Source organism: Rossellomorea sp. H136, assembly GCF_056838065.1.
On the sequence record NZ_CM166371.1, the window covers coordinates 634388 to 689946 of the forward strand.

The 55559-nt window shown below is 43.1% G+C and carries 67 protein-coding genes and 3 pseudogenes (2 of these 70 running past the window's edge); 49 read left to right on the top strand and 21 right to left on the bottom strand.

Annotation, left to right across the window (positions count from 1 at the left end):
- Together ACYH0O_RS03235 and ACYH0O_RS03240 are read right to left on the bottom strand one after the other, a co-directional pair.
- Positions 1 to 296, bottom strand: partial view of a PepSY-associated TM helix domain-containing protein gene (locus ACYH0O_RS03235; protein ID WP_482631108.1) — the 5' end (the start) only. It extends 1048 nt beyond the left edge of the window; 296 of the gene's 1344 nt are visible here — the first part of the coding sequence; it begins with the start codon at positions 294 to 296; its stop codon lies off the left edge, out of view.
- 17 nt (positions 297 to 313) lie between these two features.
- Entirely contained in the window at positions 314 to 883 is a 570-nt protein-coding gene (locus ACYH0O_RS03240) for a DeoR family transcriptional regulator (protein WP_482631109.1), read from the bottom strand.
- A gap of 433 nt (positions 884 to 1316) precedes the next feature.
- Between ACYH0O_RS03240 and ACYH0O_RS03245 the strand changes: the two genes are divergently transcribed.
- The 8 genes from ACYH0O_RS03245 (at position 1317) to ACYH0O_RS03280 (ending at position 11788) form a co-directional block, all read left to right on the top strand.
- The gene (locus ACYH0O_RS03245; protein ID WP_482631110.1) at positions 1317 to 2084 is read left to right on the top strand and encodes a 3-hydroxyacyl-CoA dehydrogenase; all 768 of its coding nucleotides are present in this window, start codon (positions 1317 to 1319) and stop codon (positions 2082 to 2084) included.
- 211 nt (positions 2085 to 2295) lie between these two features.
- A complete protein-coding gene (locus ACYH0O_RS03250) occupies positions 2296 to 4353 on the top strand; it encodes a sigma 54-interacting transcriptional regulator (RefSeq protein ID WP_482631111.1) in 2058 nt (685 codons plus the stop codon).
- Between the two features lie 170 nt (positions 4354 to 4523).
- Positions 4524 to 6047, top strand: coding sequence for a class I adenylate-forming enzyme family protein (locus ACYH0O_RS03255; protein WP_482631112.1), 1524 nt, complete (start codon positions 4524 to 4526; stop codon positions 6045 to 6047).
- Between the two features lie 33 nt (positions 6048 to 6080).
- Positions 6081 to 7226, top strand: a complete 1146-nt coding sequence (locus ACYH0O_RS03260) for an acyl-CoA dehydrogenase family protein (protein WP_482631113.1) — start codon at positions 6081 to 6083, stop codon at positions 7224 to 7226.
- 36 nt (positions 7227 to 7262) lie between these two features.
- The gene (locus ACYH0O_RS03265; RefSeq protein WP_482631114.1) at positions 7263 to 8417 is read left to right on the top strand and encodes a thiolase family protein; all 1155 of its coding nucleotides are present in this window, start codon (positions 7263 to 7265) and stop codon (positions 8415 to 8417) included.
- Positions 8418 to 8505: 88 nt separating this feature from the next.
- Positions 8506 to 9621, top strand: coding sequence for a CaiB/BaiF CoA transferase family protein (locus tag ACYH0O_RS03270; protein WP_482631115.1), 1116 nt, complete (start codon positions 8506 to 8508; stop codon positions 9619 to 9621).
- 25 nt (positions 9622 to 9646) lie between these two features.
- A complete protein-coding gene (locus ACYH0O_RS03275) occupies positions 9647 to 11269 on the top strand; it encodes a long-chain fatty acid--CoA ligase (protein ID WP_482631116.1) in 1623 nt (540 codons plus the stop codon).
- 123 nt (positions 11270 to 11392) lie between these two features.
- Positions 11393 to 11788: a VOC family protein gene (locus ACYH0O_RS03280; RefSeq protein WP_482631117.1), complete on the top strand. Its 396-nt coding sequence runs from the start codon at positions 11393 to 11395 to the stop codon at positions 11786 to 11788.
- Between the two features lie 357 nt (positions 11789 to 12145).
- Here the strand turns inward: ACYH0O_RS03280 and ACYH0O_RS03285 are convergent, their stop codons facing one another.
- Positions 12146 to 12922 (bottom strand): alpha/beta fold hydrolase, encoded by a 777-nt coding sequence (locus ACYH0O_RS03285; protein ID WP_482631118.1) that lies wholly within the window; start codon positions 12920 to 12922, stop codon positions 12146 to 12148.
- 148 nt (positions 12923 to 13070) lie between these two features.
- Complete coding sequence (locus ACYH0O_RS03290) at positions 13071 to 14039, bottom strand: helix-turn-helix transcriptional regulator (RefSeq protein ID WP_482631119.1); 969 nt, start codon at positions 14037 to 14039, stop codon at positions 13071 to 13073.
- Positions 14040 to 14152: 113 nt separating this feature from the next.
- On the opposite strand from ACYH0O_RS03290, the gene ACYH0O_RS03295 reads away from it, so the two are divergent.
- Together ACYH0O_RS03295 and ACYH0O_RS03300 are read left to right on the top strand one after the other, a co-directional pair.
- The gene (locus tag ACYH0O_RS03295) at positions 14153 to 14986 is read left to right on the top strand and encodes an SDR family NAD(P)-dependent oxidoreductase (RefSeq protein WP_482632487.1); all 834 of its coding nucleotides are present in this window, start codon (positions 14153 to 14155) and stop codon (positions 14984 to 14986) included.
- A 126-nt stretch (positions 14987 to 15112) separates the two neighbouring features.
- Entirely contained in the window at positions 15113 to 15823 is a 711-nt protein-coding gene (locus ACYH0O_RS03300; protein ID WP_482631120.1) for a YwaF family protein, read from the top strand.
- Between the two features lie 108 nt (positions 15824 to 15931).
- On the opposite strand, the gene ACYH0O_RS03305 is transcribed toward ACYH0O_RS03300, so the two are convergent.
- The 4 genes from ACYH0O_RS03305 to ACYH0O_RS03320 form a co-directional block, all read right to left on the bottom strand.
- A complete protein-coding gene (locus ACYH0O_RS03305; RefSeq protein WP_482631121.1) occupies positions 15932 to 17674 on the bottom strand; it encodes an ABC transporter ATP-binding protein in 1743 nt (580 codons plus the stop codon).
- Positions 17675 to 18241: 567 nt separating this feature from the next.
- Complete coding sequence (locus ACYH0O_RS03310; protein ID WP_482631122.1) at positions 18242 to 18841, bottom strand: dienelactone hydrolase family protein; 600 nt, start codon at positions 18839 to 18841, stop codon at positions 18242 to 18244.
- Positions 18842 to 18914: 73 nt separating this feature from the next.
- On the bottom strand, positions 18915 to 19052 hold the full coding sequence (locus ACYH0O_RS03315) for an SAP domain-containing protein (protein ID WP_482631123.1): 138 nt from the start codon (positions 19050 to 19052) through the stop codon (positions 18915 to 18917).
- A 96-nt stretch (positions 19053 to 19148) separates the two neighbouring features.
- Positions 19149 to 19475: a YnfA family protein gene (locus ACYH0O_RS03320; protein ID WP_482631124.1), complete on the bottom strand. Its 327-nt coding sequence runs from the start codon at positions 19473 to 19475 to the stop codon at positions 19149 to 19151.
- A 168-nt stretch (positions 19476 to 19643) separates the two neighbouring features.
- Between ACYH0O_RS03320 and ACYH0O_RS03325 the strand changes: the two genes are divergently transcribed.
- Positions 19644 to 20012 (top strand): YkvA family protein, encoded by a 369-nt coding sequence (locus ACYH0O_RS03325; RefSeq protein ID WP_482631125.1) that lies wholly within the window; start codon positions 19644 to 19646, stop codon positions 20010 to 20012.
- Between the two features lie 89 nt (positions 20013 to 20101).
- On the opposite strand, the gene ACYH0O_RS03330 is transcribed toward ACYH0O_RS03325, so the two are convergent.
- From ACYH0O_RS03330 to ACYH0O_RS03350, 5 genes are all read right to left on the bottom strand, one after another.
- A complete protein-coding gene (locus ACYH0O_RS03330; RefSeq protein WP_482631126.1) occupies positions 20102 to 20758 on the bottom strand; it encodes a DUF3885 domain-containing protein in 657 nt (218 codons plus the stop codon).
- 31 nt (positions 20759 to 20789) lie between these two features.
- Positions 20790 to 20981 carry a hypothetical protein gene (locus tag ACYH0O_RS03335; protein WP_482631127.1) on the bottom strand — a complete coding sequence of 64 codons (192 nt, stop codon included), beginning with the start codon at positions 20979 to 20981 and terminating at the stop codon, positions 20790 to 20792.
- An 80-nt stretch (positions 20982 to 21061) separates the two neighbouring features.
- Positions 21062 to 21235: a hypothetical protein gene (locus tag ACYH0O_RS03340; protein ID WP_482631128.1), complete on the bottom strand. Its 174-nt coding sequence runs from the start codon at positions 21233 to 21235 to the stop codon at positions 21062 to 21064.
- Between the two features lie 19 nt (positions 21236 to 21254).
- Complete coding sequence (locus ACYH0O_RS03345) at positions 21255 to 21764, bottom strand: hypothetical protein (protein ID WP_482631129.1); 510 nt, start codon at positions 21762 to 21764, stop codon at positions 21255 to 21257.
- Positions 21752 to 22534, bottom strand: a complete 783-nt coding sequence (locus ACYH0O_RS03350) for a CPBP family intramembrane glutamic endopeptidase (RefSeq protein ID WP_482631130.1) — start codon at positions 22532 to 22534, stop codon at positions 21752 to 21754. Before ACYH0O_RS03350 ends, ACYH0O_RS03345 begins: the two co-directional genes overlap by 13 nt.
- A 134-nt stretch (positions 22535 to 22668) precedes the next feature.
- Between ACYH0O_RS03350 and ACYH0O_RS03355 the strand changes: the two genes are divergently transcribed.
- Positions 22669 to 23250: an HAD-IA family hydrolase gene (locus ACYH0O_RS03355; RefSeq protein WP_482631131.1), complete on the top strand. Its 582-nt coding sequence runs from the start codon at positions 22669 to 22671 to the stop codon at positions 23248 to 23250.
- A 289-nt stretch (positions 23251 to 23539) separates the two neighbouring features.
- The gene (locus ACYH0O_RS03360; protein WP_482631132.1) at positions 23540 to 24118 is read left to right on the top strand and encodes a CBO0543 family protein; all 579 of its coding nucleotides are present in this window, start codon (positions 23540 to 23542) and stop codon (positions 24116 to 24118) included.
- Between the two features lie 10 nt (positions 24119 to 24128).
- Here the strand turns inward: ACYH0O_RS03360 and ACYH0O_RS03365 are convergent, their stop codons facing one another.
- The gene (locus ACYH0O_RS03365; RefSeq protein ID WP_482631133.1) at positions 24129 to 25070 is read right to left on the bottom strand and encodes a nucleoside hydrolase; all 942 of its coding nucleotides are present in this window, start codon (positions 25068 to 25070) and stop codon (positions 24129 to 24131) included.
- A gap of 180 nt (positions 25071 to 25250) precedes the next feature.
- Here ACYH0O_RS03365 and ACYH0O_RS03370 point away from each other — a divergent pair, with 180 nt between their 5' ends.
- Positions 25251 to 25895: an SDR family oxidoreductase gene (locus ACYH0O_RS03370; protein WP_482631134.1), complete on the top strand. Its 645-nt coding sequence runs from the start codon at positions 25251 to 25253 to the stop codon at positions 25893 to 25895.
- 48 nt (positions 25896 to 25943) lie between these two features.
- Here the strand turns inward: ACYH0O_RS03370 and ACYH0O_RS03375 are convergent, their stop codons facing one another.
- The gene (locus ACYH0O_RS03375; RefSeq protein WP_482631135.1) at positions 25944 to 26906 is read right to left on the bottom strand and encodes a nuclease-related domain-containing protein; all 963 of its coding nucleotides are present in this window, start codon (positions 26904 to 26906) and stop codon (positions 25944 to 25946) included.
- Positions 26907 to 27369: 463 nt separating this feature from the next.
- Between ACYH0O_RS03375 and ACYH0O_RS03380 the strand changes: the two genes are divergently transcribed.
- The 11 genes from ACYH0O_RS03380 (at position 27370) to ACYH0O_RS03430 (ending at position 33408) form a co-directional block, all read left to right on the top strand.
- Positions 27370 to 27501, top strand: a complete 132-nt coding sequence (locus tag ACYH0O_RS03380; RefSeq protein WP_482631136.1) for a hypothetical protein — start codon at positions 27370 to 27372, stop codon at positions 27499 to 27501.
- Between the two features lie 63 nt (positions 27502 to 27564).
- Positions 27565 to 27807: a hypothetical protein gene (locus tag ACYH0O_RS03385; RefSeq protein WP_482631137.1), complete on the top strand. Its 243-nt coding sequence runs from the start codon at positions 27565 to 27567 to the stop codon at positions 27805 to 27807.
- A complete protein-coding gene (locus ACYH0O_RS03390; protein ID WP_482631138.1) occupies positions 27797 to 28051 on the top strand; it encodes a hypothetical protein in 255 nt (84 codons plus the stop codon). Before ACYH0O_RS03385 ends, ACYH0O_RS03390 begins: the two co-directional genes overlap by 11 nt.
- A gap of 92 nt (positions 28052 to 28143) precedes the next feature.
- Positions 28144 to 28521 carry a hotdog domain-containing protein gene (locus ACYH0O_RS03395; RefSeq protein ID WP_482631139.1) on the top strand — a complete coding sequence of 126 codons (378 nt, stop codon included), beginning with the start codon at positions 28144 to 28146 and terminating at the stop codon, positions 28519 to 28521.
- Positions 28522 to 28595: 74 nt separating this feature from the next.
- Positions 28596 to 28763, top strand: coding sequence for a hypothetical protein (locus ACYH0O_RS03400; protein WP_482631140.1), 168 nt, complete (start codon positions 28596 to 28598; stop codon positions 28761 to 28763).
- Between the two features lie 130 nt (positions 28764 to 28893).
- Entirely contained in the window at positions 28894 to 29472 is a 579-nt protein-coding gene (locus tag ACYH0O_RS03405; RefSeq protein WP_482631141.1) for a nucleotidyltransferase family protein, read from the top strand.
- Positions 29473 to 29700: 228 nt separating this feature from the next.
- Positions 29701 to 30252 (top strand): aspartyl-tRNA synthetase, encoded by a 552-nt coding sequence (locus tag ACYH0O_RS03410; protein ID WP_482631142.1) that lies wholly within the window; start codon positions 29701 to 29703, stop codon positions 30250 to 30252.
- 32 nt (positions 30253 to 30284) lie between these two features.
- Positions 30285 to 30707: a DUF4181 domain-containing protein gene (locus ACYH0O_RS03415; RefSeq protein ID WP_482631143.1), complete on the top strand. Its 423-nt coding sequence runs from the start codon at positions 30285 to 30287 to the stop codon at positions 30705 to 30707.
- A 197-nt stretch (positions 30708 to 30904) separates the two neighbouring features.
- The gene (gene lepB / locus ACYH0O_RS03420) at positions 30905 to 31447 is read left to right on the top strand and encodes a signal peptidase I (protein ID WP_482631144.1); all 543 of its coding nucleotides are present in this window, start codon (positions 30905 to 30907) and stop codon (positions 31445 to 31447) included.
- Positions 31448 to 31664: 217 nt separating this feature from the next.
- Positions 31665 to 31937, top strand: a complete 273-nt coding sequence (locus ACYH0O_RS03425; protein WP_482631145.1) for a SunI/YnzG family protein — start codon at positions 31665 to 31667, stop codon at positions 31935 to 31937.
- 52 nt (positions 31938 to 31989) lie between these two features.
- Positions 31990 to 33408: a bifunctional metallophosphatase/5'-nucleotidase gene (locus ACYH0O_RS03430; RefSeq protein ID WP_482631146.1), complete on the top strand. Its 1419-nt coding sequence runs from the start codon at positions 31990 to 31992 to the stop codon at positions 33406 to 33408.
- 147 nt (positions 33409 to 33555) lie between these two features.
- Here the strand turns inward: ACYH0O_RS03430 and ACYH0O_RS03435 are convergent, their stop codons facing one another.
- Positions 33556 to 34479, bottom strand: a complete 924-nt coding sequence (locus tag ACYH0O_RS03435; RefSeq protein ID WP_482631147.1) for a bifunctional helix-turn-helix transcriptional regulator/GNAT family N-acetyltransferase — start codon at positions 34477 to 34479, stop codon at positions 33556 to 33558.
- A 256-nt stretch (positions 34480 to 34735) separates the two neighbouring features.
- Here ACYH0O_RS03435 and ACYH0O_RS03440 point away from each other — a divergent pair, with 256 nt between their 5' ends.
- The 9 genes from ACYH0O_RS03440 (at position 34736) to ACYH0O_RS03480 (ending at position 39956) form a co-directional block, all read left to right on the top strand.
- Positions 34736 to 36508: a M3 family oligoendopeptidase gene (locus tag ACYH0O_RS03440; RefSeq protein ID WP_482631148.1), complete on the top strand. Its 1773-nt coding sequence runs from the start codon at positions 34736 to 34738 to the stop codon at positions 36506 to 36508.
- Positions 36505 to 36756: a hypothetical protein gene (locus ACYH0O_RS03445; RefSeq protein ID WP_482631149.1), complete on the top strand. Its 252-nt coding sequence runs from the start codon at positions 36505 to 36507 to the stop codon at positions 36754 to 36756. Before ACYH0O_RS03440 ends, ACYH0O_RS03445 begins: the two co-directional genes overlap by 4 nt.
- Before the next feature lie 15 nt (positions 36757 to 36771).
- Positions 36772 to 37413: a uridine kinase family protein gene (locus ACYH0O_RS03450; RefSeq protein WP_482631150.1), complete on the top strand. Its 642-nt coding sequence runs from the start codon at positions 36772 to 36774 to the stop codon at positions 37411 to 37413.
- A 76-nt stretch (positions 37414 to 37489) separates the two neighbouring features.
- Positions 37490 to 37888 carry a hypothetical protein gene (locus ACYH0O_RS03455; RefSeq protein WP_482631151.1) on the top strand — a complete coding sequence of 133 codons (399 nt, stop codon included), beginning with the start codon at positions 37490 to 37492 and terminating at the stop codon, positions 37886 to 37888.
- A gap of 14 nt (positions 37889 to 37902) precedes the next feature.
- Positions 37903 to 38142, top strand: coding sequence for a hypothetical protein (locus tag ACYH0O_RS03460; protein ID WP_482631152.1), 240 nt, complete (start codon positions 37903 to 37905; stop codon positions 38140 to 38142).
- 125 nt (positions 38143 to 38267) lie between these two features.
- On the top strand, positions 38268 to 38582 hold the full coding sequence (locus tag ACYH0O_RS03465; protein WP_482631153.1) for a hypothetical protein: 315 nt from the start codon (positions 38268 to 38270) through the stop codon (positions 38580 to 38582).
- A 174-nt stretch (positions 38583 to 38756) separates the two neighbouring features.
- Entirely contained in the window at positions 38757 to 38849 is a 93-nt protein-coding gene (locus ACYH0O_RS03470; protein WP_482631154.1) for a hypothetical protein, read from the top strand.
- A gap of 271 nt (positions 38850 to 39120) precedes the next feature.
- Positions 39121 to 39369, top strand: a complete 249-nt coding sequence (locus ACYH0O_RS03475) for a hypothetical protein (RefSeq protein WP_482631155.1) — start codon at positions 39121 to 39123, stop codon at positions 39367 to 39369.
- A gap of 296 nt (positions 39370 to 39665) precedes the next feature.
- Positions 39666 to 39956: an RNA polymerase alpha subunit C-terminal domain-containing protein gene (locus ACYH0O_RS03480; protein ID WP_482632488.1), complete on the top strand. Its 291-nt coding sequence runs from the start codon at positions 39666 to 39668 to the stop codon at positions 39954 to 39956.
- Between the two features lie 85 nt (positions 39957 to 40041).
- Here the strand turns inward: ACYH0O_RS03480 and ACYH0O_RS03485 are convergent, their stop codons facing one another.
- Positions 40042 to 40833: a class I SAM-dependent methyltransferase gene (locus ACYH0O_RS03485; RefSeq protein WP_482631156.1), complete on the bottom strand. Its 792-nt coding sequence runs from the start codon at positions 40831 to 40833 to the stop codon at positions 40042 to 40044.
- 119 nt (positions 40834 to 40952) lie between these two features.
- On the opposite strand from ACYH0O_RS03485, the gene cidR reads away from it, so the two are divergent.
- The 7 genes and pseudogenes from cidR (at position 40953) to ACYH0O_RS03520 (ending at position 45006) form a co-directional block, all read left to right on the top strand.
- On the top strand, positions 40953 to 41846 hold the full coding sequence (gene cidR / locus ACYH0O_RS03490) for a cidABC operon transcriptional activator CidR (RefSeq protein WP_482631157.1): 894 nt from the start codon (positions 40953 to 40955) through the stop codon (positions 41844 to 41846).
- A gap of 188 nt (positions 41847 to 42034) precedes the next feature.
- A complete protein-coding gene (locus ACYH0O_RS03495) occupies positions 42035 to 42571 on the top strand; it encodes an acyl-CoA thioesterase (RefSeq protein WP_482631158.1) in 537 nt (178 codons plus the stop codon).
- The gene (locus ACYH0O_RS03500; protein WP_149154264.1) at positions 42568 to 42942 is read left to right on the top strand and encodes a hypothetical protein; all 375 of its coding nucleotides are present in this window, start codon (positions 42568 to 42570) and stop codon (positions 42940 to 42942) included. The genes ACYH0O_RS03495 and ACYH0O_RS03500 overlap by 4 nt, the downstream gene beginning before the upstream one ends.
- 313 nt (positions 42943 to 43255) lie before the next feature.
- Positions 43256 to 43372: pseudogene (locus tag ACYH0O_RS03505) on the top strand (GNAT family N-acetyltransferase); the annotation flags it as partial.
- A 32-nt stretch (positions 43373 to 43404) separates the two neighbouring features.
- Entirely contained in the window at positions 43405 to 43665 is a 261-nt protein-coding gene (locus ACYH0O_RS03510) for a hypothetical protein (protein WP_482631159.1), read from the top strand.
- Positions 43666 to 43951: 286 nt separating this feature from the next.
- Positions 43952 to 44446 carry a hypothetical protein gene (locus ACYH0O_RS03515; protein WP_482631160.1) on the top strand — a complete coding sequence of 165 codons (495 nt, stop codon included), beginning with the start codon at positions 43952 to 43954 and terminating at the stop codon, positions 44444 to 44446.
- A 101-nt stretch (positions 44447 to 44547) separates the two neighbouring features.
- Positions 44548 to 45006: a DinB family protein gene (locus ACYH0O_RS03520; RefSeq protein WP_482631161.1), complete on the top strand. Its 459-nt coding sequence runs from the start codon at positions 44548 to 44550 to the stop codon at positions 45004 to 45006.
- 35 nt (positions 45007 to 45041) lie between these two features.
- On the opposite strand, the gene ACYH0O_RS03525 is transcribed toward ACYH0O_RS03520, so the two are convergent.
- A complete protein-coding gene (locus ACYH0O_RS03525) occupies positions 45042 to 46235 on the bottom strand; it encodes an MFS transporter (protein ID WP_482631162.1) in 1194 nt (397 codons plus the stop codon).
- A gap of 262 nt (positions 46236 to 46497) precedes the next feature.
- Between ACYH0O_RS03525 and ACYH0O_RS03530 the strand changes: the two are divergent.
- A pseudogene (locus tag ACYH0O_RS03530) lies at positions 46498 to 46716 on the top strand (KGG domain-containing protein); the annotation flags it as partial.
- A 117-nt stretch (positions 46717 to 46833) separates the two neighbouring features.
- Here ACYH0O_RS03530 and ACYH0O_RS03535 read toward each other — a convergent pair.
- The gene (locus ACYH0O_RS03535; protein WP_482631163.1) at positions 46834 to 47064 is read right to left on the bottom strand and encodes a hypothetical protein; all 231 of its coding nucleotides are present in this window, start codon (positions 47062 to 47064) and stop codon (positions 46834 to 46836) included.
- Positions 47065 to 47301: 237 nt separating this feature from the next.
- Between ACYH0O_RS03535 and ACYH0O_RS03540 the strand changes: the two genes are divergently transcribed.
- The 7 genes and pseudogenes from ACYH0O_RS03540 (at position 47302) to ACYH0O_RS03570 (ending at position 53217) form a co-directional block, all read left to right on the top strand.
- On the top strand, positions 47302 to 47841 hold the full coding sequence (locus ACYH0O_RS03540) for a CBO0543 family protein (protein WP_482631164.1): 540 nt from the start codon (positions 47302 to 47304) through the stop codon (positions 47839 to 47841).
- An 875-nt stretch (positions 47842 to 48716) separates the two neighbouring features.
- A pseudogene (locus ACYH0O_RS03545) lies at positions 48717 to 49024 on the top strand (DUF5412 domain-containing protein).
- 52 nt (positions 49025 to 49076) lie between these two features.
- Positions 49077 to 49310 (top strand): hypothetical protein, encoded by a 234-nt coding sequence (locus ACYH0O_RS03550; protein ID WP_482631165.1) that lies wholly within the window; start codon positions 49077 to 49079, stop codon positions 49308 to 49310.
- 90 nt (positions 49311 to 49400) lie between these two features.
- Entirely contained in the window at positions 49401 to 49913 is a 513-nt protein-coding gene (locus ACYH0O_RS03555; protein ID WP_482631166.1) for a sigma-70 family RNA polymerase sigma factor, read from the top strand.
- On the top strand, positions 49913 to 50941 hold the full coding sequence (locus tag ACYH0O_RS03560; protein WP_482631167.1) for a DUF4179 domain-containing protein: 1029 nt from the start codon (positions 49913 to 49915) through the stop codon (positions 50939 to 50941). The genes ACYH0O_RS03555 and ACYH0O_RS03560 overlap by 1 nt, the downstream gene beginning before the upstream one ends.
- Before the next feature lie 841 nt (positions 50942 to 51782).
- Positions 51783 to 52343: an AAA family ATPase gene (locus tag ACYH0O_RS03565; protein ID WP_482631168.1), complete on the top strand. Its 561-nt coding sequence runs from the start codon at positions 51783 to 51785 to the stop codon at positions 52341 to 52343.
- A 181-nt stretch (positions 52344 to 52524) separates the two neighbouring features.
- Positions 52525 to 53217 (top strand): Dph6-related ATP pyrophosphatase, encoded by a 693-nt coding sequence (locus ACYH0O_RS03570; RefSeq protein WP_482631169.1) that lies wholly within the window; start codon positions 52525 to 52527, stop codon positions 53215 to 53217.
- Between the two features lie 222 nt (positions 53218 to 53439).
- On the opposite strand, the gene ACYH0O_RS03575 is transcribed toward ACYH0O_RS03570, so the two are convergent.
- The gene (locus ACYH0O_RS03575) at positions 53440 to 54534 is read right to left on the bottom strand and encodes a Ger(x)C family spore germination protein (RefSeq protein ID WP_482631170.1); all 1095 of its coding nucleotides are present in this window, start codon (positions 54532 to 54534) and stop codon (positions 53440 to 53442) included.
- A protein-coding gene (locus ACYH0O_RS03580; RefSeq protein WP_482631171.1) for a GerAB/ArcD/ProY family transporter crosses the window boundary here: on the bottom strand, positions 54531 to 55559 show its 3' portion. Its footprint extends 66 nt past the window's final position; the window shows 1029 of its 1095 coding nt (coding positions 67-1095); the start codon falls outside the window, past its right edge — the gene reads right to left on this strand; the stop codon is at positions 54531 to 54533. Before ACYH0O_RS03580 ends, ACYH0O_RS03575 begins: the two co-directional genes overlap by 4 nt.

A 55559-nucleotide genomic window follows, 5' to 3' on the forward strand; every position in this document is an offset into this window, starting at 1 on the left:
GTGCTGATACCGATTTCACTGGAGCGTTCGGGACTTTCTCCCGGACGATACTTGGTGATTTGTGCTTCGGGGTGGAGTTTCTTCACTTCTTCGATTTGTTCAGAAGCAGGAAGTTTCTCCCCTTGTGCTTTGACCTCGTAATATTCTTTATAAAGATTCTGTTCGATCTGGGGCTTGAATAGATAAATGGACCCCGTCACAGCTAGGATGAGCAAGAACGGGGAAATGATGATCCCGGCATAGAAATGCCATCTCCAAATCGTTTGATAAGGAGACATGTTCGACTTTTTACGCATAGTAGATTCCTCTTTTCTTAGTCATGACAGCAGTCTGAGCCCGACATTTCTTCTGAAATGACGGCGATGGCCTCTTGAAAGCTGTGAAGATGCCCTCCAAATCCTGATTGGAATTGAAGGGCCTGCTTGTTCGATTCGAATGCGATCACCTGGGGCTGGCAGCAGTTCAGGTTTAAGTCGGCATCGATCAGGAAAGTGACGGTCTTCCCACTTATCGTCATATCCGTTAAGAAATCACGACACATGATCTGCACGACCTCTCCCTGAATGTCCCCGTAACGGAGTAATCCACAGTGAGGGCAGCATGCCTGCTCGATTGTGTGATCCTTCTTCACCAATTGAACCGACCATCTGGAAGTAGCCGGCTTAAGGCAATAGATGCAAGTATTCGTCGGAATGCCTTGATCCTTAATGGCTGAAATACCATTGGAGGTTTTGTGAACCCTGTTCTCTTCAAGGAGAGGCTTCAAGTCCCGATATACCGTCATTTCCGAAACCTCAAGGCGGGAGCTGATTTCCGATACACGAAGTGTCCCTTCCTCTTCCAGCCAGGTTAAAATCAGTTGTTGTCTGTCGATGGGCAGCATAATAAACGTCCTTTCGAATGAAATCGCTTTATAGTTAAATAGTATGGAAGGATCATAGGTTATTCAAGAAAATGATTGTTGGTAAATGTGAAAAAATGTTGATTTGTAACACAATGGACAATTGTACTTCATATTTTTCACACAAATGGGTTTCTCGGTTTTAATTCTTGATACAGAGGCATTAAGAAAACGTATTCTAATGGGATTTGGATCATAGGATACCTAATTAATGTTGAAGAGTCCTGATTTTACTTCAATACAGGTTTTTACACCAATAGTGCAAGGTTGTCATGTATTGATCTCGAATTTTCAATGTCCAAAGTGTCCTTATTCTGGACAGTTTGGAACTTCTTACCGTTATAAATAGGGGCAAATCAAGCTTGGCACAAATCTTGCAGTATAAAAGTTGATTAGATAAAAAGGAGGCCATTCAATGAAGATCAGCGAATCAATCGCCATCGTGACGGGTGGAGCATCAGGTTTAGGGGAAGCGACAGTGAGGCAGATCATCAAGGAGGGTGGGAGAGCAGCCATATTGGATTTATCCGATGAAAGAGGCCAATCGCTTGTGGAAGAACTTGGTGAAAGAAGCATGTTTGTCAGAACGGATGTAACGAGTGAAGAGGAAGTTTCCCTCGCTATTGACAAAGCCGTGGAATCTTTCGGAACGATTAATACAGTTGTCAACTGTGCAGGCATCGGAATTGCGTCCAAGCTGATATCACGAAAAGGCATTCATTCTCTCGATACGTTTTCGAAGGTGATTTCGATTAACTTAATCGGCACATTCAATGTGATCCGATTGGCTTCGGAACACATGGTGAAGAATGAAACGAGCGAATTAGGAGAGAGGGGTGTCATCATCAATACGGCGTCGGTAGCGGCATTTGAAGGACAGATTGGACAGGCAGCCTACAGCGCCTCGAAAGGTGGGGTTGTCGGAATGACCCTCCCGATCGCAAGGGAACTTGCTTCGTACGGTATCCGGGTGATGACAATCGCGCCAGGTTTGTTTCACACGCCAATGTTTGAATCGTTACCGGAGGAGGCAGTTGAATCACTTGGAAAAATGGTTCCTTTCCCTAAGCGTCTGGGACATCCTGTAGAATACGCCCACCTGGTGGAAAGTATCCTGACAAACACGATGCTGAACGGGGAGACCATCCGTCTCGACGGGGCAATCCGCATGCAGCCGAAATAATGGGGATACTAAAGTAGGTAAATCACGAGATCAGAGGTTTCAAAACCTCTGATCTTTTTTTTGTTTTAGAACACAAGCTTCATATTATAAATATACCCGATTATTTTGCCATTATATCCAATAGGAAATTGAGGAAGTGACCTTTATTACACAAAGCTTTATAATAAAAGTAACAGATTGAATTTTCAGATTATAATTAAGGGGGATTGAAATGATTCAGTTCCGGGATATGGTCACGCCGGTCGATTGTGTGATGACAGATGATACCACATTGAAAGAAGCCATTGAGATCATAAAGGAAAAGAAATGGAACCTCCTGCCGGTTACAGACAGATATCGGAATCTTCAGGGTGTGTTCACACGCAGCGGATTATACCAAATGATCCTGGACCAGATGCCGCTTGAGACACCGATCAAATCCTACATAAAAAAGGAAACACGAACGATTCGGATAGATACGCCCTATCACCAAATTGAGGAGCTGGTGAAAACCAGTAAAGCGGGAACGGGAATCGTCCTTGATGAGGAAGGCAAAGTGATGGGGTTGCTGACCAAAACAGAGATGGTGATGACGTTATTAAAGTCAGCCAATACCTTAAAGGACCAGCTGGAAACGATCTTAATGCATTCGGGTGTGGGAGTATTGATGACCGATGAACAGTTACAGATCATCTATGCCAATGAATCGTTTTCGAAAATCACTGGACGCTCCATCGATTCCATTCAATCTCACCATCTAAATGATGTATTTCCGAGCCTCAAAATTGAAAACCATGGACATCACCATGATGAAACGTATCAATGCATCCTGCATATATCAACTTATGAAACCGTGAACCATAAGCAAGGAAAAATCGTTCTTTTTCAGGATATTTCTGAAATTGAAAAGATGGCTGAGGAGCTGCAAACGGTTAAAAAGTTGAAGCTCACCATCGAAACGACACTAGAGCATGCGTACGATGGCATCTTGATGACGGATGAACGGAATAAGATCACAATGGTGAGTCCACCAATGCTTGAACTTTTTAACCTCGAAAAGACAGAGGTGTTGCATCGGGATGTGGACAGTGTGCTGCCCCAGTTGAAGCTTCGGAATGTCTTTAAGACGGAAACAGCTGAAATCAGTGACTTTAATGAAAGAAAAGGCATTAAATATATTGTGCACAGAATTCCAATCAAGAAGGATGGAAGGGTCATCGGGGCCATCGGGAAGGTGATGTTCCGTCAATTAACTGAGGTGAGTGAGCTGTTTAAGAGGCTGCAAAAGGCTGAAAATAAGGCAAGCTTTTATCACAAGCAGCTGCAAAAATCCGAAGCTGCGCGGTTCACCTGGGATCATATTCTCAGTGAATATCCTTATATGGAAAAACTAAAGAAAAGTGCCGCCAAAGCAGCGAAGGGGAGGTCGACTGTACTGCTTAGAGGGGAAAGCGGGACAGGAAAGGAATTGTTCGCCCATGCCATCCATAACAGCAGCGCGAGAAGCGATGGGAAATTTGTGATCGTCAACTGTGCAGCGATCCCTGAGGATTTGCTTGAATCTGAGTTTTTCGGGTATGAGGAAGGTGCTTTTACTGGAGCAAAGCAGCGAGGGAAAGTTGGGAAATTTGATCTTGCCAATGGGGGGACGCTGTTTCTCGATGAAATTGGAGATATGTCGATTGCGCTTCAGGCCAAGTTGTTACGTGTTCTGCAGGAGCGGGAATTTTACCGGGTTGGGGGAAATGAACGCATCAAGGTAGATGTGCGAATCATTGCGGCAACCAATCGGAATCTGGAGAAAATGGTGAAGGAGGGTGAATTTCGAGAGGATCTCTATTACAGACTGAATGTCATTTCCTTGAATATTCCACCATTACGTGAACGTGTTCATGATGTGGAACATCTCACCCATAAACTAATGATTGATCTCAATTCCATGCTTGGTACGAGTATCACCGGCATTTCCGCGAAAGCGAAAGAAGCGCTTCTTAAATATGACTGGCCGGGAAATGTCCGGGAGCTTCGAAATGTACTTGAACGTGCCATGACGTTTGCTGAGCATGGAAACGTTCAGGTGGAGGACCTTCCGGATTATCTTGTCTCGAAGGTTTCAGAACGGGCGATACCGAACGTCAGCCTTGCAGAGGATGCGGAAATTGGTGCTATAAAAAAAGCCCTTAGTCAATCAAATGGAAACAAAGCCCAGGCTGCCAGGCTACTCGGAATCAGCCGTTCTGGATTATATGAAAAACTGAAGAAGTATCAGCTGTCCGTATTGAACGGTTAAGCCTTTCGTAGAGATGTCCAAATCAAGGTGTCCAATTTCTGGACACCTTGATTGCTGTTCCATCATGGAATCCCTTATGATTGTTATTTTCTGAAAGTTGGCACAATTATTGCATGGATAAGATTGAATGCGTTTTCAAATACATGATCAACAATAGGGGGAAATGGAGAATGGATATCGGTTCTTATTTAGAACAAAATGCGAGAAAAAAGCCGGAGAAGCTGGCGGTCGTATGTGAAGGAAGAACCTATACGTATAAACAGTTGAACGAAGAAGTGAATAAACTGGCCCATGGTCTTCTTGGTCTTGGAGTCCGTAAAGGTGACAAGATGGCACTTATGATGAAGAATTCTGATCAGTTTGTGCTTTCTTTCTTTGCAGGTGCCAAGATCGGGGCGGTGATAGCGCCTGTCAATTTCCGCCTGACGTCATCAGAGGTTCATTATATTCTCGAGCAGTCCGATTCGGTTGTCGTCATTTGTGACGAAGAATTCGAGATGACGGTCACTTCTGCCAGGGAAGAAACGAATGTCCTGCATGTGATTACGACGGGAGCTCCGAAAACAGTGGGGCATCATTCATTCGACCGGATGCTCGTTTCAAATACAGAAGATCCGACCGTTCAAGTCAGTGACGATGATGATTTGGAAATTTTATATACTTCCGGTACGACGGGAAGACCTAAAGGTGCCTTATTCGATCATAAACGGGTTTTCAATGTGGGGCTTACGATGATGATCAGCATGGGCATCAATGAGAAAGAGAACTTCCTTCATATTGCGCCCATGTTCCATTCAGCCCAGCTGAATTTGTTCCTTCTCTCAGGGGTTGTATTGGGTGCAACTCATGTCATTCACCGGGATTTTCATCCTGTGAAGACCCTTGAAGCGATTCAGGAGCATAAGATTACCCACTTCTTTGGAGTGCCTGCCATGTATACCTTTATGCTCCAGGTCCCAAATGCTGCCGATTATGACCTATCATCGATTAAACGATGTGGATATGGTGCGGCACCTATGGCCCCTGAAGTTGTCCGGAAGAGCATCGAATTGTTTAAGACAGACCAATTTTATAATCTTTGCGGGTTGACGGAAGCGGGACCAGGAGGAATCCTGTTAGATCCAGAGGGGCACAAAACTCATCTTGGAAAGGGTGGAAAAGCAGCATTCTTGACCGAAGCGAGAGTGGTCAATGAGGAAGGGAAGGACATTACACCTGGTGTGGTCGGAGAGTTCATCATCAAAGGTGAGTCGATCATGAAGGAATATTATAAGAAGCCTGAGGAAACGGCGAAAACCTTGAAGGATGGCTGGCTGTATACGGGGGATCTTGCCACCATTGATGAAGAAGGCTATATCACCCTCGTAGACCGGAAAAAGGACATGATCATTTCGGGAGGCGAAAATGTGTATTCCATCGAAGTTGAGGAAGTCCTTTATGAGCATCCTTCCGTGCTGGAGGCTGCAATTATCGGGCTCCCTGATGAAACGTGGGGAGAAGCCGTCTGTGCCGTCATCGTACCGAAACAGGGGGCAAGCATTGAGGAACAGGAATTGAAAAGTTTCTGTCGTCAGAAGCTTGCAGGATACAAGATTCCAAGAAGATTCTTTGTGGAAGAAGCCCTGCCAAGAAATGCGTCTGGGAAAATATTAAAATACCAGCTCCGCCAGTCTCTAAACGGGGTCAAACAATAACTAAAATGTGATTTTCATAGAGGAGAGCGTAACATGAAACACCTTTATTTATCAGATGATCACGACATGTTCAGGCGATCATTAAGGAAGTTTTTAGAAAAGGAAGCGTATCCTAACTACAATCAATGGGAGGAGGAGCGGATGATTCCCCGCTCCTTCTGGACGAAGCTGGGAGAGCAGGGCTATCTTTGCCCGGATATTGAGGAACAATATGGTGGGAGTGAAGTGGACTGGGGATTCTCGGTCATCATCAACGAAGAGATTGAGCGAGTGGGCTCAGGTTTAGTTGGCATAGGGCTTCATAATGATATTGTGGTTCCCTATATCACAGCTTATGGAACGGAGGAGCAGAAGAAACGCTGGCTCCCAAAATGTGCGACGGGAGAAATCATTACGGCCATTGCGATGACGGAGCCGGGAACCGGGTCTGATCTTGCGAATATCAAGACAACTGCGGTCCTTGATGGTGATCACTACATCGTCAATGGTTCAAAAACGTTCATCACTAATGGGATCCACTCGGATCTCATTGTGGTGGCCTGCAAAACGGATCCAAATGCGAATCCAAAGCATAAAGGTGTCAGCCTGCTGGTGATCGAACGGGATTCTCCGGGCTTTTCACGGGGAAGGAAGCTGAACAAGGTTGGTCTCCATTCTCAGGACACGGCAGAGCTCATTTTTGAGGACTGTGTCGTCCCGAAAGGAAACCTGCTTGGAGAAGAGGGGAAAGGATTCGTTTATTTGATGGATAAGCTGCAGCAGGAGCGCTTGCTTGTGGCCATTGCCGCACAGACGGCATCGGAAGTAATGCTGAACCAGACAATCGACTATGTGAAAAGCCGTGATGCTTTCGGAAAGCCGGTGAGCAAATTCCAGAATACTCAGTTCAAAATCGCTGAAATGGCGACGGAAATCGAAATGGGCAGGGCCTTCCTTGATCAGCTGATTGCCGAGCACATCGCGGGGGAGGATATCGTGACCAAGGTTTCCATGGCCAAGTGGAAGCTGACCGACAGCGCCAAGAAAATCGCAGCCGAATGCATGCAGCTCCATGGGGGATATGGATATATGGAAGAATACGAGATTGCGAGGAGATTCAGGGATATTCCAGTCGCCAGCATTTACGCAGGAACCAATGAAATCATGAAGACGATTATTGCTAAGAACTTAGGTTTATAGAGTATTGGATTTCAATAACAGAAAGGAAGATGGAACATGCGTGAAGTGGTCATTGTTGAAGGTGTAAGGACACCTGTAGGAAGAAGGAAAGGACTTTTAAAGGATATCCGCCCCGATGATCTTGCAGCAAAGGTGCTTGAAGAGGTGGTCAAAAGGGCCGGGATTGATCCTGGACTCGTGGAAGATGTGATACTTGGCTGCGTGTCTCAATCAGGGGAACAGGCAGGTGATATTGCCCGTGTGTCAGCTCTGATAGCGGGCTTTCCGATAGAAGTACCTGGAACCACAATTGACCGGCAGTGCGGCTCGAGCCAGCAGGCAGTGCATTTTGCCGCACAGGCGATTCTTGCAGGGGATATGGATGTCGTGATTGCCGGTGGCGTGGAGAATATGTCAAGAGTTCCGATGGGATCCAACTATGGGGATGCCGTTCCGTTTAGCCCGAAGCTAAAAGGACGCTACGAAATCATCCATCAAGGTTTATCAGCGGAACGAATTGCCGAGAAATATGGTTTTACCCGAAAGGAACTCGACGAATTCTCGGCAGAAAGCCATCGGCGGGCGTTGAAGGCACAGGCTGAAGGACATTTCAAAAAGGAGATCATGCCACTTGAGATTACTCTTGAAAATGGCGAAACCACCTTAGTGACCGAGGATTCAGGTCCAAGGGAAGGGACGACTCCAGACGTTCTGGCCGGCTTGAAAACAGTCTTCAAGGAAGATGGTGTCATACATGCAGGTAACTCGAGTCAAATCAGTGATGGGGCAGCCGTCCTTCTGTTGATGAGCCGTGAAAAGGCAGAGGAACTGGGCTTGACACCTCGCTTCAAGGTTCATACACGAGTGGTAGTCGGCTCTGACCCTACCTTGATGCTGACAGGACCGATCCCGGCAACCGAAAAAGTACTGGAGAAATCAGGCTTGACACTTGAGGATATTGATGTGTTCGAGGTCAATGAAGCCTTTGCCTCTGTCCCGTTGGCCTGGCTCAAGGAAACAGGAGCAGATCCTGAGAAACTAAACCCGAATGGAGGAGCGATAGCCCTCGGTCACCCACTCGGTGCAAGCGGGGCACGCTTGATGCTTACCATGATGCACGAGCTTGAAAGAACGGGGGGCCGTTATGGGTTGCAGACCATGTGCGAAGGGCATGGAATGGCGAATGCAACCATCATCGAGCGGCTTAGTTAAACAGGCTGCTTATGAAAATGATTTCATATGAAAATCCTGTTCCGGACACACAGGTCCAAACGTTTACGAGGAGGTGCGATGTCCCACTATGCTGAAGGGCATTCAAGTGATCGACTTTACCAACTATATACCGGGCCCTTTTACCACTTTAAGGCTTTCGGAGCTTGGAGCAGAAGTGATCAAGGTAGAATCCCCGGAAGGAGATCCGGCAAGACAAAATGGAAACGGCTTAGTGTTCAACGCTCATAACCGTGGCAAAAAAAGCATCGTCTTGAATCTAAAACTGGAAGAAGGGAGAAAGATTGCCCTTGACCTGATCGGAAATGCTGATGTTCTCATTGAAAGTTTCCGGCCCGGTGTAATGGAAAAGCTTGGTCTCAGTTACAAAGAGGTCAGCGGCATCAATCCTGCCATAATCTACTGCTCCATCACAGGCTATGGGAACAGTGGGAGGATGTCTCACCTCGGAAGTCATGATTTGAATTATTTGAGTGTGAGCGGGGCCCTTGCACAGCTGAAGGACAAGAGTGGAAGGCCGGTTCATCCGAGCCATACATTTGCCGACTATATCGGCGGTCTATCGGCAAGCGAACGGATTTTGGCTGGGCTTGTGTCCAGAGGGATATCAGGGGTAGGAAGTTATCACTGCATTTCCCTTGCAGAGAGCATGGCTACCTTGATGACCAATCATGTCTTGATTGAAAAGGAAACAGGATACCAGAGTGGTGTTCAGGTCTTAAATGGTACAGTGATTTCATACGGTCTTTATGAAACGAAGGATAAGGGGTTTGTCAGCCTCGCTGCACTGGAGCCTAAATTTTGGCGAAACTTTTGTCAGTCTCTTGGCAGGGAGGACTGGTTGTCAGCCCACTACTCGAAGCCTGAATCGGGAAATCCTCTTTACTGTGAGCTGGTCGAGTTGTTTAGAAGCAAAACACGATCGGAGTGGTCTGTATTTGGCCAGGAAGTGGACTGCTGTCTTACCCCGGTTCTGGAGGCGGATCAGCTTGTTGAATACCCTGTTTTTAAAGAAAAGGGCTTAATTACAGGTGAAGGGCAAGTGAACATGTACGGAGATTATAATCGAGGGGCTGTCACACCACCACCGGAAAAAGGGGAACAGACTAAAGAGGTTCTGCGAGACTGGCTAAAAGCCACGGATGAGCAGATAGTGGATTGGGAGAAGAAAGGTGTAATAGATTAAGAGAAGCGGAAGGGGAAATGTTGGTATGATGAATGTTCCATTAACAGTAGGTTCTCTCTTGGAGAGAGCAGAAAAGTTTTTTCCGAAAAAGCAGGTTGTTTCACGGACACTTTCTGGGATTCATCGTTTGACGTATAAGGAAATCGGTGAACGTACACGGAGGCTATCGGGTGCCCTTGAGAAACTGGATGTAGTAAAAGGAGACAGGGTCGGAACATTTGCGTGGAATCATCATCGCCACCTCGAGGCGTACTTTGCCGCACCAGGAATGGGAGCGGTTATCCACACGATCAATATCCGCCTGTCTTCTGAGCATGTTTCTTATATTGTCAATCATGCAGAAGACAAAGTGTTATTAGTAGATGAAGATTTACTGCCCCTTATTGAGAAATGCAAGGATGATTTCAAAACAGTAGAAGCCTATATCATCATGACCGACAAAGACGAGCTTCCGGAAACGACACTGGAACCCGTTTACTCCTATGAAGAACTGTTGCGTGAAGCCAGTCCGAATTTCGAGTTCGTAAAGGATATCGATGAAAATGAACCTGCCGGAATGTGCTACACATCTGCCACCACAGGTCGACCCAAGGGTGTCGTTTATTCCCACAGGGGAATTGTCCTGCACAGTTATGCTTTCGGCTTGGCTGATACGGCGGCCTTGTCGGAAAGGGATGTTGTCATGCCGGTTGTGCCCATGTTCCATGCGAATGCATGGGGATTGCCTTTCGCTGCAACCTGGTTCGGCTCGACTCAAGTCTTGCCTGGTCCGCTTTTTACCCCGAAGCTCTTGGCTGAACTGATTGAAGAGGAAAAAGTCACCTTCACCGCCGGAGTCCCAACGATTTGGCTAGGGCTTCTGAATGAACTAGAAAATGGAGACTACATGACTTCTTCACTACGATCCATCGTATGTGGAGGATCAGCAGCGCCGAGGGGAATGATCAAAGCGTTTGAAACGAAGTACAACATTCCATTCCTTCATGCATACGGCATGACAGAGACCGCTCCCCTTGCAGTGGTTTCGCGACTTAAGAGCTACCAGACCGATCTTGATGAAGAGGGAATCCTTGATATCCGTTCAAAGCAAGGGCTCATTGTACCAGGACTCGAAATGAAAGTGATGGGAATCAATGGAGAAGTAAGATGGGACGGTGAGGAAATGGGTGAAATTCTGCTCCGTGGCCCGTGGATTGCAGATGAATATTATAAGGACGAGCGTTCCCAAGATGCGTTCAGGGATGGATGGCTCTACACGGGTGACGTTGCGACCGTCGATGAAGAGGGCATCATCAAGCTTGTTGACCGGACAAAGGACCTGATCAAGAGCGGTGGGGAATGGATTTCATCCGTTGACCTCGAAAACGCATTAATGGCACATGATGCCGTGTTCGAAGCGAGTATCGTGGCAGTCCCTCACGAGCAGTGGCAGGAACGCCCGGTTGCCTGCGTAGTGTTGAAAGAGCCCTATAAGGGTCGAGTCGACAAACAAGAGCTGATCGATTTCATTGCCCCGCAATTCGCGAAGTGGTGGCTTCCTGATGAAATCGTCTTTATGGAGGAAATCCCGAAGACATCTGTGGGTAAATTCCTGAAGAGGGCACTGCGTGAGCAGCTGAAGGATTTGTTGGTGGAGAAGTCTTCATAAAGATGGAATAACCCTGACTTCAATAGGGGTGATTTATTGGAATATTATTAAAAAAAAGAAGGGTTTCTACCTGGGGTACCGAAATGATTATAGTGAATGATAGAATCCAGGGAGGTATGAGCAATGGGGAGATTAGTACATTTCGAAGTACATGTGGATGATATGGAACGTGCAAAGAAGTTCTACGGAGAGGTATTCGGCTGGAAGTTCGAGGACTGGAGTGAATACGCCGGAATGCCTTATGCCGGGGCTGTGACAGGGGACGAGAATGAGATGGGGATCAATGGCGCGTTGATGCAGCGTCAAAGTGCTCCTCCTGAACCGAACCAGCCTATGAACGGATATTCGTGTACGATGGGCGTGGAGAATTACGATGAGACGGAGATACTCATTCTTGAACATGGCGGTAAGGTTGCCCTGCCGAAGTATGCTCTGCCTGGAATGGCTTGGCAGGGGTATTACGTTGACACGGAAGGGAATGTGTTTGGGATTCATCAGCCGGATATGGATGCGAAGTAGGATGGATTTAGGTTAATAAAAAATAATGTTGCCTGGCCTTCTGTACTGTGAGTCGGGCAACAGCCAAAAGCCTTTAAAGATTACTGGTGAATGTATGAACAGGCAATGAAAAATGGAGAGATTGAGAATTTCCTTATGGAAGAGCCTGAGAAGATGGCAGAGGTCGTTAATGTATTTATTAATAAGAGACACACAACAAACGTCCTGACTCAGGGCGTTTGTTGTGTGTCTCCGTGTGTTAGAATTGATTCAAAATAGTGATTAACCTCATTTATTAAAATAAACGAGTACATAGTAAGGAGGTCAGGCCCCGACTATTCGAGCAATTTCGACTCCTCTATGCCCTTTTGTATCCATTCACTTTTTCTCATGAATATTAACAAATTGACTGATTAATGAATTTAATTCACTAGCTTTTTTTGTGGGAATTCTATGATCCGATTTTTCGATGAATTCCAATTGATTTACAGGTAATTCTTCATGTAATAGCTCAGCATAATGGTGAAATTGACTATCCTTTTTTCCATATATCAATAGTGTTGGAAGGTTGATGTTTTTCAGACGATCGGTACAATTATAGATCAAGCTATAAGCATAATATTGCTCGATATTTCTGGAATCGCCTTGTTTGGCATCTTTGAACATCTTTTTGAACAGTTCCTGATTATTCGAGTTGCCTTTGGATATAGACCATGCCAAAACAGAAACCAATCCAGCCCTCGCAAGTTTGGTTGCAACCCGAATTCTATTCTTTAAGAGTTTATCACTTACTTCAGACATTCCACTTATTACACAGCCACCTAAAGCACGGTTTGAAGAAGTCAGTAGAAATTCCAATACAATAGAACCTCCTGTGGAATAGCCGCATATCAAAGCTTTCTCAATATGTAAATGATCCAGAATTTGAATTATATCTCTAACAATCAGCTGATAGGAGATGGGTTCGTTTGAGTACTGACTTCGACCGTGACCCCTAATGTCAAAAGTGATGACTTGAAAACTTCGAGATAACTCCTCTATTTGATACTCGAAGTTAACGGAAGTTAGAGTGGGAGGATGGATAAAAACGATTGGAGTTCCTTTCCCTTTAACTGAATAATGTATATTAGTCCCAGCAATGTCCAACAGCGGCATGTAATTTTCACCTCATGTCATTTAAGCCAAATATTCTATCTGTAAAGTTCTTCACCAAGCTTTGATTTTAAATTGAATTCTAGGCATTTATATTATTTTATACGAACAATTTATTTATTCATTACTACATTATTTCTCAATGTCTTCCTTATTTTCCCTGTCTGTAGAAACCAACTGTTGCTTCTGCCGTTTCAAGAATCTTTTGGTGAAGTTCCTCCGGTTCTATGACTTTCACTTGATCGGCAAAACCGAGCAGATACCCCTTTGCTTCTTCTTCTGTATCAAATGAGAGGGTAACGGGAATCCATTCCATATTGCTCCTATCTCCTATTTCAAGTACTCGTGCAAAACGGCCGGAGAATGTCAGCCTCGATAGGGTGGAGGGGGTGACTTCCACCTTCACTTCGTACGAAGGCAATTTTTTTATAAAGGTCTTGGTTGAAGAATTCCAGTATTGAGCCAAGTTAAAGTTCTTTGGTCGTTCAAATGTTTCCTCTAAAGGAACGGCAGATTGGATCCGGGAAGCCCTGTAATTCCGGATGTCTCCATTTTCTTTGGAGGCGATCAAGTACCAGAGATCTCCCTTAGCCACCAGACCAAGTGATGAAACAGTGCGATCATCCGTATTTCCGTCAGCCCGTTGATAGGTGATCCTCAGTTTGTGTTCCTTCCAGATGGCCTCTTTAACTACTTCAAAGGAGGCGGTCTTTTCTTTCTGCTTTCGCCATGAGCTTGTGTCGATGTGGATCCGGTTCCAAACGTCTTTCGCGTTTTCACGGTAGATGGATGGAAGGGAGGCGATAAGTTTGTTTCTGGCTTCCTCGGACGTACGGGTCAAGCCGAGATCGTCGAGGAGGTGGGCTGACGGTGACACGAATATTGCGCGGATTTCTGATTCTTTCAAGCCGGTCAGATCCGTCTGATAGTCTTCGAGTAAGGACCAGCCTCCATTTTTGCCACGTTCTGCCACCACGGGGATCCCTGTTCCGCTTAGTGCGTCCATGTCTCTGTAAATTGTCCGTTCGGAAACTTCCAATCTCTCTGCCAGTTCATTTGCAGTCATTTGGCCGTGTGTTTGTAATAATAATAGGATGGATACGAGTCGGTCGCCTCTCATCTTTTTCACCTTTTTCCTGAATAGATTAGTTTTATTAAATTAAATATGACAGTTGATGTCAAGAATAGGATCGTATAATGAACGTATCTGACAAGATGAAAGGAATGGGATATATGAAATCACTGACTGGAAAGGTTGCACTTGTTACGGGAGGAAGCAGGGGAGCAGGACGCGCGATTGCCGTTGAATTGGGAAAAGCCGGAGCGACTGTATATGTCACGGGACGCAGCACAAAAGGGAATTCCACGCAAAACTTTCCTGGAACGATTGACGACACAGTTTCGAAAATAGAAGAGGCTGGTGGGAAGGGGATTGCGGTTCGTTGTGATCATACGATTGATTCAGAAACAGAAGCGGTCATCAAGCAAATCCGTGAAGAACAAGGTAGGCTGGATATTCTGATCAATAATGTATGGGGAGCCCATGATATCGGAGTGAATCCGGGGGCGTTCTGGGAATTGCCACTCGCCAATTGGGATACGATGTTCACGGCAGGGGTGAGGGCTCAGCTGGCGACGAATCACTTTGCTATCCCGTTACTTCGCGAGAATAAAGAAGCCCTCATCATTCACACCACCTTTTGGGATGATGGCAAGTACACGGGACAGTTCTATTACGATCTGGCGAAGAATGCACTGGTTCGTATGGCGTACGGACTTTCAGAGGAACTAAAAGGAAATAATATCGCGGTCCTTGCCGTGTCACCTGGATTTATGAGGACGGAGCTTGTACTCGAGCATATGGGAGTGGACGAGGCACACTGGCAGGAATCTGAAGACTTAAAGAAATCCGAGACCCCATATTATGTTGGACGTGCCATCACGGCGCTGGCGATGGATCCAGGGGTGATGGAGAAGACGGGACAAGTGTTAAAAGCAGGGGACCTGGCGAAGGAGTATGAGTTCACGGATGTGGATGGACGTTACATTCCACCGTTCACGATGTAGCAGTTTGTTTTGTCCCCTGGATTAAAGGTCCCGGGGACAAATTCAATGTTGAAATCGGAGTCTTAACCCCCATCTAAGCCGAATAGACTATTCATGATAACCACTTTCAAAAGGAATAGGGGTGGCATGATGTTTTCGGTGACAGAGATGCGTACGTTCGAATTGTTTTCTGTTCCGCATATTGCTGTACTTTTGATGTTTGTGGCTATATCGTTTATGCTGGTTTACTTTAGACGTTTCCTTAAGAGGTATCAATCATTTATGAAGGGGACGTTATTCTGGATGTTGGTCCTGTCAGAAGTATCGTGGCATACCTGGCTTGTGGCAACAGGGACGTGGGAGGTGGGGGATCTTCCTCTGCAGCTCTGTTCTGTCAGTACCTTTATCTCAGTTTATCTATTCCTGAAGCCGAATCAGAAGGCATTCTATCTGCTTTTCTTTATCGGATTTCTTCCTCCGATCTTAAGCATGGTAACACCTGAAATGGCTTATCAGTTTCCTCATTTTCGCTTCCTTAAATACTTTCTCCATCATGCAGCCATTGCGTGGTCCGTCCTTTATTTCATCGTGTATGAGGGATACCGGGTGCCAAGAAAAGCTGTATGGACCGGCTTTCTCATGGTCAATCTTCTCGCCCTGCCGATTTTCTTTCTTAACCTTTTTCTCGACACGAATTTCTTCTACCTGGCCAATCCGACGGAATCCAAAACGATCCTGTCTTTTTTCGGGTCGGGTATTATGTATTATCTCAATCTGGAAATCGCGGCACTTGTCGTGTTTTTCTTTACGTATGTTCCGATGGGGATGCTCATGAAGCGGGAGAGGATGAATGGGTAACACCCCTAATGCCTCTATTGTAAAAAAGGAAGTATGTGTTTTCGGCGGAGGTAAGGTAAGTTGATCTGAAAGGCTCTCCCACCATCACGGTAGGAGAGCCCTTTTTCATTATACTGGAATCTCAAACTGCTTCGAATACAGCCTGGAATAAGGACCTTCTTGTTCGAGTAATGCTTCATGGGTCCCTTCCTCAACAATCTTTCCATCTGACAAAACCAAAATTCTTTCGGCGTTCCGGATGGTCGATAAACGATGGGCGATCACGAGCGTCGTTCTTCCCATTGCCAGTAACTCCAGGGATTCCTTGACGATGCTTTCACTTTCATTATCCAGGGCGCTTGTGGCTTCATCGAGAATGAGGATGGGCGGGTTCTTCAAGAAGACACGGGCGATACTGAGCCGCTGCTTCTGACCTCCGGATAAACGAACCCCGCGCTGGCCGATTTCGGAATGATACCCTTGTGGCAAACGTGTAATGAAGTCGTGGGCGTTCGCCTGCTGAGCAGCCATCATCACCTCTTCGTCTGTCGCTTCCGGATGCCCGTAGCGGATATTATCCATGACGCTTCCGGAAAAAAGGTACACATCCTGCTGCACGATCCCGATGTTGCTTCTGAGAAAATTTAAGTCCAGATCTTTCACATTTTCACCATCTACATAGATCCCGCCAGCCGTGACATCATAAAAGCGGGGAATCAGGGAGCAAAGGGTTGTCTTGCCGGCTCCGGATGGTCCAACGAGTGCTACGAATTCCCCTGGAAGGATCTCAAGAGATAAATCTTTGAATACCGGCTCTATGGACGAGTCGTAATGAAATGATATGTTTTTCAATAAAATGTGTCCCTTCATATTTGAGAGAGACTTTGCTGCAGGCTCATTCTCGATGACCGGTTTGGTGTTCATGATTTCCATGAATCGCTGAAACCCTGTAATCCCCTCCTGGAATTGAGTACTCATGTGAGTGAGCCTCTGGATCGGTTCTATCATAAAGCCGATATACAGCAGAAAGGTGATCAAATCAGGCAGGTCAAGGGACGCATCCACAATCTGAATGGACCCGAAGATGACGATGGTGATCGTAATCAGTTGAATGAATGCTTCCGTCCCGTTATAGAAGTAAGCTTCTGCACGATAGGTTCCCTTCCGGCTCTCCAGAAATCGTTGATTCTCCCTGTTGAATTTGCTGATTTCAAGTGATTCATTGGCAAATGACTGAACGACGCGGATGCCGGATAAGGAATCTTCCACCTGGGCATTGATATCGCCGATCCGCTCTTTGTTATCCGTCAACGCCCGGTTCAGCTTCTTATTGAAATAAAGAGAAAAGAAACCAAGGATCGGAAAGAAACAAAAAACGGTAAGGGTAAGAGGAGCGTTGATAAAGAACAGAATCACAAACGCTCCAATAAAACGAACCAAATACTTCACATAATCTTCCGGTCCGTGATGATAAAGCTCCGATACCATTAAGAGATCATTCGTCACCCGGCTCATCAACCGGCCCGTCTTTTCTTTATCATAAAAGCTGAAAGAAAGCTTTTGCAGATGAGCGAATAATTCGCCTCTCATATCGCTTTCCATTCGTGCCCCGATCTCATGTCCCTTGTAGTCCACAATATAATTGCCAATATTTTGGGCAATCACAAGAAGTATCATCAAAACGCCGACCCAAAAGACATCGGCAAAAGCCGTGGTAAGACTTCCGGGCAGAACATCCTTCGTCACATAACGAACAAGCAACGGAAAAACGAGGGTCAGGGAAGACGTGATCAACGCACAGATCAACACAATAAGAAAAATCGAACGATACGGTTTGTAATACGAAAGAAATTTTTTTAATGGAAATGACATAATATACCCCTTTAATGTGTTATTTCACAAATCACATATAAGGGGGAAGACCGTCAACGTTAAAAAGGTGCTCCACCCTTATATGTTTGTACGGTTACCATAGCAATGTTTCTCATGAAAACAGCCTCCTTTAGTTTCGATATATTCATTGTATGATGGGGATGAAGAAAAATAAAGTTAATTTTCTGATAATAAATCAGGTGCAAAGATATCAAATGGATAAAAACTTTTATCACAAGGTATCCAGTTTTGATTAAATCTCTATATAAAGGTTGAGGGTGAATGGGTGATGGAGTGGAAGGGGCTCACGCAAAATGGTGATAAGGCATGAATTCAATTACTAGAGGCAGGGGTACACACCTAAAATGGCGGTCCTCAATTCCCCATGACCAAAACGATGTCAATCGCCCATGAACACTTTACGGAACAAGCGTGAAAACAAACAGAAGATTTTTAAAGAAAGAAGAGATAGTAAACAACAACAACGTGCGTGTAACGGGCGCGCATCGGGATTGTTTCCGTGACCTGACAATGGGCCACGGAAACAAACAAGAATCATATATTTATTTAACCCTTCCAATCATCCAAAAAATCTATGATTCTATCCCTTGTTTTTTGTGCGGATTCTTTATGAAAGTTTGACGAATAGGGGTCACTGAATCCATGTTTACCGCTATATTTCTGAATGTCGATGTGCTTTCTTTCTAATTTCGCAATGACTTCGTCCACCTGAAAGGAGGGTTCTTCTTCTGGGAAAAACAACATGGTTGGACACATTGGTGTGACCTCCAAATAGTTTCGAATGCGTGAACCGTAGAAGCCGATGACACCATCAACCCTTTCATCTTCACTGCATAGCCAGGCAACCGTCGCCCCTACACTGAACCCTATGATCACGATTCGTTTGTATTCCAGTCGATATTTTGAGAGAATTGCCATTATTTTTTCTGTCGACCGTTCAAAGCCTATGTTCTCTATGAAATGATGGTAGGCCATCTCTTCTTGGGAATAATCAAAAACAGTTTCTCTTTCTAATAAATCCTGACAGATGACGTCAGTCCCCTGTTCTGAGATGAATTCGCAAAAGCTTTGTATATGTTGGTTGATTCCGTAAATTTCGTGAATAACTATAGCAAGCGTACTGGATTTTTGTTGAAGTTGAATCAAGTTATCCCCTCATATTCTTTAATGAATTATTCGGAAGAGGAGATGCGGAAGGGGCGGACCTTCTTCCCATCACTTACCCGCAACATATACCTTCCGACCTCCTGACCGATTTTTTGATGTCACCCGTCACCAGGAAGATGTGAATCCGTTCGGATAACTCTATCTTTGATCCGGAAGCACTGATTCCATAGTTAAGGCAGAACATTTGCAACTCTTCCTTTAATCAGTAGTACTCTTTGAACGTTTCGATTGGGGTGTCCCTGTTTAATGTGGGTCCCAATTCAACTAGCTCCTAAAATTCAGTTGTCTACTGCCTCGGACCAAGCAGCATCACACCAACCCCTATCAAACAGATCCCTGCACCCACCCAGTCATACAAATCGGGTGTTTTCTTATCGATTCCCCATCCCCATAGGACGGACAAGACGATGAATACCCCGCCATAAGCAGCGTAGACCCGGCCGAATGATGGGAAGGATTGAAAGGTTGCGATGACTCCGTACAGGACCAGGGCGATTCCGCCGGCCACTCCCCAGTGGGCTGGCTTCCCATCCCGGAGCCATAGCCAGATGAGGTAGCCTCCTCCTATTTCTGCGATTCCTGCAAGGAGGAATAATATAATAGCATTTAGCATGTGAATCACTTCCTATATAAGTTTATGTACTTGGATTATAACGTACTTTCAAAGATCGGGGTTTTGAATCCACGTTTCCAAACATTTGTCTATTTCAACCAAACCTTCTACAATAAAAGCAACAAGAGATTGATTGCCAGCAAGTCTCATACAGGAGGTGGAAGTGAAATGGATAATACTGAAAAGCATTATTCAGAGGAAAAGTTTTGGGGTAAGCTGAAAAGGTACGGATTGAAGGCTGGACATTCCGTCGTGTATACGGCGCTGCTCCTTTACTTTGTCCTGCAAAAGCCGGATGTTCCGAAGAAGTCGAAGATGATCATCATCGGGGCACTGGGGTATTTCATCCTTCCGACAGATTTTATTCCCGATATGGCAGTGGGAGTTGGTTTTACAGACGACTTTGGCGCGCTGGGTATTGCTTTATTGCAAGTGGCCATGTATATCGATGATGAGGTGAAAGCGAAGGCCAAGGCGAAGTTGAGTGACTGGTTCGGGGATGATGTGGATACGTCTGAGGTTGATGGGAAGTTGTAGGGAGTTCCTTTGGAAGAGAATCATTCCTTTGCTCCAAAATAATAGGCGCATGGTTCTGATGAGTTTCCGCTTCAGACCAAGCGCCTTCTTTATTGGTTATTCATCATGTTATCAATCTGCACCCGGTCATAATCCAATATCCAATCAATAAATTCTCTGTATAGGGAACGCAGGTCCTCTTTATCAGACGCAATGATATCGCAACCACGGTCATCATATAGATGGAAAATCATCTTTCGTGTGACATTCACGAAGTAAATATCTATACCCGCGTGTTGGGAACCTTTTAAAAGTTGAGTCGGATGGGGGAAGTCCTCGTAGGAAATCGCCATTAGGAGTTGTTGATATCGGATATCATGCTTTTGACACGGTAGGATGAACCGATGTGTGACCATGTCTTCATCTTCTTCTTCGAAATTGAAGAGCTCATAAATAAGCTTGTACCTAGTGTCCTTGCGCCTGATATATTTCTGATACACTTTTGTAGGTCTATTCTCAAGAAAACGGTCAAGCTTCATGGTATGAACATCCGTAATAAGAAGAATTTCATCTGAATCATTGAATACGTGGTCGAATAGACAAGTCGTTCGATCCTTTATTTGCTTCAGGTTCCTCTTGTTTAAATGATCGACGCCAGGAATGGATATTTCAAAGCGCAGACCATATTTAGACGAATAAAATAGGGATGACCGAAGCGCAAGACCGTCGAAATGATTTTGCATAAAAGGGTATAATTTATTCTGCATACAAGACTCCTACTGAAATGATTGAAATGGATCATACATTGTCCAACGTCTTCTTTTCCTCGTTCTTTTCATATTTTTTTGTGAAGTAAAGCGTAAGGATTATCCCGAGTACCACAATGCCGATACAAACAGATAGAGGGAAGTCCCAACGTGTATAGAGGACCGTTGAAGCCCCGATGATCGTGATCCATTCGAAGGCTAAAAAGGATTTAAGGTATTTCATTGTGTTATCTCCTTTTGTTCCATTTATTGTTAATTAATAGTACCATATTTTAATTGGAGATAGTGATTAATTTCCATCCATTACTTTTCATCGAATAAATCCTCGTCCTCCTGTGGCTCATTGATTCCATGCTTTTCTTCGAGGAATTGCCCGATGGAGGAATTGTTGATGCCGTCTCTAACGGCTCTCTCAATAATCAGATAGAAGATTAGTAGACTAATCAGTGCCCCCAGAATCATGAATGGGATCTCCATACTTACACCTCCGTATTCTTTACTCCAATTCTATTCTTTGAATCTTTAAACCAGGTACAGTGTGGATTAATTTCCTGTAATAATCAGACCGAATGGAAAAGCCACCAAATTCCTCATGGGTGGTGGATGAAAACCAGGTGAACGAATTTTTGATAAAAGTTAAGTCTTCCGGCAATTTTGGAGCCACCCAGTCATATAAACAGTTGGCATAGTGTTGCAGCAATTTGCAGGTCTGATCATTTGCTTCCATTAGATAAACGGTGGCAGGTGGTCCCATGGTGATGGTATTTGCCCATTCTTTTGTTTGGTATGATTCGATGATATGTGGTTTAAATTCTGCCAGAACATCCTGATCATAAGAAAGTTCTTTTCTTGTGATGAAGTAAAAAGTATCTGAATGGTCACAAAGCACTTTAATAAGGGAATGGTACGTTTCATCTGTGGGGTTAGTGGACAGGTCCCAGTATTCTACTTTATTCATCTCATCTTTCTCTCTCTTTCTTGAAGATACGAAAACTAATTTATCCACCCATTCAACACCATCCCCACATTCATCACCATATGAAAGGCGATTGAAGGATAGATGCTTTCGGTCTTTAATACCACGATGGCATAGAAGAGTCCTCCGAAAGAAAAGAGGAGGCTGAGAAGTAGCGGGATTCCGATGGATAGATGTAATAGACCGAATCCGAGGCTTGTGACAGTGACGGCATAAAGGACGGAGACGTTTCGTTTCAACGATGACAGCATGACGCCTCTCCAGATAAGCTCTTCCAGTGTAGCGTTAAGGATGGTAAATCCTATAGCGAATAGGAATAATGATTTCACCTCACTGATTTCCGGTGACCATATGATTGGGATGAAGATGGTGCTTGATCCCGCCAGTCCAATCAGTAAGAATAAGGGCAGTGAAATGGTATGGGAGGGCATGGAGATACGCCTTTTCCAATTTGGGAACACAGTGAAGAAACGGACCCTTTCTTTTGATATCAAGTGTGAGACGGCTAAAGCCATCAGGATGAATAGAAGGAAACTTCTGTTCAACAGGATTTTAGTTTCTTTTGAAACATCCAACTCGTTGATCCAGCCGGTTGCAAGTTGAAACACCAGTAACCCGAGCAGGAAGAAGAGGAATAGGGAAATGACTGAGCGGTTCTTTTTAGTAGAGAGATAGAGGATGAATAGGCCCAGTATCGGCAGCAGTACCCAATCGTATGTTCTATATGAAAGAAGGATGATTCCTGCGAAAAACAGGGCGGCCGAATTTATATGGAAAATCGATTGCTGTGAACGGATCATCAAGCCCCCCTTTTGTAATCCTTGAAAACATTTTAGCATAATTTTCCTTTTGGTATGAATTCTTTTTTACATTGTAATGGCGAGTGATTTGCATGTGGTAAAATAAGGATAGTTTTGTAAAAGGGGGAATGATCATGTACAAACATATCATTTGGGACTTCGATGGCACACTTTTTGATACATATCCCGTCATGGCGGGCTCCTTTAGGGAAACGCTTGAAGGGCATGGATTTGAAGAGCCTTTAGAGGAAATTATCAAACAGATGAAGGTATCGATCACATCTGCTCTGAAACACTATGAAAAAAAATATGGGATTGGGAAAGAATTCTTCACAGCCTATGACTCCCGCAGAAAAGAAGTGGAATTCGATTTGTCCAAACCCTTTGAAGGGATCGTGGAACTTTGTAAGTATGTTCCTGAAACGGGCAGAAAGAATTATTTGTACACCCACAGGGGCGAGTCTTCGATCAAGATGCTGGAGAGTTACGGGCTGACGGGTTACTTCTCTGACTTCATCACCTCCCAGCACGGGTTTGAGAGAAAGCCGAGTCCGGATGCCATTCTGCATTTGATTCGAACCCATCATATCGATCATTCGGAAGCAATCATGATCGGTGATCGGGATTTGGATTTGGAATCGGGGAAGAATGCCGGGATCAGCTCCTGCTTTTTTACGGATAAAATGGAAGAGAATCCCATGCTGATTATGTTGTGACGAGTGTGGAAGGATTGTATTCGATCATTTGAGGTTTGATCTATGAGGGACCATTGGATGAGATTCTTTTGTGATTGAGTTCATTGGCTTGTCAAAAAAAGGGCCGGTATTGCTGCTGCCAAAGCATTGTCTACATATCCTTCAGTTGTAGTGAACAAAGCAACAAGCGTCGATGGTTAGTAAGAAAAGCGGGTCGTCCTATAGGATGACTCGCTTTTCATACTGGAAAAACATAATCGGTCATTTTCCTGCTCATACTATAGCATATACGTTTAAAGGAGCGAGTACCGTGACTGAATCCCAGCAGACCATGCTTAGCCGTTTAAAAGAGATCCAGGAGAATCAAACCGAAATGTGGAGCAATTATTGGCAGCAATATTCCGATTTTACCAACTGGCAATTCTGGATGTTGGCTGCGTTCTTTATTTTTCCTCTCATCGTGCTATATTTAAGAATGGATAAACGAAAAGCCCTTCTTTTAGGGTTTTATGGATATAATATTCACGTCTTCTTTACATACTCAGATGCCATCGGAGCTAATTTACTTAAGTGGTTCTATCCGTATAAACTCTTCCCGATACTGGCGAGTTCGGTTTCGTTAGATGTGTCTCTGGTGCCCGTTTCCTATTTGCTCATGTATCAATTTACATTAAATGGAAATAAAAATTACTATCTATCCATGTTCCTGCTCAGTGCAGGGTTTGCATTTGTTTTCAAACCATTGCTTTCTGCCATCGGTCTGTTTGAATTGGACAAAGGGACGAATTATTTCACCTTATTCATCAGTTACGTGGTAGTCGGTCTAATAGCGAAATGGATCACGAATGTCTTTGTTTATTTTGAAAAGAAAGCTCATAATCGGGTCTGAAATTGATCTTTCAGGGTTTTCCATCTGCCTTTCCCATTACATTGATAAAATCTTCTACAAACATTGGATAGTCCAATTCAAGGTAGATGTTGATATTTTTTTCAGCAGGCTTGGAACTGGGCCTGAAGTCTGCGATGGACGTTCCCATTCCTGTTCCCGTGGTCAAGATGTTGATCTCCCTTCTGATGGACTTCCCCATTTCCGGGTTCGCCATCAGGGATAGGGTCACGACATCGTGCATGGGTGCACCGTTTATTCCAGGAACGAGCTTCTTATAAGCATCAATATAGTATTCCATGACTTCATCCATGATCGCAATCAATGGGTTATCTGACATCTGCTGGATATAACGGATTTGGTCCATGGTGATGATGGCTTTGTTCGAGACATTCAAGGGGACGACGTAAAGATTATTCAGCTCCCTGACCACCACCTGTGAGGCAATGGGATCGCCATAGAAGTTCGCTTCTGCAGAAGGAGTCACGTTACCAGGAACCAAAAAGGCGCCTCCCATAATGTAAAATTCCTTGATGTCTTCAACGATATTTTCACCTAATAAGTAAAGGGTGGAAAGGGATGTGTTTCTCCCCACGTCAACTATGGTGATATCGTCCTGGTCCTTGATGATTTTATAGAGTTCTGAGAAATTGGTGAGTTCACCCGATATGCTCTCAGGCGGTCTGATAGGACCGAGCCCTTCCTGCCCGTGGATCTCAGGATAGTAGGTTGGGATTTCCCCTGACGATGGACTATTGGCTCCCCCTATGATCGGGACATCCTCTCTTCCTGCAAGATTAAGCAAGTAGGCGATATTATTCGTTGCCTGCTCTTTTGTTGTGTTCCCATAGCTTGATACGATGGCGAGTACCTTAATGTCGGGGTTCAGTAAGGCGTACATGATGGCAATGGAATCATCAATGCCGGGATCCGCAAACAAAATGATTTTCTTCATCGGACATTCTCCTAACCGATTATGATGTATTTATATAACGTATCAATGGAAAAAAGGGATTATGCCTTTGAATAGAGTCAATTTATATGAAACTACTGCCCAAACAGAAGATTTGTCATCATTCACGAAACATGTAATGATGAATTCATATCAAATTTATCGGAATAAGGAGATGAGGATATGAACGTAGCAGTAGTAGGAGCGAACGGACAAATTGGGAAGCAAGTGATAGGGCTCTTAAAAGAAAGCAGCGAGCATACGCCAAGGGCCATTGTGAGAAAGGAAGAGCAGGCCCGGGCCTTTGAACAGGATGGGGTCCAATCTTCACTGGTTGATTTAGAGGGAACGGTGGATGAGATTACACATGGTATGAAGGGTGCCGATGCTGTTGTATTTACAGCCGGATCCGGTGGCAAAACGGGAGCGGATAAAACATTGCTCATCGATTTAGACGGAGCTGTCAAAACGATGGAGGCGGCCAAACAGGCAGGAATCGACCGGTTCATCATGGTGAGTGCCCTGCAGGCTCATAATCGTGAGAACTGGAACGAGTCCTTAAAGCCGTATTATGTGGCAAAGCATTTTGCCGACCGTGCAATGGAACAGAGCGGATTAACCTATACCATCATCCGTCCTGGCGGTTTGTTGAATGAAGCGGGTACAGGGAAAGTGACCGCAGGAGAGAATCTATCAAGAGAATCGATTCCACGTGAAGATGTAGCGGCCACGATCGTAGCGAGCCTGGACGAAGAACGTACATTTAATAAAGGCTTCGATTTGATCACAGGAAATGTTGGGATTGAAGAGGCTGTTCGAAACGTATAATTGAGAAGAAGGAATGATCATCCTGAGGGTGGTCATTTTTTTTTTTATCTAAAATGATTGGGTGTAGAAGACTCCTTTTTTTAATCCGTTCATGTTGAGGGATTGAAGAATAGTGGCAGCTGTTCTCCGTGAAGGAAGCAGCAGGAAATCCCTTAATTCCCGATTGGTGATCGTTGGTTTGATTAATAGGAAGTAGTCGTCGATGGCTTGGAGGTGAGCGGTTTTGGATGAGTGGCGGCAGTGGGGACAATACCAGGTACCGGTCATTCTGGTCATGACTCTTGTGCATTGTTCGCAGAGAACCCCTTTTATCAGGTCTGCTTCTTGTAATTGATAGGTGGTCAGGACGAGTGAATGGTGTTCTTGATGCTGGTTTAATAGAAGTCTTTTGGTTTTTTTGAGATCGATGATTTCATTTTCTTCCCCGTTGTATTTTGCATTGAGTTTGCTGATTTCACTGACGAGATTTTGGGCATGAATCATTTTGTCGTATGGGGAGGTGAGTCTGTGACCTTCAGCCATTCTCAGAATGGTTGACGGATTGCTGAATACTACGAGGAATTCAATGGGCGGGCACGGAAGTTTGTTGTTATAAAACCATTTTTGCAGGAACAACATCTGTCGCTTCGCCTGTGTAATGGGATCGGGGTAACCGGTTTCGATACCTTGGTAATGTTTAGAAAGTTGATTGAATTCCGGGTCGATCGTCAGTGTGCCGGCGATGTTCTTTATTTCAATCGGGAGTGAGTAGTTTGGAGTCACAAGAAGGCTATCAATCTGAAAGTAATCCGGTGCAAGGGGGAGTTTCAGGTCGTTGAATATCATGTACTTCTTGTCTGTCAGGAAACTTAAGTGATAATCCACGGCTTTTTCTCCGTTGTATCCCGCTTTTCTTTTCTTCAGATCCTGTTCAATAATGGGGCGTTTCGGATGGTCTGGAGGTTGCAGCCTTCTTAAGATGGCCTCGGTTTGGAGAAGTTTGCGAGGGGGGGTTCTTTCTTTTACGATCAAGGGATCACTCCTTTGTTGGGTTGTTATAGAAAAGTTCTCCATATTGAGTGAAAATCCTGCTTTTGGGGTGAAATTATTGTTGTTTCATTGATTTTAAACGTGAAAAAAGTCGTGGTGAAGGGCTTATCGAGGTTTTTTTCTTCATGTAAGGATTTTATGAACCAGTTTTCCCTACTTATGATCCGCTTATTGAAAATATGACCCGGTTTACACCATTTGTAATCCGGAATTCTGAGATATGATCCACTTTTTCATTTTATGATCTCTTTGTCGAATTTCCTGGATTTTAGAACTGAATCATACCGAAAAAAAAGTGACCTTCGTGAGGGTGGTCATTCTTTTTTTTTGTGAAAATTTATGATTGTGATCAGCAGCCTATTTTGAAATAATTGGGAGTTAGCTACGGGGAGTCAAATGGAATGTACTCATTGTAAAAGAGTGTAACGTCAATGTGGAGGGTGTCATGTACGAGATAATAAGTAAAAAACGTAAAAGTTTATTCAATAAGGTGTCGGCAAAACCGAAAGTGGCTGTTTGTTCGAACTACGGCTATGTGGCTTTTTATATTGATGATTATAAACAATTCAGAGAGTAGAAATATGAATACATAACAATGAAATTTCTCACAACCGATATTAAATGGTGAAGGGGGACATAGATGACTAAGAAAAAAGGATTTATTCCTTCATTTCTATTCGGAAGTATCATTTTGTGCACGATCGCAATCGTTGCGTTCGTTGTATTTCAAGGTGATGAGACGAGAGAAATGATCAAGGATGGATTCTCAGATGATGAGCAAATCTCCAAGAGGAACGTAGAAGAAGTAATCAATGAACACGGAAACATGAGTAATCTAGAAGCTTTAGATACCTTTATTGATAAGTTGAAAGATGAAAGATAAACAAAAAGCAAAAATCAATGTAATCCAGTATGGGATTGAGGGACAGAGAGTGGTTGAAGAATTAGCCTATAATGGGGAGGATGTCCACGTTTATCGAAGTGTAGATGAGGAGTTCATTGAAGAATTCCGGTGTGAAAATGTGGTGACGAATGAAGATGGTCGAAAGAAACAGTATATTTTGAAGCGATGTACAGGTAATTTCACTGGGGATACTGTTTTATTATCTAAAAATATTGAGGATTAGTTCCGTAAGTGCAAAACATCGACTTTCTTTCATTTGTAAAATAGCAATAACGGCTACGGTTTTGTTGATTCGGAAGCAATAGGGGGATGGAAATGACTTTAAAAGTAGGAGATATCATCAGCTTTGAACGGACTTTTAATAGAAAAGATGTTGTATTGTTCACCGGGATTTCAGGTGATGAAGGGATTCATCATTTAACGCCGGATGAACAAGGAAAACTAGTGGTTCAAGGATTGTTAACGGCTACTTTACCAACTAAAGTAGGTGGAGATCATAACGTATTGGCTCGTGAGATGAATTTTGAGTTTTTAAGACCAGTATTTACTGGGGATACCATCATGTGCGAAGTGAAAATTGAAAAATATGAAAGAACAGAAAATGGAAGAACAGCTATCATCGCCTCTTTTTTATGCAGAAATCAGAAAGAAAAAGAAGTTTTAAGAGGGGAGTTTTCTGGAGTAATACTTTAATCTGACTCGCTGGGAATGACGAATACTCTGGAGAGATAGCATGATGGACCACAAGCGACATATGGGAGGGAATCATGGGTTTTATCATTACATTTATGAGCATATGGTTATGCAGTTTTCTGATTGCCAGATTGCTAAGTCCGTTTGGGAAGACACATTGGAAAAATGATATAACGATTACTTGTGCACAAGCATTTCTGATTACCATCCTCTTGTTTTTATTTTCTGGAGGATTCAACTGACGTTAATGGAATTAAGATGGTAGCCACTCAAAAAGAAAACCGAATTGGCCTTCTGGTTGATGAAGAGGTTATAACCAATTTCGAGGGGGAACTTTAGAGTAGAAATAGATTGGAAGAGGAGTATTTTTAAATGCTGAAAAATAAAGAAGATGTCATCAAGTTGATTGAGAACGACCCTGGCATGATGGATATTATTAAGACTGCAAGCTCATTGGATCTACCTGATTGGTGGATATGCGCTGGATTTGTACGTTCGAAAATATGGGATACTCTCCATGGATATAAAGAGAGAACCCATACTCAAGATGTGGATGTCATCTATTTTGATGAAGAAAATTGTGATGAAGAACTCGAAAAAAGGTTAGAAGCGGAATTACGATCCATCATGCCTCTCATTCCCTGGTCTGTTAAAAATGAGGCGAGGATGCATGTAGTAAACGATCTTCCCCCCTATACTTCCTCTGAGGATGCGATTTCAAAGTTTCCTGAGACAGCCACTGCTCTTGGAGTGAAGATGGACAGGGAAGGCCAATTGGTTCTTACCGCTCCTTGTGGTTTAGATGATGTGACCAATCTGGAAGTGAAGCCGACTTCTTTTTTCAAAGAGACGGAAGAGCGAGTTTCCATTTATGAAGAACGTATCAGGAGGAAGAACTGGAAGGGGACTTGGCCTGGGATTATTGTTCATCATATAAAGAAGGGGGAGTAGATGGTCCTCTGTGGAAAAAGGTCGGAGTTTTAATACTGTTATTGAGCTGGAAACAATGATGGTGCTCGTGCAGGGAATATCTATTAAATCGAGTCCTCGGTTAAAACATAACTGACCGTAGAGGACTTCAGCTGATCGAGGTAATGAAGCCACATCGAAACTTTTATTATATGAAGTCAGTGTTCAGATTTTCGGGTGATCCTTCCTAAGATAAAGAAGGGAGAAAACGTGAAAAAGCCTACAATTCTCAAATATGTATTTTTATTTATAGTTGTCATTGCCCTATTTGCTACCTGGGCTTATGCAGAAGACCAGGACTCTTATACGGAACCGTACAAAGCCATTCAGGCGGTTGATAAGGACCTCCAGTTGATTCCTGCCTACAAGATAGGGGATGAATCCCTTTACTTTTTCATTAAAGATAAAACCAATCTTGGGGCTACAATGGTTCGAAAGGGAATATTCGGGTGGAAAAGCGGGGTGTTTACCTGGGGGCCGTTGGATCTTGGCAGAGAATATGAAAAGCTGCAAGGAATCCAAGGACATGGAGATGGCTTGGTTTATGGTTTGATCAGAAATGGTGATGAAAGAGTGGTGATTGTTGACGATCAAGAAGCTACGTTATTAAATTTGGCCCTGTTATCACCCTCAGTAGTAAAGGAATATCAATTGGAGGGGCTATATCTTTGGTATGTTGAAAGCGGTAAAAATCTTAATGCTCAACAGGTTAAGCTGCTACGTAAGGATACTCGGGAAGTCATTGATTCGATAGATTTATAGAATCCAATACATATAGGGAGGGGGAAGACGGTATGATGGATCAATTATGGTTGAAATTTATTCTTTTTATAGTGAGTTATGCTTTATTGATATTTTTGTTTAATAAGGGAATGAGAAAGTTGTTTAAAGTGAAAAAGAAGAAGCTCTTCTCCTATCATCATAAGAATAAAAAACATAAGAACCTGGATTGGACGATTAGAATTACTTTCGCTACCCTGATTGTGGTTGGTGGTATCTATAATGCTACCCTTTCTCCACTTGAAAGAATGTGGTTTTTAGAAACTCATATCCTGCTTATTGCCTTTGTCATTGTGTCTGAAACGGTTACAGCTTTTATGGAGAAGCGATACGCAGAAAATAGGAATGATTATAAATTCACCATTTCTCAGTTAGCCTTTCTGTCATTAACGCTGTTATTGTTTGTCAGTACTGATTTTTTTAGTTTGCTTGATTAATCATATTTAATAAGTACCTGTTAAATTAACGGCCAAAAGCTGGAGTTCAGTTATGTCATTTGATCTTCAGCTTTTTTTGTGAATTTCCAATTAATGAAACTTTCACCGGTTTGAAACGTATGTAAGAAAAAGTCAAATGGGCAGCGATGTAAAAGGTGCCATATCTCATTTTTATGAAAGAGAAGAGGATGGAGAGCGTGGTTGAAAAGGAAAATGTGGTTTTAGAATGGGTTAAAGCTTTGGTGATAGCGTTAGTCGTTGTATTTATTGTCCGTACTTTTTTGGTCACTCCAATCATGGTCAAGGGTTCTTCCATGAATACGACTCTGCAAGACCAGGAGCGAATGATTGTGTCTAAATTAGGGGACACGGAGCGCTTTGATATCGTTGTGTTTCACGCAAATGAGGAACAGGATTATATTAAGCGTGTGATTGGCCTGCCTGGGGATAAGATCGAGTATAAAAATGATACGTTGTATGTGAATGGAAAAGCGTATGAAGAACCATACCTTGATGAGCAAAAAGAGAATGTACAGGGGGATTTGACCAGGCCTTTTACCTTGGAGGAAACGGCTGTCGGACAATTGACCGTTCCGGAAGGCCATCTGTTCGTGATGGGGGATAACAGAAGGGATAGTAAGGATAGCAGGCATATTGGGGCGATTCCTATGGAGAAGATTGTTGGGACTACGAATGTTGTTTTTTATCCGCTTAAGGATATGAGGATTGTGGGAGAGTAGTTTATTTTGGAAAGACGCTACAAATTCGTAATAGCTTTTTCTCTAGTGCTAGGAGCGACTTATTTACCGAATAGGTTTCGCGATCAAGCTGCCGACCTGTAGATTATGGAGGCTATTGGTTTGATTTATAAGGAATATGAAAAGCAATGATGATTCATAAATCTGAATAATTTTGTCAGAATTTTCGTAAATATGAATAAAGATAGGAGTGAAAGATATGGAAATAAAGGTATCAAAGAATGACGAAAACTTAAATATCAAGTGGCAATTAAGTAACCTCAATATTCCTTTATCTGATATTAAAGTAGTGCGAAATGATGATACATATAGCGGTGAAGGGAAAACAGCAATGAGAATTGGTTATCCATATGGACATACGGATAGAGTCGTGATCCATACAAGTTCAGAAACGTTTATTCTGTTCACTAGTAATGGTGGTTTGAAAGAGCAGATTTTGTCGTACATTGGGGGACAAAGAGCACGTTCCTGATCACTACGCGGACATCGAGTTAAGTAGACACTTATAAATGGGGGGAAAACACATGAACAAAACAATCACCATTCTTCACACCAATGATCTTCACGGAAACTATGATTTGGTAGTACGTCAGGCTGCGTACATAAAGAAACGTGTCAGGGAGCTTAAGGCGCAAGGGGAAAGTTATCTATTGCTGGATGGCGGGGATCATTTGGATATGAGCATCAATGAGTGCCTGGCGACGAATGGCCATATGCATTTAGAGATGCTTGTGGATGTCGGGTACCATGCGATGTCGGTGGGGAATAATGAGCTGCTGCGATCGACACCTGCGTTGATACGGAAGCATAGCCAGGAGTCTGGGGTGCCGTGGTTGTTATCGAATCTTGTAGAGGGTGATGGGACTCCCATCGGTGGGATGAAAGAAACGCTTCTCGTGATAGTGGATAACGGTGTGAAGGTTGGATTATTTGGAGCGACCGATCAATTCGAGGATCTTTATGAGAATAAGCACGGGTTCAGGAATCGGGAAACCCTTACGGCCATCAAAAAAGCGGTGGTGGAATTGAAAAAGCAGGGGGCAGATGTCATCGTCTTTCTATCCCATCTGGGATATGGTGCCGATGTGGAGATCGCGAAAGAAGTCAGTGGCCTGGTAGATGTGATCGTAGGGGCTCATTCACATACGGTGCTTCAAAGTCCCGTTGTGGAATCAGGTGTCGTGATTGTTCAAGCGGGGTCTCACGGGCAATATGTAGGGGAGTTAAAATTGGACTTACTTATCGAGAATGGTCTTCATAAGATTGAATCGTACGAGGGAAAATTAGTTGAAATCACTCCCGAATCCGAAACCGATGCCAGTATGGAAGCCATTTTAGAAAAAGGTCGTGAGGAAACGAATGAATTTTTGTCTGAGGTATTGTTCACGGCGAGGGAAGACCTTACTCATGCCGATATCATTCAATTAATGGCAGATTCCGTTCGGGACTACTGGGAGTCTGAGATTGGTATTATGTATGGGGGAGCCGCAGTGGACCAAGGCTTGGAATCCGGTGATGTGACGAAGGGGGATGTGTACAACAGATGCAAAAGCATGCATTCCCCTGTGTTGATGGAGCTAAAAGGTGAACAAATTGTGAAACTGATAGAGGATAGTTTTAATGGGGAGATTACCTCCAAGCAGGTATACGGAAATGGATTCAGGCCTCATGGGATCCCGATTGGGTCTTTAGCGTTCTCTGGAGTTACGTGGAGTCACCATGACGGCATAATTTCTGATGTTAAAGTGAATGGGGAAAACCTGGTGGAAGAGAAGGTCTACAGGGTAGGGACCGGGTCTCCGTTATTGTACGAAGAAGTATGTGGATATGCTTCGGTGAAGGGGAACACATTGATCGAAGTTGGAAAGACAGAGATGGTGAAGGATGTATTTATGAATTATTTAAGAGTCTACAGGAAAAATTCCGTTATGTTAAATCTATAGAATGTCAGTGACCAGGACGGGATTTTTAAAGTGACCGTCACCTGGATTTTCTTTTTGAGTTATGACCCCGAAATTTCAACTGATGATCCTTTTGTCGAAATTTGGGGTCAGACTCTTGGCAAACTGTTTTCAGTTCCAATTGATCCTCTATTCAGAAAGATCGAGATCCCATCGTTCTTCCATTAAAGTAGTCCCGGTCCATTCTTCATTTGGCTTTTCTTCCGTTAGTTTAAATTGATATTTCTGGTAGAGGTGCCGAGCGGTTGTTAATGTACTCACAGTCCATAAGAATACATGTTCATAGAGATTTTCTTTACAGAAGTTAAGGGAAGTCTCCATGAGCTGTTTTCCTATGCCCATTCCTTGGTAGTTCTCGTCTAAAACGAACCACCTAAGCTGAGCAACGCTATCACTTGACTTCGTTATGGCAATCGATCCGACGATTTCACTATCTACTTCAGCCACCCATAGTTCTCCTCCATCCGTATTCATCATGAATTCAGTCAACCCTTTCATGACGTAATATTCGAACATCGGTCCAAACTGATATTTCCTGTCGTACAACCTTCCATGCAAGTATGCGACGTATCCAAGATCACCTGGTTGAAATGGTCGGATGGTAATCACTGGTTGGGCTTGCGGTTCATTCGTATAAAGGGTTTCGATTGTTTCCATAGATGAAACTAATTGGGAGAGTTCTTCTTCTGACAGGTTTTCAATCATTTTAGCTACTCCGATATTTGCATTTTCAACCAGATCATTATAAATGCCCGTACCCTTGTCGGTGAGGTAAAGGGAATATTGGCGTTTGTCATGGCTGGCCTGCTTTTTCATAATAATTTCTTCGTCTTCAAAGCGTTGAACGATCCGGCTCATATAGCCCCTATCAATTCCAAGGTTCGCTCTTATCTCTGTTGAGGTGCAGCCGTTCCTTTCATGAATGTCTGTTATGACTCGGGCCTCTGTTAGTGAAAAAGGCTGGTTATACAGTTCCTGATCAATCTTTCCAAGTACATTTGCATAGAATCTGTTGAATTTACGGATTTTCTCGATACCATTAATTGATTTCATGAATAGACCTCCTTGGGATCGTGAATCTTTCAATAAAATAAGTGTAATGTATATTAGTTGACAATGTCAACTATATTTTGGGTATGTGTACTCTGGAGAAATTCTAACAGGTACATGGTTTTTGATCCGCTTTCGCAATATATGATTCTTTCTTCAAATTAGTAGATTAAAACTTTTGAAGTAAGAGTTGGAAAATAGTTCAAAAAAAGGTAAAATAAGAACATACGTTTCGTTCGGAACTTGATAGGGGGAGATAATGGTGACTCAAACAAAATATAATCCAATATGGAATCTCGACAGCATCTTCAAAGGTGGAAGCACATCACCCGAATTGCATGACCATATGAAACAGACGGAAGCCAAGATCATGAAGCTTGAGGAGACCATGAAAAAGCGGACGAATCCACTTAGCGATTCGGATCAACTAGCAGGCTTCCTTGATCATCTTAGAGAAATAAAGATGTCTATATCACAAGCAAGATCCTACGCCATATGTCTTCTTTCAGAAAATCCGAAAGACCAGGGCGCACAATTCTACAGAGGGGAAACCACGGTTCTTCAATCAAAATATGATTCTATGACCAGTGACCTGAAAAGGAAATTAGCCCATACGGAGGAATCAGTATGGAAGAGTTTGCTTGATTCAGAGGACTTAAAGGGGTATCGATTCATCTTGAATGAATGGCGGGAAGAAGCGGACCGGGAGCCTGTGCAGGAAGTGTCGGAGCTCATGGCAGACGGGTACCACGCCTGGGGGCAGTTCTATCAATCGTTCATGAGCAGTATCAAGGTCCAGGTGGAGGGTCAGGATTTCTCGGTTGGACAGGCTATCAATCTGCGTTCGCACCACGATGCTTCGGTTCGAAAAGAATCTCATGAGGCGCTGGTGGAAAAGTGGACCGAGCATGAGGGGCAGTTCGCGCAAATCCTGAATCATCTGGCCGGTTTCAGGTTAAACATGTATAAGAGCGTGGGGATCGAGGACGTACTCCATGTTCCTCTCGCCCAAAACCGGATGAAGGAAGAAACGCTGAATAGCATGTTTTCAGTCATGGAGAGATATAAAGAACCTTTTGGTGATTATCTGAACGTGAAAGCCCGGATGAATGGGGATGCCAAAATGAAGTCCTATCACTTTTGGTCCCCAATGAATCACGATCACCAAGGAATCGAATACGGAGAAGCCGCTGCGTTGATCGAGGAACAATTTCGTACGTTCGGGCCGGAAATGGGACGGTTCGCGGAGAAGGCTTTCCGTGAAGGCTGGATCGAAGCGGAAAATCGTCCTGGAAAGTCTGCGGTTCCCATTTGTGCAGGATTCCCGTTAACAGGGGAGTCCAGGGTGTTCCTCACGTTTCCTGGCACCTTCAAAGGGGTGTTGACTCTTGTGCATGAACTGGGTCATGCCTTTCATAACCATGCAATGAAATCAGTGAACGGGATGAACACATCCTATCCCATGAGCTTGGCCGAAACGGCGTCGACCTTCGCGGAGATGATCATCCTCGAAGCGGCCATGGAAAAAGCGGAATCTGAGGAAGAGAAACTGTTTATCCTCGATGAGAAATTGAAGAGAAGCGTCATGAACTTCATGAACCTACATGCACGGTTCATCTTTGAAAAGGACTTTCACGAAGAACGGAAAAAGGGGTTTGTCCCCGCAGCACGCTTGAACGAACTGATGAAGTCTGCCATGGTAGAGGGTTATGCAGGTTCCCTTGATGAGGTCCCGGTACACTCCTGGGTATGGACGCCCCACTTCTATAAAACAGAATCTCCTTTCTATAACTTTCCTTACATCTTTGGGTATTTACTTGCACTCAACTTCTTCGCCAGGGCGAAGGAAACGGGGAAAAGATTCGAGGAGCATTACATGGACCTCTTGCGGGATTCAGGCAGCATGTCGGCAGAAGACCTCGTCATGAAGCATTTGGGAGAAGACATTACCGAAGAAGCCTTTTGGGAAAAAGGGATGAGGTTGTGTGTAGAAGATAGCGAGGAGTTTGTGAGATTGGCAGCTTCCCTATGAAAAAGTTTCAGTTGCTGATAGCCCTCCCTTCTATTCTATTATTATGTGTTTCGCTGTTTTTCAATCTCGATTACTTACTTTATATATCCTTGGCCGGATTCTTACTGACAATGGTTATCAAGCAATTAAGGATGCGGAATCGGATGTATGAACTGGGGGATCCAGACCGGAATCTTGATCGGCATGAGGAAGGGATGAGGGTGATTCAGAAATTGATGTCAGCGGGGATGATTGAGAATAGCTTATAAATAAGGAGAGAGTTCATGGACAAGACCTTACATAACATAGCCAATCGATTAAACAAGCAGGATGGAAAAATGGTCATCGGCATTTCAGGCCATGGAGCTTCCGGTAAAACTACGTTTGCGAAGAAACTGTTGAGGATTTTGGAAGGTCAGGGAATCAATTACATCAACACTGATCCCTATATCGTCAATTCCGACGTCAGAAAACACACCTCCATCCAATATGAGTACAACAATGAAATCCATCGATCCAAGATGACCGCCTGCCATCCTGCGGCCCATCATCTATTCGCCCTCGACCGGGACGTCAAGATGGTGAAGGAGGGAATGGATTTCTACACCCTTGACGTCCCCTATGAACGAAGTCAGCTCATCTCGTCCAGAAATAACGTGACGATTGTAGAAGGGATGTCTGTTGCATTCAGCAATCCCGATCTTTACGACCTAAAGATTTACTTCTATACGGATGGTGAGACGGAGCTCGTGAGAAGGGGAATCCGCGATGTTTCCGAAAGAGGGATGGATGTGGAGTATTTACGAAAAACCCACGACGAGCGAAGAATTCAATATGAAGTCTTTATGCACCCGAAGCATGAGAATTTTGATGTGGTGGTGAGGAGTTCGGATGAGGGGTATTGGGTGGAAAAGGACATAGAGTAGGTGCAGTTCTAATTATGGTTTTTTAGCAAAATTGGTATTGAGTTAGTTAGATGACACATAAACCACAGGAGGTAAAATGGTGAAAAGACCATTAGGTGTATCAATCATTGGCTATTTTTATATTTTTGGTAGTATCGTATTATTGTTCACCGCTATTTTTTATCAGGCTGGTGCTGACACCATTGGCATTTCTGAACGGTTTGGAGTATCGTTCTTACCTGAACGAATCATGAGAGTATTTGTGGCGTTCTTTTCTCTGTTGATGGCTTATGGGTACATGAGGTTGAAGAAATGGGGTTTTTGGTTATTGATCACGTACTCGGTACTATTTGGATTCATCAGTTTCATATTATTAACGAATGAACCTCAACAGCCCTTTATAGGGAATTTTGTTTTTTCGGTCATCGTCTTGATTTATACGATTTATGTGAAAGAGGAATTTTTCAAGACTGCTCCGAGAAATCAGTCTATTTAAACAGGAGAGATACTATGAAAGATAAGAAAGGCACTAACATACTGATCTTCGTCGGTTGGTTATCGGTCATTTTGCCCTTCTTCACTCCCTCGATCCTTCACGGTTTCATCGCCTTTTGCGTGGGGCTGGTCTTAAAAAAGGACTACGAGAAAAAACAGTATGGAATGGTTTTCATGGTTTTAGGGATAATGAGCGAGATATTACCTCATGTGACAGGATCTCTATTGATTTGGTACTTGTACAAAACGAATTAAGTTCAATGGTTGAGAAAGATTGTTTTTGCAGGTGGAGTGAAAGTATTACAATTCAAAGTTGACTGAAAATTGAAACTTTCACGAAGGTCCATTCGTAAATGTAAGTGATACGAGGGGGAATGAATATGAAAAAATTCATAACACGAACGTCATTAGTAACGGCTGTGATACTTGCCATTGGCATTTGGATCGGGAGCATTCTGTTCTCTTTTTCTTACGGGGAATGGAGCTTTTTCATCGGTCTCGGAATTACCGTTGGACTTTTCTTTTTCAATAGTAGCGGTGGTGCTTTATCTAAAGGGGCCACCCTGGAAGCGAGTGAGGCAGGATGGAAGATTCAGAAGGACAATGAGTTGAAAGCAAATGTAGGTTCAGTGTTTTATGGAGCTGTCTTATTTACGCTGATCAGTTTTGTTATTATGATGGTTACTTATTTTTAATAAGATGCTCGACGACACGCAGAGCGTCTTTGATCATTGGATTTCAGATGAACGGATCACCGATAATCGTGTCAGTCCGTCAAACAAGACGATTTTGACCAGTCAACAAGGAACTGTGAGGTTAGTTATTCCCTTTGATAGGATTGGTGGAATAAGGGGGATGGGACCGAAGCATTGCAGGCAGTCATCGAATTTGCCTTTATACATATGAACGCTCATAAACTAAGCGCCGCCCATAATACGGATAATTCGGCATATGAACCGTGATTCTAGGTCAGTATAAGGACTGTGCGGTGTATGGGCTTCTGCAGGAAGAATATCTTGTACAGAGAGAAGGGTAGCCCCCCTTACAGCTCTCCTGATATCTGACCAGAATCCCCATGAGTCCTGACGAATTCATGGAAATGGAGTATTCCACTTCCAAGCCCTTCATCCTGTTACTCTGATGGTGGAGGTGCCGGTGCAGATTGATGAAAGATGGTCCCCCTATTCCTTCAGATGTTCGATTCCTAAGAGGCTATCGAGGGGATTTTGAAAATTGCTAAAGGATGAAGGGAACTGGGAGTGTGAATTTAGATCCTGCTGGTATATTATGCTGGAGAAGAAATGGTTCTGTTTCATTGGTAAAGGGGGGATATGCCTGATAATTGGTTTGTTATTAATGGCTACTATTTTATTAATAATTGGGTTTGTGACACCCATCGCTACAGGAACGACTTTGTTGGTGTCTGCGATTCTATTTGGTGTAGCATTGATGCTCTCGCTTAAGAAGGCGAAGAAGTCATAAAATTTTGCGGTTTTCAACTATCGAGATGTTGAGAACGAGTGTTTAGATCTGAAAAAATCAATAGAATCATTGCAATCGTGATATATTGGATTATCGTAGTAAGTGGGAACCATGATTTTATTAGCATCTTCGCTATTATGGCTGTTCCTATATTTTCATATCTGGTCACGATCGTTGACTGGTCAGCGCTTATGGACAAAATGGGAGCGATGGTGTTTCCCATAGTGACGCTCTTATTAAATTCGGTTACTCTGATAGTGTATAGGCAATGGATTAATAAAGAAAGAGGTGAAAACATGACTCCAAATGAAAACATGAAGATATGTGACAAAGGGCATACATATGTGAAAAAAAGCGATTGCCCAACCTGTCCTATTTGTGAGAAGGAACGAAAACCAGATACAGGATTTCTTTCCGTACTCTCCGCTCCAGCCAGAAGAGCGTTAGAAAACAATGGATTGACGTCTCTACAGACGTTATCCACATACAGTGAGAAAGAGATTCTCGCCTTTCATGGGATGGGACCGTCTTCTATACCGAAGCTTCGGAAGGTGTTGGGGGAGAGTGGGCTGTCGTTTAGGGAATAGGGAGAATGTAAATGAAGAAATAAATAGTGGTAGAAGGTCTTGAATATGAGCCACATAAAAAAGCTAAGAGCATTAGGTCCTGCTCTTAGCTTTTTCTTTTCGAATTCTTACCACTCAACATCATCGCATTCCCTAATACTTTTTTGTTTAATAAGATCTTCGGCATGTGCAAGACATCAGCCAGTTTGTCGCTATTCAGTTCAGACACGCCATGTTGCTTCAGGGCAGATAATAGCTCTTTTGCATCCCCGAATGTGTTCTCATCCATGAACAGGTCCATGAAGACGAATTCCCCTCCAGGTTTTAATACTCTTAGTGCCTCTTTGATTACGTCCGTTTTGTTACTGGTATCTTTTACCTCATGAAAGGTAAGGCAGCTGACAACGACATCAAATTCATCGTCTTGGAAAGGGAGATTCGAGGCACTTGCTTTCAGAAAATGGATACGATCCGAGACCCCTTCGATCTCTGCATTCTGCTCGCACTGGGCTTTTGAATATTCCCAGTTTCCTCCCCAATAATCGATTCCGGTTAATCGGGATGTGGGGAAAGTCTTTGCCAATTTTATAATCAGGGAGCCACTGCCTGTTCCGATATCTAGTATGTTTTCATCTCCACGGACTCTGGACACGATCAAATCATGGATCTTCGACTGATAATTTCCACCGAACGCTGCGAATTGGTAAACAGAATTGGAGAGGATAAAGGTTATATAAAGAAAGGGCAACGCGAGCATTCCTGACAGGAGGCGCAGGTATACAGGAATGGTGAATAATGTGACCAAGAGAAGCAGAAGTGAAATACCCCCGAAAATAAGTAGTTTGTACATTCGAATCCAGGTTTGACAGTTTGCTTTTGTATTCAATTGATTCTCCATCCTTACCATCTATTCTTTGTTATTATTATAGAGGAAAAGACATTCCAGCATGTGATTATTTTAGCAGAAATAGCTATGGTTATATGGTGCCATGTTATCCAACAGAAGAAGGTGAGCAAGTGGACATCAGGCATTTGAAATATTTTATAGAAGTAACGCGATTCAAGAGTTTCACCCGTGCGGCGGATCATTTGTTTGTGACCCAGCCGACGATCAGTAAGATGATCAGAAATTTAGAGGATGAGCTTGGGGTGGAGCTATTCGATCGTTCCCGGAAGCAGCTCGTGCTGACGGATGCGGGACGGGCGATTTTGAAGCAGGCACAGACAATCGATAAGGCATTCGAGAATGTCCAGCATGAACTCGATGACCTGATCGGTCTGCAACGGGGGCATCTCCGCATCGGACTGCCGCCGATCATGGACGCGGGACTGTTCATTAAGGTGCTGGGGGAATTCCATGCCCTGTACCCTGGTATCACTTTCCAGCTGATTGAGAATGGGACAAAGCGGATTGAAGAAGATATCCTCGCAGATCAGCTCGATGTGGGGGTAGGTGTCCTGCCAGCTGCAGAGGAGGACTTTCACCATTTTTCTTTTATGAAAGAAGAACTACGGATCGTGGTGCCGAGGACACATCGATTGGCCGGCAGGAAGCAGGTTAAATTGTTAGAGCTTGAGGACGAACAGCTCATTCTCTTTAATAAGGACTTTGCGTTGAATGACCGGATCCGCGGGGCTTGCAAAGAAGCAGGTTTTCTTCCGAAAGTGGTGTCTGAAAGTTCTCAATGGGACTTCATCGGGAAGATGATCGAAGCGGAACTCGGGATTTCAATCCTGCCGAACAGCGTGTATAAGCAGCTGAAGGAAGATCTCGTCGCTATCCGCGTCGTAAAGCCCGTCATCGAATGGGACCTCGCCATTATTTGGAGAAAAAATCAATACTTATCGTATGCCACAAAAGAGTGGCTGACCTTTACCCAGGAACGATTGATGGGGAGCATTTCTGACTAAGGAATGCTCTTTTTTTGTCGCCTATTTTGGAAAAGTGGATATTGATACCATTCAGATGTAAGCCATTGCATAGACAGCATCTATGATGATGATAAGGAACATTCATTTCACTTATCCTGCTTCAGGGCTTACACTTTGGGTATCAAACGTTTGAGAAACCATTTTACAACAGAAGGGACTTGTTCTTCATGGCAAAAACGAAGCATCCGAAAGAGAGTCTGGTCGTCAGCACGGACCAGGTGATGATCAATGATTTAAACAACTACAACACCCTGTTCGGAGGCGTGTTGATGAAGAAGCTCGATAACAATGCGACATTATCCGCGAGACGTCATGCACGGGTGAAGGAATGTGTGACCGCTTCAACGGATTCCATCGACTTCCTCTATCCGATCCATCAAAGTGATTCCGTTTGCGTCGAATCCTTCGTCTCGTATGTCGGGAATAAATCCATGGAAATCTTCTGCAAAGTGATTGCCGAAGATATGATCACAGGTGAAAGACGAATGGCGGCGACAGCTTTCCTGACCTTTGTAGCACTCGATGTAAATAAAAAGCCCGTCAAAGTACCGGAAATCGTTCCGGAAACAGAAGAAGAGAAATTTTTGTTCGAATCAGGAAAAGAACGGGCAGAAAGAAGACGGGTCCGCCGAAAGCAGAGTAAAATACTGAATGACATCATTGGACTCGAAAAACCTTGGAACTTGGGAGGGGAAGCATCATGACCACAATGCTTGCTGGAATGAACGAACTGCATGAAGCGAAAAAAGATGTGGAAGCACTCAAGCAGGATTACCCTGAACTGAATGAGCAGCTCATCCACGTCGCAAGCCTGACGAGACAATTACAGTTGAAGTACGGATACATGGGGTCACTACTCCGCGACAAGGAGCTGCCGGACTACGAACCGCAGTTTGTAAGAGGCTCGATCCTGTCCCTCTATCAGGAGGAAGTGCAGAAGCTGAAAGAACACCCGAATATCGTTCAGCTGAAAGAAATCATGAAAAAGCACCGACAAATCAGTGATTCGAAATTATTTTTATTGATCCTTGGCGCGAAGCCGGAACTGCTGCAGGGGTCGACGATTATAAAATAATGGAGCGAGAAGCCGGAAGAGGGGAGTCTTCCGGTTTTTGTTTTATATCGGAGATGAAGAATGGTGGGAAATAGTGATTATTCGGTAGAGTATTCAGGTACATTTCCGGATTGCAATCCACAAAAAAGATTGAGAAAGATTCCAATATTTGAAATAATTAGGATAACCGAAGGAATGGGGGATACTGATGTTATTTCTTGTTGGAGGCATGATCGACATCCTGAGTGGAGTCGGCATCGTATTTTTAATCCTGATCTCCTTTTTGATATTTACGATTTTAAGAAAAAAATAATTGGATCGACCGAAAGCCTAATCCAGTGGTCGGTTAACTCTGTACACGTTCGAAGTGAATGAAAACGCCCAGCGATTTTATGAAAAGAATGGTTTTGTGATCATCGGACGAGGCCAGGAGATTGAAGAGAATCTGTAGGGCTTTCAGTATGAGTGGCAAGGGGGATTCAGATGAAAAAATATCTTGGTCTTGTATCGATCTTTATCCTGATTGTGACCATCTTGATTTTACAATCCCTCGTTGGGAAAGACATCGGGTATCTGTGGGTGTGGATTATCGGGATAGGATATGGCTGTGCTGCCTTAGCTTCCTGGTTTAGTACGCCGGGGTTTTGGAGGATGACTTCTGCGGCGATTTTGGTGGTAGTTCCGGTAGGGTTTATCATTTTTATTGTGTTATTTGTTATTGGGTTGATGGGGGCCGGGTTTTAATTTCGAGAAGTGAACCCTTATTTGGTGACAATGATGTTGAGAAAGTCGCTATGTAAAGGAGGAAAACATAATTCAACCTAAAAAAGAAAAGCAAAAGAAGATACAAGACCTCTACCGGAAAAAAAGGCGTGAGGTTTCTCCAAATAACATCTGGACGATAATCCTGATTTTCTGTGTAATCCCAGTGCTGATCCTTCTTGTGACGAGCGCATTATTCGATCTTGGTGTACCGTTGCCGGATTTTTTCGGAAGATAATAAAGTATTGGTGAAAAAGGGGATAGACGGATGAAAAATCGTTGGATCGCAGCTGTATTGCTTTTGGTGATCGTCGCGGTGGGAGGGACTTATTTCTGGATAAGAGGGAATCCCCCAATGGAGATTGGCACGATTGGTCAAAATGAAGATGGGACAGCTGTCTTGGTTGAAGTAACCAATCATGGTTTCCGTGAAGCGAAAGTGGTGAAGGTCACAGTCAATAATGCTGATGCTCCTGAAAAAGTAAAGATGCAGGTCAGTAATCTTCTGAAAGGATACGTCATGATCGATGATATTGGTGATCAGCTTCCAATAGAAGTGAGCTTACAAAATATTGAGGATATATTCATCAAGGCGGGTCCAACTAATTCGGAACAATTGGAGAGTTTAGATGCTGGAACTGCGACTAAAGCCGATACCATTTATGCTGTGCATGTGTTTCATGACGAAGCAGTCAGTCGGGTGATGATCGAGTATCAGTACATTGGGATGACGTTTAATGAAACGGTTGAGATCCCTTTTTAACAAAAGAGGATTTTTTTAAATGGAAAATCCTTATGTAAAGAGGAAACGACCCTCTCAATCTTGAAAGTATAGATGATATGTAATTATAGGAGGGAATAAAAATGAATGCCAAACAAGTATTACTCTTGCAACTGGATGCCTGCCACGATCAAAATACCTGGTTTGTCTCATTGATCAATTCCATCAAGGATCTCACCGAGGAACAAGCAACGTGGAAGCCTAATGAAGCCACCAATTCCATCTCTGAAATCATCCATCATCTCATCTACTATAATCAACGCCATTTATATCGATTGAAAGGGATTGAGAATGAAGAGAGTACCAATGAGAGCACTTTTAAGAATAGGGATGGCCTCAGTTGGAGGGAAACGTCCGTACGGATTGATCAGTTGATGGCTGACTGGAAGAAGGCGGTTGAAGAGGCAGATGAGGTGAATTTGAATAATTGGGCTGAAATCATTGCCCACCTCACCATCCATACCACCTACCATGCAGGGCAAATTCTTTATATTAGAAAATTACAGGGTTCTTGGGATCCGCAAGCGGGAGTGAAGGGGTAACTCCTAAGAAAGAGGACTTGGTGGCAAGTCCTCTTTTATGTTGATCGTGCTGCGTCCCTTCTCCTCAACCAAAATGAAATCCCAATCGAAATCACGGAAAGAACAGCGATCATCCACACGACACCGGGCCAGTTAAATTGGTGGTAAAAGCTTCCGCTGACGGTACCGCCGACGCTTGATCCGGCGTAATAAGCGGATAAGTAGAGGGCCGAAGCCTGTGCTTTATCATGGACGACCAATCGTCCGACCCAACTGCTAGCGATGGAGTGGCCGGCGAAGAATCCGTACGTAAAGACGGCGATCCCGATAATTTTTACCCACAGATTCGGATGCAGGGTCGTCAACACCCCGGATAACATGATGATTAGCGACAGTGGCAGGATTCTTTTTTTTCCATACTGATCGGCGAGCATCCCCATCCAGGTCGAGCTGAAGGTACCGACGATATAGACGATGAAGATGAATCCGACGACGGTCGTACTGAGTGAATACGGTGGTGCGATCAGCTCGAAACCGATGTAATTGTAGAGGGATACGAATCCTCCCATCAATAGAAATCCGATGGTGAAGAGATACGTGAGTCCCGGTACTTTGAATTGGCTGAACAGGGATCCAGCCAATGATATCAACTGGAATGCCTGCGGTTTGAAATGGGCAGACGGCGGGATAAGCACCAGGAAGATGACGGTTGAAAGCAAGCTGATGATCCCGACTCCCATCAATGCGACATGCCAGTTGAAATGGTCGGTAAGGACGCCACTGATGATCCGACCGGACATTCCCCCGATGGAATTTCCGCTGATGTATAACCCCATGGCCATCCCGAGACTCTTCGCTTCGATTTCCTCACCCAAGTATGCCATGGCGACGGCAGGAAGCCCGGCGAGCGTTATCCCCTGCAAAATCCGGCCGACAACTAGCATATGGAAGCTTGATGCAAACCCTGTGCAAACGGCAAGAATGGAAGATGCCAGTAAAGAGAAGGTCATGACGGATTTTCTTCCATAGACGTCAGATAAGGAACCTGCAATTAATAGACTGATGGCAAGGGCAATCGTGGTGGAAGACTGGCTGAGACTTGAGGCGGCCGGTGATATCGCAAACTCCTTGGCGATATCCGGGAGCAGGGGCTGTGTTCCCCACAGGATGGCGAAGGTGCTGAATCCGCCTGCAAACAGGGCCAGATTTGCATTCTTGAAGGCAGGTGTTCCCCGTTTGATGTATTCCATGTAGCAAGACTCCTTTTATACTAATCCTCTTTAAACGTTTATCCTCATCATAGACCTCTTAAGGGAGCACTTGTAATAGTAAGGATTCAAGTGACCTTGATGACCTGGTAGGGAAACCGGAAATTTTCCTTCCATCAATACGGTATAAATTAAATTACAAAAATGTTAAAAACCCCCACTATCTGTTTAGTTCTCATCTTACGAGGTATATAACCAATGTACAAACGTACAACACCCACTACACTTAAGGAGGATTTTATTTATGGCAAACAGTAACAACAATAACAACAGTAACAACAACGGCAACAAAATGAGTTACGAAGAAGCTGGTCGTAAAGGCGGCGAACAAACGGCTAAAAACCATGACAAAGAATTCTACCAAGAGATCGGGGAAAAGGGTGGAGAAGCAACTTCAGAAAATCACGACAAGAAGTTCTATCAGGAAATTGGAGCGAAAGGCGGAAGCCAGTCCAGTAATTCAGGTAACTCGAATAACTCCAACAGTTCAAGCAATTCCAACAGTAATAAATAGCCACCGGATGGTATCAAGAAACTCAAGAAGACCTGTCGATCGACGACGGGTCTTTTTAAGTTGAATCTATGATGGTTCATTCATAAGAAGCACATGTTCCAATAAGGCTAGAGCGGAGTCGATATCATGATAACTTATCTGAGAGTCATGTTGAGTGATGATGAATGAGTTTAATTCCTTGGAGTAAGAAACCAGTAATACGTCAGAATCGTGTTCAGAAAATGAATGGGTGATATCACAATCGGAAAAGGTTTGGAGCGTCTGCAAAATGGTAAGCAGCTCACGATTTCTTGACATTATCATTAACTCCTTTCTTTAAAAAAGGCACGGAATTTGTCTGATTTTGGATGATTTTAACATATTAGCAAGATGCTTGTAAGGGAGAAAAGTCGTGTTTCTTACCTGTAAGTATGTATGAATGAAGATCCTTTCGTTGGTAGAGACTATAAGTGAATAATCTTCGTAAACTTTCTTTGCCCTCTTAACTTGAAGAGGGTCTTTTTTATAAAAATTCTTCAGCATAGGAGGTCGTGTATGCTAGAGCAATATGATCAAATAAGAGAAAAAGATGTAGCCCTTAACCATGAATACATCCATTATTGGCTGGAACATTGCTTTCTATCTCCACGATGGTGGTTTATAATAGTCCTCTTTATCCTATCCTGGGTCATCTTTTTTCGTTTAACGAAAAGAGAGGAGTGGCCGAGGCTTCTTTTTCTTGGATTGATCTGGATCATGGTTTCTGCAAATCTGGACGGGATTGGATTTGACCTTGGCTTATGGGGATACCCGGGACAGCTAATCCCCATACTTCCAAAAGCATACCTCTTTGACTATGCGTTGATTCCTGTCACGTATATGCTTTTGTATAAATATTTCCCTAAAGGAAAAACGTTTCTGTATGGGAATATTGTTCTTTCTGCAGGAGCATCGTTTATCGCAGAGCCAGTCTTCCAATGGTTACATATTTATAATATCTATCATTGGAAGATTGGGTGGTCCTTTTTCATCTATATCGTTCTTTCGTACTTGATCAGATGGGTGGTGGAGTTGGTGTTTAGAGGGGAGGGATAGGAGGCGTTTGGTGTGATTTGGTGAACATGTGAGGTGCTTCGATGATTCTTGTACATTTTGAAGCGTATGAGCGGGGATAGAAATCGGATTTTTGTGTAAATATCCCAAAACTTATATTGTGAAAATAATCACCATATAAGTTTTGGGAGGGACGAGAGGATTAAAACTGGCATTGTATACGAGTTTGATTCTTTCTACTTTTTTGATGACCTTTAGCATACTGGATGGGTGTATCTTGCTCTTTCCAATTGTCTTTACATATTCCTTTGCCATTAACCTGGCGTATGCGCTCTCGTTTCCTTACTTTCGGATTGGTTATCGAGAAAGCTAGTCAAGGGAAGGTTGCTTGTTGCAGGTAGGTAAGTATTTTGATGATCAGCAGGAGCTCGAGTAAATAGGTAGAGCTTCTTTTTTATATGGGATTGAGTTCACGGTCCTTTTTTGAAATAATTGGTAGTGGCATAGTTTAGGAGGTTGCGATGAACGATAATGAGTTTAGATCATTTCTTGATGCATTTTAGTAGATTGGAAGAATTCATCTATTGAGGTCCGTCCCTGATTAGGCGATTCGCTGATATATCTAAGATTTCGCCGATAAAATGAGAATTTCGCCGTTATATTGAAAATATCGCCGATAAAATTCGTTTTTCGCCGATAAATGGATTTGGAGGCTTATGGTGCAGCGGAATGACGGGGGGATTCTTGAATATTGGTCTATCTAGGATCGATTTTTCAAGTAATCGGTAGAAAATGATAAAAATAACGTAAGCTTTACAAAAGGAGTATATAACGTGGGGACAAATCATGGTGTAGAAACAGAAAAGAAAGTTGTTTTTACTATATTAGGAATCTTTTGTTTGTGTGTCGTGGCATTCATGATATATGTTGTCTATTGGGCTTTTTATGATATGAACAGGCTGCCGAAAGGGGAGTTCCTGACAGAAGAATCGTCCCCTGACGGGAAGTATACATTACGGGCTTATGTTACAATGGGGGAGCGACGACTGCCTATACTGTCAGAGGCGAGTTAGTATATAACGAAAAAGAGGACAAGACGAGAAATATCTATTGGAACTACCGGGAAGAGACGGCAGAAATTACGTGGACGGATGAGGATACGGTGGTGATCAATGAGGTGTCATTGGATGTTCCTGATGAGGAGTTTGATTTTCGTCATCAATAGAAGCGCAGGGATTCCGGAACGGAGATACATAATGTAATAAAGGATGATTCAAATGAAGAAATTTATCTATTCCATTTCAGTATTGTTGATAGGATTGGTGTTTACTATTTTCTTAGGGGGAAGTCTTTGGAGCGGAGACGGACCCATCACGAATGGGACGTTCAATTCAGCGATGACGGCATTGATTTTTGCTATTCTCTTTCTGTGTGCCACTATTGTGTTTTCGACCTTATTGATTATAGAGGAGATAAAGAAGATAAAATTTAAGGAGAGTTCATCTAAATAAAGATGGGCTTCTTTTTTTTAAGGCACTTTAAATAAGTGAAACGTTTTGGTCCGGTCATTAGTCTAACGGATAGAAAGTGGGTGAGAACAGTTGATTGAGAAAAAGGTCAAGAAAGCGAAAAGGGGAGATGAAAAAGCTTTTCAAGAGTTGATTCATCTTGAAAAGAACAAGCTTTATCGAATGGCATACATGTATGTGAAAAATGAGAATGATGCTCTTGATATTGTGCAGGATGCTATTTATAAAGCTTTTATATCCATTAAAAGCCTGAAAAATCCTCGGTATTTCTCAACTTGGTTATCAAGGATATTAATCAATTCAGCATTGGATTTTATTAAAAAGAATGAACGTATCATCCTGACGAATGAAGTGGATGTACTTCCTAAAGAGCAGAATCTTAGAATCGAAGAAAAAATGGATTTAGCAGTGGCGATGGAACGGCTGGATATTCAATATAAAACTGTCATTATTTTAAGATATTATCAAGACCTTACCATAAAGCAAATTGCCGAAATGTTACATTGCCCTGAAGGAACAATTAAGACACGATTGCATAGAGCCATTAATCTCTTGAAATCGGATTTAAGGGAGGGGTGTATCTGATGAAGGATCATTTAGGCGACAACGTAAAAGAAGAAATGGATAACATTCGAGTTCCTGAAGACAAATTGAATCATACAATCCAAGTGGCCATAGGGAGAGGGATGAAGGATCGAGGAGCCCTTAGAAAGAAGTGGATCTATTATAGCAGTGTCGCCGTCCTATTATTTGGGTTATTGATTGGTTCGGCTTTGGTATCGCCCGCCATGGCCAATGTCGTATCAAAGATTCCGTATCTTGGCAGCATTTTTGAATCCAAGGAAGATGTAGTGATGGGAATTTCAGAAGAACTAAGAGAAAAAGGATATCCTGTTAATGGTCTCGGTGTATCTTTTCCGGAGAAAGTGATTCGAATAGGAATTGCAGGCGATAAAGACTATTTTAATCGTGTAAAAACAGAGGTTGAAGAAGTGGCAATGGATTTTCTGCAATCGAGAAACTATGATGCTTATACAGTCAAAGTGAGTAGATATGAAGAGCCTGAGGTCCCACAAAAAGATAAAGAAACACAACAGATAAGTGAAGACTTCCAATTGATTGACAGTCGTGTCAGGGAAGAGCTTGGGAAACGAAACATAGAAGTATTGCAATTGGGACACTTGGCGAGACCTGAGAGCATTCAGATAGAGATCCCGAATAATACCGAAGCCACGAGCGATGAAATCAAAGAATTAGTGAGAGAGATATTGAGTGAAAATAATTTTCGTTCTATTCCAGTTGAGATAAAAAAGGTTAATATGAAGAAGAGAGAGCAGGAGAGTAGGTGGATGGAAATCCTGCAAACCGTCAGTGATGATCTATTAGGGAAGAAAGATTACAAAGTGAGGATGGTCGGATATTCCGTGTATCCGGAACCGGAGATTCAAGCGCATATCACTCTATCAAGTAAGGACGAAAATGCAAAGGATTTTGCCAAGCAGCTAGAAGACGTCATTGATGAATTTCTGAAATCCGATCAAATGAAATTGAGGATCAAGGGTGATCCCTATCATATCACGATCTACAGTAAGGACGATAAGGTTATCAACTGAAGCTCTTTGAAGGGGCTAAACTAATCCTCCTCTTTCTTGTAAGAAGGTGTTAAGTTCCTTGTTCAGGTTAGGAATAATGAAAATTGAGAATACTCATTGAAAGTGGGAAGGATACTTTTAAAAAATACCAGGAAAACATGAAGGTAGAGGGACGGACCTCAAAACCGACCTCTAAGAGTTAGTTTTCTTGGAAAATTGAGGTCCGTCCCTGATTGGGACTTCCCTTAGACTGAAATGAACGATACTCTGCACAGGGGCGGGAAATCGGGAAGTATTATGATGATCGGCAGGGGCTCAACTAAATAGGTAGAGCTTCTTTTTTATATGGGATTGAGTTCACGGTCCTTTTTTGAAATAATTGGTAGTGGTATAGTTTTAGAGGTTGCGATAACGATAATGAGGTTAGATCATTTCTTGATGCATTTTAGTAGATTGGAAGAATTCATCTATTGAGGTCCGTCCCTGATTTGGCGATTCGCTGATATATTTAAGATTTCGCCGATAAAATGTGAATTTCGCCGTTATATTGAAAATATCGCTGATAAAATTCGTTTTTCGCCGATAAATGGATTTGGAGGCTTATGATGCAGCGGGATAACGGGGTGTTTCCCGTATAATGGCCTATCTAGGATCGGTTTTTTCAAGTAAGCGGCCATTTTCACTGAGAAATCGATAGAAAATGATCAAAATCACGCAAGCTTTTCAAAAGGAGTACAAAACGTGGAGGCAAATACCGAATCAGTAGAAGCGTAGGGATCACTGGAACGGAGATACATAATGTTATAAAGCATGACGAAAATTTTTCAGACGAACTTTATATTGTGAATGAAGGAGAGAGCTCATGAAATTTGTTCTTGTATTTGGACCTCAAGCGGTTGGTAAAATGACAGTTGGACAAGAATTAGCTAAAATAACGGATTTGAAACTATTTCATAATCATATGACGATTGACTTGGTCAGTCATTTCTTTGACTACGGCACGAAAGAAGGAAAGAGATTAGTCAGTCTGTTTCGTCGTGAGATATTTGAAGAAGTATCAAAGAGTGATTTGTATGGAATGATTTTCACTTATGTCTGGGCATTTGATATGCAAGAGGACTGGGATTATGTTAATCAAGTTTCTCAGTTGTTCGAGTCCAGGGGAGGCACTGTTTACTTTGTCGAGCTTGAGGCAGATTTAGAAGAAAGACTTGAGCGAAATAAAAGTTCAAATAGACTTGAACATAAGCCATCAAAAAGGGATATCGAATGGTCTGAAGGTGATTTGAAGAAGTCGATGGAGGACTACAGATTGAATTCTTTAGAAGGTGAAATGAAATATTCAAACTATATAAAGATAAACAATACAAACTTGAGTGCGGAAGAAGTGGCAAAGATAATCAAGGAGAAATTTCACTTATAATATAGAAAAAACGCTTGGATGCCCAAACGTTTTTTTGATGTTAAATTCACTGCTAATATACTCCTACCAGTGAAGTTATGATTGAGTTCATTCCTTAGGTTTGAAATAATTAATTTTAAGTAAGTGGCCAGGATGAAAGCTGGTTGATAGAATAAACAAAATCGTAAGCATGGAGGCCAAAATGAAAACAGTCATAGCATTCAGCGGTGGAAAGGATTCCACCCTGGCATTATATGAAATTCAACAAAATCAGGAATACGAGATCGATTCATTGCTCGTGACGCTGACAGAAGGGTTCGAGCGGGTTTCGATTCATGGCGTCCGGTATGAGCTGTTGATGAGGCAGGCGGAGTCGCTCGGGATTCCGCTTCGTGAGGTCTGGATCCCTGAGGAGTGTTCGAATGAGTTGTATCAGGAGCGAATGGAGAGAGCAGTCTCAGATATGCTGGAGGACGGGATCACCCACATGGTCTTCGGGGATATTCATCTAAAGGATGTTCGAGAGTATCGAGAGAAGATGCTTTCGGGAACAGGGATCACTCCCGTTTTTCCTCTTTGGGATCGGTCTGTCGGGGAATTGAGCCGTGAATTTATTGACCTCGGGTTTCAAACCGTACTCACTTGTGTGGATATGGATCAATTGGATCGGTCCTTTGCAGGCAGGGTATATGATGAAGAATTTATACGGGATTATCCCGAAGAGACTCGTGATATTTGTGGTGAGAATGGGGAGTTTCATTCGTTTGTGTTTGATGGGCCAAATTTTGGGTTCTCGCTTGAGTATGTATTAGGGGAAGAGCGGATGGTACCTGATTATCTCACTAAAAAGGATCGGTTCTTATTCATAGATTTACTACCAGTTAAACCAATATAACTTTCTAGATCAATACGAATGATCAGGCTGTTTTTCAAACTGATTCAACGGTACAATGCGCATGGCGTGAGTAATTGAAATATCATCAAGTGCAGAATTCTTTATTTGGAAACCCGGCCAATGTGGATTTGGCCGGTTTTTTTAAAAAAGTGAGCAATCCTGTTTGTTGTAATAAAGACACTAAGTTATAGTGCTTTAAACTTAATCAATGAATGCAAAGGTTTACTTAAGATTATTAGTCCCAATGATCTCTACGTTAACCTTTGGTTTTATCGTCACTTGTTGATAGTCCTGTTTCCACGCTCCGGCATTCCAGGATTCAGGATGTTTCGTGGAGAGTTCTTTGGCGATTCCTAAAGCGTCACTATTGGCTTTGATTAAAAGATCGGTAAGTTCCTTTGCTTTTTTCGTGAGCTCCTTTGAAGCTATTGTATTTAAATTCTTGAGATCCTGAGAAGGTTTTTCTTCATAAAAGCTTTGTATCATTGCGTGTAGATTAGTGGTAATCGTGCATGTCACTTTTCCGTTTTCTTTCTTGACATCCATTTTTGTCTTGGCATTATTAATGGCAATGGTAAAAGGCTGACTTAATTCTTCTGATTTTATACTAAATATCGCTCTATTTTCCAATTCATTCCTTAATATGAGCAGCAGTGAAGTTTGGTTTGTTGTGAGTGTGTCACCAGTGAATTTATCACCGTTAAATAAAGCTGACCCTGCCAGCATCACCTTGTCCTGTTTATCTTTTTTAATATAGGGAAGAAAGACATCATTTGTCTTGTCTGCTATATCATTCCAAACGGTAAACGTTGTTTCTTTAGGAATAGATGTTCCTTTTGTCCCACCGGTAAGCAGATCATCCACCTCGAAAACAATGGGACTAGCTTCATGTTTCAAAGACAAGATTTCACTGCCCTTTCCTTCACTTATAACAATTCGCGAGGAGATATATCCCCTAGTGGATCGAAGAATAGGCTCTACTAATGAAGTGATGCCCTTGGTTTGGGCCAATTCTTCCCCGACAATAATGACAAATGCTTTTCCAACATCCATATTCCCGGATACTTTATTTTGAAGATCCACCGCAAGCTGGGTAACCGTTTCGTTCTCAGTTTCATAAAATTCATCCGTAACTTCAAACTTACCTCCACCGGCGCTGCGAATATTAATCGCCCTGACTGTCCCCAGAATATGATCGGACTCTTCAGCCTTGTCAAAACTGATCCCGTTCACTAGTCGGTTGTCGTTTAGCTGGTTTTGGTCCCAGCACCCTGCCAGAAGGAAGATAGCAATGAAAATGACCGGAATCTTTCTCAATAGGAAACCTCCTTTTCCCGTTTCTTTACTAGGTAAGAAAACAATAGCAACATGAATGGAATGGCGAATACGACTGCATAGCTCAAATATTCAACATATTTGGAATAGAGTTCTTGGGAGTCGGGGTTTTTCTTTGCGATCGTAAATAGGACAAAAATCAATGTGCTATTCATCAAAACCAGTTTATAAGGTTTGCCCTTAAAAAAAGGAAGACTTTTACTGCCCAGGTATATATATACGACAATCGATGCTGCCAGCGGAACAATCCATATCGATATAAAAAGTAAATCGACACGGTCTACCATTTGAAAATGAAGGGGCCGCAAAAAGTAGATAACGGGATATTTAATTTGTTTCAGGACTGATTCACTGAAAATCATGATGCATAGAATAACAAAATAAGAAGACAAACCTGTTACAAAGATATTGGCCCATGTGATTACTTTTAGGAATGAGGTTCCCTTCTTGGAGGCGAGGGGATATAAAAACAGGATCACCTCAAATCCTAAAATGGCTAACAGACAATCTTTGCTGCCGATGACAATTTCCTTTATGCCGGTGTTTCCTAAAGGGAGAATATGATGTAAGTCCACAGGCAAAAGAAAGGAAAAAAAAGAGATTCCAAATAAGAAAAGAAAAAGAATGGATATGAGCCCAAAGAATCTTGCGATAATTCGAATGTCACTTATGGCTAAGTACGTACAGGTAAGCATCATCAGCAATCCGATTACCCAATAGGGAGTGGCCGACAACAGATGTTCTTTTATGATGGACGTAAACCGAAGCAATACAAACGATGCAGTTACGATAAAGTAAAGATACGTGATCATATTTACAAAGTTTCCTACATATTTCCCCAGTAAAAATATTGTGATTTCGGCATAGTTTAAGCTCGGGAAACGCATCAATAACAGCCAAATAATAACTAGAAACAGTTGGAGAAACACTCCTGCCAAAAGTACCGACATCCAGCCGTCTCCTTTACTTGTACTTTGCAAGGTATTTGGCAGTGTAAGAATGGCGAA

Bases quoted from the DNA above. Each gene is read 5' to 3' on its own strand.
- ACYH0O_RS03240 (WP_482631109.1), bottom strand. From the start codon at position 883: ATGCTGCCCATCGACAGACAACAACTGATTTTAACCTGGCTGGAAGAG.
- ACYH0O_RS03245 (WP_482631110.1), top strand. From the start codon at position 1,317: ATGAAGATCAGCGAATCAATCGCCATCGTGACGGGTGGAGCATCAGGT.
- ACYH0O_RS03250 (WP_482631111.1), top strand. From the start codon at position 2,296: ATGATTCAGTTCCGGGATATGGTCACGCCGGTCGATTGTGTGATGACA.
- ACYH0O_RS03255 (WP_482631112.1), top strand. From the start codon at position 4,524: ATGGATATCGGTTCTTATTTAGAACAAAATGCGAGAAAAAAGCCGGAG.
- ACYH0O_RS03260 (WP_482631113.1), top strand. From the start codon at position 6,081: ATGAAACACCTTTATTTATCAGATGATCACGACATGTTCAGGCGATCA.
- ACYH0O_RS03265 (WP_482631114.1), top strand. From the start codon at position 7,263: ATGCGTGAAGTGGTCATTGTTGAAGGTGTAAGGACACCTGTAGGAAGA.
- ACYH0O_RS03270 (WP_482631115.1), top strand. From the start codon at position 8,506: ATGCTGAAGGGCATTCAAGTGATCGACTTTACCAACTATATACCGGGC.
- ACYH0O_RS03275 (WP_482631116.1), top strand. From the start codon at position 9,647: ATGATGAATGTTCCATTAACAGTAGGTTCTCTCTTGGAGAGAGCAGAA.
- ACYH0O_RS03280 (WP_482631117.1), top strand. From the start codon at position 11,393: ATGGGGAGATTAGTACATTTCGAAGTACATGTGGATGATATGGAACGT.
- ACYH0O_RS03285 (WP_482631118.1), bottom strand. From the start codon at position 12,922: ATGCCGCTGTTGGACATTGCTGGGACTAATATACATTATTCAGTTAAA.
- ACYH0O_RS03290 (WP_482631119.1), bottom strand. From the start codon at position 14,039: ATGAGAGGCGACCGACTCGTATCCATCCTATTATTATTACAAACACAC.
- ACYH0O_RS03295 (WP_482632487.1), top strand. From the start codon at position 14,153: ATGAAATCACTGACTGGAAAGGTTGCACTTGTTACGGGAGGAAGCAGG.
- ACYH0O_RS03300 (WP_482631120.1), top strand. From the start codon at position 15,113: ATGATGTTTTCGGTGACAGAGATGCGTACGTTCGAATTGTTTTCTGTT.
- ACYH0O_RS03305 (WP_482631121.1), bottom strand. From the start codon at position 17,674: ATGTCATTTCCATTAAAAAAATTTCTTTCGTATTACAAACCGTATCGT.
- ACYH0O_RS03320 (WP_482631124.1), bottom strand. From the start codon at position 19,475: ATGCTAAATGCTATTATATTATTCCTCCTTGCAGGAATCGCAGAAATA.
- ACYH0O_RS03325 (WP_482631125.1), top strand. From the start codon at position 19,644: ATGGATAATACTGAAAAGCATTATTCAGAGGAAAAGTTTTGGGGTAAG.
- ACYH0O_RS03330 (WP_482631126.1), bottom strand. From the start codon at position 20,758: ATGCAGAATAAATTATACCCTTTTATGCAAAATCATTTCGACGGTCTT.
- ACYH0O_RS03335 (WP_482631127.1), bottom strand. From the start codon at position 20,981: ATGAAATACCTTAAATCCTTTTTAGCCTTCGAATGGATCACGATCATC.
- ACYH0O_RS03340 (WP_482631128.1), bottom strand. From the start codon at position 21,235: ATGGAGATCCCATTCATGATTCTGGGGGCACTGATTAGTCTACTAATC.
- ACYH0O_RS03350 (WP_482631130.1), bottom strand. From the start codon at position 22,534: ATGATCCGTTCACAGCAATCGATTTTCCATATAAATTCGGCCGCCCTG.
- ACYH0O_RS03355 (WP_482631131.1), top strand. From the start codon at position 22,669: ATGTACAAACATATCATTTGGGACTTCGATGGCACACTTTTTGATACA.
- ACYH0O_RS03365 (WP_482631133.1), bottom strand. From the start codon at position 25,070: ATGAAGAAAATCATTTTGTTTGCGGATCCCGGCATTGATGATTCCATT.
- ACYH0O_RS03370 (WP_482631134.1), top strand. From the start codon at position 25,251: ATGAACGTAGCAGTAGTAGGAGCGAACGGACAAATTGGGAAGCAAGTG.
- ACYH0O_RS03380 (WP_482631136.1), top strand. From the start codon at position 27,370: ATGTACGAGATAATAAGTAAAAAACGTAAAAGTTTATTCAATAAGGTG.
- ACYH0O_RS03385 (WP_482631137.1), top strand. From the start codon at position 27,565: ATGACTAAGAAAAAAGGATTTATTCCTTCATTTCTATTCGGAAGTATC.
- ACYH0O_RS03390 (WP_482631138.1), top strand. From the start codon at position 27,797: ATGAAAGATAAACAAAAAGCAAAAATCAATGTAATCCAGTATGGGATT.
- ACYH0O_RS03395 (WP_482631139.1), top strand. From the start codon at position 28,144: ATGACTTTAAAAGTAGGAGATATCATCAGCTTTGAACGGACTTTTAAT.
- ACYH0O_RS03400 (WP_482631140.1), top strand. From the start codon at position 28,596: ATGGGTTTTATCATTACATTTATGAGCATATGGTTATGCAGTTTTCTG.
- ACYH0O_RS03405 (WP_482631141.1), top strand. From the start codon at position 28,894: ATGCTGAAAAATAAAGAAGATGTCATCAAGTTGATTGAGAACGACCCT.
- ACYH0O_RS03415 (WP_482631143.1), top strand. From the start codon at position 30,285: ATGATGGATCAATTATGGTTGAAATTTATTCTTTTTATAGTGAGTTAT.
- ACYH0O_RS03425 (WP_482631145.1), top strand. From the start codon at position 31,665: ATGGAAATAAAGGTATCAAAGAATGACGAAAACTTAAATATCAAGTGG.
- ACYH0O_RS03430 (WP_482631146.1), top strand. From the start codon at position 31,990: ATGAACAAAACAATCACCATTCTTCACACCAATGATCTTCACGGAAAC.
- ACYH0O_RS03435 (WP_482631147.1), bottom strand. From the start codon at position 34,479: ATGAAATCAATTAATGGTATCGAGAAAATCCGTAAATTCAACAGATTC.
- ACYH0O_RS03440 (WP_482631148.1), top strand. From the start codon at position 34,736: ATGGTGACTCAAACAAAATATAATCCAATATGGAATCTCGACAGCATC.
- ACYH0O_RS03445 (WP_482631149.1), top strand. From the start codon at position 36,505: ATGAAAAAGTTTCAGTTGCTGATAGCCCTCCCTTCTATTCTATTATTA.
- ACYH0O_RS03450 (WP_482631150.1), top strand. From the start codon at position 36,772: ATGGACAAGACCTTACATAACATAGCCAATCGATTAAACAAGCAGGAT.
- ACYH0O_RS03455 (WP_482631151.1), top strand. From the start codon at position 37,490: ATGGTGAAAAGACCATTAGGTGTATCAATCATTGGCTATTTTTATATT.
- ACYH0O_RS03460 (WP_482631152.1), top strand. From the start codon at position 37,903: ATGAAAGATAAGAAAGGCACTAACATACTGATCTTCGTCGGTTGGTTA.
- ACYH0O_RS03465 (WP_482631153.1), top strand. From the start codon at position 38,268: ATGAAAAAATTCATAACACGAACGTCATTAGTAACGGCTGTGATACTT.
- ACYH0O_RS03480 (WP_482632488.1), top strand. From the start codon at position 39,666: ATGACTCCAAATGAAAACATGAAGATATGTGACAAAGGGCATACATAT.
- ACYH0O_RS03485 (WP_482631156.1), bottom strand. From the start codon at position 40,833: ATGGAGAATCAATTGAATACAAAAGCAAACTGTCAAACCTGGATTCGA.
- ACYH0O_RS03495 (WP_482631158.1), top strand. From the start codon at position 42,035: ATGGCAAAAACGAAGCATCCGAAAGAGAGTCTGGTCGTCAGCACGGAC.
- ACYH0O_RS03500 (WP_149154264.1), top strand. From the start codon at position 42,568: ATGACCACAATGCTTGCTGGAATGAACGAACTGCATGAAGCGAAAAAA.
- ACYH0O_RS03510 (WP_482631159.1), top strand. From the start codon at position 43,405: ATGAAAAAATATCTTGGTCTTGTATCGATCTTTATCCTGATTGTGACC.
- ACYH0O_RS03515 (WP_482631160.1), top strand. From the start codon at position 43,952: ATGAAAAATCGTTGGATCGCAGCTGTATTGCTTTTGGTGATCGTCGCG.
- ACYH0O_RS03520 (WP_482631161.1), top strand. From the start codon at position 44,548: ATGAATGCCAAACAAGTATTACTCTTGCAACTGGATGCCTGCCACGAT.
- ACYH0O_RS03525 (WP_482631162.1), bottom strand. From the start codon at position 46,235: ATGGAATACATCAAACGGGGAACACCTGCCTTCAAGAATGCAAATCTG.
- ACYH0O_RS03535 (WP_482631163.1), bottom strand. From the start codon at position 47,064: ATGTCAAGAAATCGTGAGCTGCTTACCATTTTGCAGACGCTCCAAACC.
- ACYH0O_RS03540 (WP_482631164.1), top strand. From the start codon at position 47,302: ATGCTAGAGCAATATGATCAAATAAGAGAAAAAGATGTAGCCCTTAAC.
- ACYH0O_RS03550 (WP_482631165.1), top strand. From the start codon at position 49,077: ATGAAGAAATTTATCTATTCCATTTCAGTATTGTTGATAGGATTGGTG.
- ACYH0O_RS03560 (WP_482631167.1), top strand. From the start codon at position 49,913: ATGAAGGATCATTTAGGCGACAACGTAAAAGAAGAAATGGATAACATT.
- ACYH0O_RS03565 (WP_482631168.1), top strand. From the start codon at position 51,783: ATGAAATTTGTTCTTGTATTTGGACCTCAAGCGGTTGGTAAAATGACA.
- ACYH0O_RS03570 (WP_482631169.1), top strand. From the start codon at position 52,525: ATGAAAACAGTCATAGCATTCAGCGGTGGAAAGGATTCCACCCTGGCA.